This window comes from Caminibacter sp., from assembly GCF_053999135.1.
Map to the genome: position 1 here is coordinate 1 of NZ_JBMXVQ010000018.1, position 57,671 is coordinate 57,671.

General features: G+C 33.5%; 54 protein-coding genes and 1 tRNA gene (1 of these 55 running past the window's edge). 24 read left to right on the plus strand and 31 right to left on the minus strand.

The window, feature by feature from the left end; genetic code table 11:
• Positions 1-56 precede the first annotated feature (56 nt).
• The 4 genes from ACXJH6_RS00910 to lolA all read right to left on the minus strand — a co-directional run bounded on the left by ACXJH6_RS00910 (position 57) and on the right by lolA (position 2,762).
• Entirely contained in the window at positions 57-254 is a 198-nt protein-coding gene (locus ACXJH6_RS00910; protein ID WP_456469882.1) for a hypothetical protein, read from the minus strand.
• 103 nt (positions 255-357) lie between these two features.
• The gene (locus tag ACXJH6_RS00915) at positions 358-1,656 is read right to left on the minus strand and encodes a tyrosine-type recombinase/integrase (RefSeq protein ID WP_456469883.1); all 1,299 of its coding nucleotides are present in this window, start codon (positions 1,654-1,656) and stop codon (positions 358-360) included.
• 285 nt (positions 1,657-1,941) lie between these two features.
• The gene (locus tag ACXJH6_RS00920) at positions 1,942-2,124 is read right to left on the minus strand and encodes a hypothetical protein (protein WP_456469884.1); all 183 of its coding nucleotides are present in this window, start codon (positions 2,122-2,124) and stop codon (positions 1,942-1,944) included.
• Between the two features lie 149 nt (positions 2,125-2,273).
• Entirely contained in the window at positions 2,274-2,762 is a 489-nt protein-coding gene (lolA, locus tag ACXJH6_RS00925) for a LolA-like outer membrane lipoprotein chaperone (RefSeq protein WP_456469885.1), read from the minus strand.
• Between the two features lie 51 nt (positions 2,763-2,813).
• On the opposite strand from lolA, the gene secA reads away from it, so the two are divergent.
• The 7 genes from secA to ACXJH6_RS00960 are packed head-to-tail and all read left to right on the plus strand — an operon-like array spanning position 2,814 to position 10,675.
• Complete coding sequence (gene secA / locus ACXJH6_RS00930; protein ID WP_456469886.1) at positions 2,814-5,459, plus strand: preprotein translocase subunit SecA; 2,646 nt, start codon at positions 2,814-2,816, stop codon at positions 5,457-5,459.
• 43 nt (positions 5,460-5,502) lie between these two features.
• Positions 5,503-6,696 (plus strand): FtsX-like permease family protein, encoded by a 1,194-nt coding sequence (locus ACXJH6_RS00935; protein WP_456469887.1) that lies wholly within the window; start codon positions 5,503-5,505, stop codon positions 6,694-6,696.
• A 32-nt stretch (positions 6,697-6,728) separates the two neighbouring features.
• Positions 6,729-7,595, plus strand: a complete 867-nt coding sequence (gene dapA, locus ACXJH6_RS00940) for a 4-hydroxy-tetrahydrodipicolinate synthase (protein WP_456469888.1) — start codon at positions 6,729-6,731, stop codon at positions 7,593-7,595.
• Positions 7,596-7,604: 9 nt separating this feature from the next.
• Complete coding sequence (locus ACXJH6_RS00945) at positions 7,605-8,381, plus strand: enoyl-ACP reductase (RefSeq protein WP_456469889.1); 777 nt, start codon at positions 7,605-7,607, stop codon at positions 8,379-8,381.
• Positions 8,382-8,386: 5 nt separating this feature from the next.
• A complete protein-coding gene (gene pgsA, locus ACXJH6_RS00950; protein WP_456469941.1) occupies positions 8,387-8,974 on the plus strand; it encodes a CDP-diacylglycerol--glycerol-3-phosphate 3-phosphatidyltransferase in 588 nt (195 codons plus the stop codon).
• The gene (gene rseP, locus ACXJH6_RS00955; protein ID WP_456469890.1) at positions 8,971-10,014 is read left to right on the plus strand and encodes an RIP metalloprotease RseP; all 1,044 of its coding nucleotides are present in this window, start codon (positions 8,971-8,973) and stop codon (positions 10,012-10,014) included. The genes pgsA and rseP overlap by 4 nt, the downstream gene beginning before the upstream one ends.
• 1 nt (position 10,015) lies before the next feature.
• Positions 10,016-10,675, plus strand: a complete 660-nt coding sequence (locus tag ACXJH6_RS00960; RefSeq protein ID WP_456469891.1) for a YggS family pyridoxal phosphate-dependent enzyme — start codon at positions 10,016-10,018, stop codon at positions 10,673-10,675.
• Between the two features lie 10 nt (positions 10,676-10,685).
• Here the strand turns inward: ACXJH6_RS00960 and ACXJH6_RS00965 are convergent.
• From ACXJH6_RS00965 to fliL, 3 genes are all read right to left on the minus strand, one after another.
• Positions 10,686-10,762 (minus strand) — tRNA-Arg (locus ACXJH6_RS00965).
• Between the two features lie 11 nt (positions 10,763-10,773).
• Complete coding sequence (gene acpS, locus ACXJH6_RS00970; RefSeq protein ID WP_456469892.1) at positions 10,774-11,127, minus strand: holo-ACP synthase; 354 nt, start codon at positions 11,125-11,127, stop codon at positions 10,774-10,776.
• Positions 11,127-11,654 carry a flagellar basal body-associated protein FliL gene (gene fliL, locus ACXJH6_RS00975; RefSeq protein ID WP_456469893.1) on the minus strand — a complete coding sequence of 176 codons (528 nt, stop codon included), beginning with the start codon at positions 11,652-11,654 and terminating at the stop codon, positions 11,127-11,129. The genes acpS and fliL overlap by 1 nt, the downstream gene beginning before the upstream one ends.
• A gap of 43 nt (positions 11,655-11,697) precedes the next feature.
• Between fliL and ACXJH6_RS00980 the strand changes: the two genes are divergently transcribed.
• Positions 11,698-12,480 (plus strand): MlaE family ABC transporter permease, encoded by a 783-nt coding sequence (locus tag ACXJH6_RS00980; RefSeq protein ID WP_456469894.1) that lies wholly within the window; start codon positions 11,698-11,700, stop codon positions 12,478-12,480.
• On the opposite strand, the gene ftsZ is transcribed toward ACXJH6_RS00980, so the two are convergent.
• The 3 genes from ftsZ to ACXJH6_RS00995 are packed head-to-tail and all read right to left on the minus strand — an operon-like array spanning position 12,477 to position 16,361.
• A complete protein-coding gene (ftsZ, locus tag ACXJH6_RS00985) occupies positions 12,477-13,586 on the minus strand; it encodes a cell division protein FtsZ (RefSeq protein ID WP_456469895.1) in 1,110 nt (369 codons plus the stop codon). The two genes, ACXJH6_RS00980 and ftsZ, sit on opposite strands and share 4 nt — an antisense overlap.
• A gap of 13 nt (positions 13,587-13,599) precedes the next feature.
• The gene (gene ftsA / locus ACXJH6_RS00990; RefSeq protein WP_456469896.1) at positions 13,600-14,919 is read right to left on the minus strand and encodes a cell division protein FtsA; all 1,320 of its coding nucleotides are present in this window, start codon (positions 14,917-14,919) and stop codon (positions 13,600-13,602) included.
• The gene (locus tag ACXJH6_RS00995) at positions 14,916-16,361 is read right to left on the minus strand and encodes a peptidylprolyl isomerase (RefSeq protein WP_456469897.1); all 1,446 of its coding nucleotides are present in this window, start codon (positions 16,359-16,361) and stop codon (positions 14,916-14,918) included. The genes ftsA and ACXJH6_RS00995 overlap by 4 nt, the downstream gene beginning before the upstream one ends.
• A gap of 68 nt (positions 16,362-16,429) precedes the next feature.
• Here ACXJH6_RS00995 and ACXJH6_RS01000 point away from each other — a divergent pair, with 68 nt between their 5' ends.
• From ACXJH6_RS01000 to ACXJH6_RS01015, 4 genes are all read left to right on the plus strand, one after another.
• Positions 16,430-17,728 carry an adenosylmethionine--8-amino-7-oxononanoate transaminase gene (locus ACXJH6_RS01000; RefSeq protein ID WP_456469898.1) on the plus strand — a complete coding sequence of 433 codons (1,299 nt, stop codon included), beginning with the start codon at positions 16,430-16,432 and terminating at the stop codon, positions 17,726-17,728.
• Between the two features lie 47 nt (positions 17,729-17,775).
• Positions 17,776-19,293 (plus strand): MFS transporter, encoded by a 1,518-nt coding sequence (locus ACXJH6_RS01005; RefSeq protein WP_456469899.1) that lies wholly within the window; start codon positions 17,776-17,778, stop codon positions 19,291-19,293.
• Between the two features lie 79 nt (positions 19,294-19,372).
• Positions 19,373-20,257, plus strand: coding sequence for a protease HtpX (gene htpX / locus ACXJH6_RS01010; protein ID WP_456469942.1), 885 nt, complete (start codon positions 19,373-19,375; stop codon positions 20,255-20,257).
• 22 nt (positions 20,258-20,279) lie between these two features.
• A complete protein-coding gene (locus tag ACXJH6_RS01015; RefSeq protein WP_456469900.1) occupies positions 20,280-21,059 on the plus strand; it encodes an inositol monophosphatase family protein in 780 nt (259 codons plus the stop codon).
• A gap of 80 nt (positions 21,060-21,139) precedes the next feature.
• Here the strand turns inward: ACXJH6_RS01015 and ACXJH6_RS01020 are convergent, their stop codons facing one another.
• From ACXJH6_RS01020 to ACXJH6_RS01060, 9 genes are read right to left on the minus strand one after another with little or no spacing between them, the layout of a single operon-like run.
• Positions 21,140-21,835 carry a DUF72 domain-containing protein gene (locus ACXJH6_RS01020; protein WP_456469901.1) on the minus strand — a complete coding sequence of 232 codons (696 nt, stop codon included), beginning with the start codon at positions 21,833-21,835 and terminating at the stop codon, positions 21,140-21,142.
• A complete protein-coding gene (locus tag ACXJH6_RS01025) occupies positions 21,836-23,128 on the minus strand; it encodes a TRAP transporter large permease (protein ID WP_456469902.1) in 1,293 nt (430 codons plus the stop codon).
• Complete coding sequence (locus ACXJH6_RS01030) at positions 23,128-23,715, minus strand: TRAP transporter small permease subunit (RefSeq protein WP_456469903.1); 588 nt, start codon at positions 23,713-23,715, stop codon at positions 23,128-23,130. Before ACXJH6_RS01030 ends, ACXJH6_RS01025 begins: the two co-directional genes overlap by 1 nt.
• Positions 23,716-23,724: 9 nt before the next feature.
• Positions 23,725-25,131: a Mur ligase family protein gene (locus ACXJH6_RS01035; RefSeq protein ID WP_456469904.1), complete on the minus strand. Its 1,407-nt coding sequence runs from the start codon at positions 25,129-25,131 to the stop codon at positions 23,725-23,727.
• Complete coding sequence (locus ACXJH6_RS01040) at positions 25,119-25,784, minus strand: metal-dependent hydrolase (RefSeq protein WP_456469905.1); 666 nt, start codon at positions 25,782-25,784, stop codon at positions 25,119-25,121. The genes ACXJH6_RS01035 and ACXJH6_RS01040 overlap by 13 nt, the downstream gene beginning before the upstream one ends.
• Entirely contained in the window at positions 25,785-26,057 is a 273-nt protein-coding gene (locus ACXJH6_RS01045) for an acylphosphatase (protein ID WP_456469906.1), read from the minus strand. It lies immediately after the preceding gene.
• Positions 26,058-27,080 (minus strand): D-alanine--D-alanine ligase, encoded by a 1,023-nt coding sequence (locus ACXJH6_RS01050; RefSeq protein WP_456469907.1) that lies wholly within the window; start codon positions 27,078-27,080, stop codon positions 26,058-26,060. It abuts the gene before it with no gap.
• Entirely contained in the window at positions 27,077-27,619 is a 543-nt protein-coding gene (gene ruvA / locus ACXJH6_RS01055; protein ID WP_456469908.1) for a Holliday junction branch migration protein RuvA, read from the minus strand. Before ruvA ends, ACXJH6_RS01050 begins: the two co-directional genes overlap by 4 nt.
• A complete protein-coding gene (locus ACXJH6_RS01060) occupies positions 27,603-29,468 on the minus strand; it encodes a flagellar assembly protein A (protein WP_456469909.1) in 1,866 nt (621 codons plus the stop codon). Before ACXJH6_RS01060 ends, ruvA begins: the two co-directional genes overlap by 17 nt.
• Between ACXJH6_RS01060 and murJ the strand changes: the two genes are divergently transcribed.
• The 4 genes from murJ to ACXJH6_RS01080 are packed head-to-tail and all read left to right on the plus strand — an operon-like array spanning position 29,467 to position 34,606.
• Positions 29,467-30,897 (plus strand): murein biosynthesis integral membrane protein MurJ, encoded by a 1,431-nt coding sequence (murJ, locus tag ACXJH6_RS01065; RefSeq protein WP_456469910.1) that lies wholly within the window; start codon positions 29,467-29,469, stop codon positions 30,895-30,897. The genes ACXJH6_RS01060 and murJ overlap by 2 nt on opposite strands.
• Positions 30,891-32,285, plus strand: coding sequence for a cysteine--tRNA ligase (cysS, locus tag ACXJH6_RS01070; protein WP_456469911.1), 1,395 nt, complete (start codon positions 30,891-30,893; stop codon positions 32,283-32,285). Before murJ ends, cysS begins: the two co-directional genes overlap by 7 nt.
• Positions 32,286-32,287: 2 nt before the next feature.
• Positions 32,288-33,367, plus strand: coding sequence for a dihydroorotate dehydrogenase (quinone) (gene pyrD / locus ACXJH6_RS01075; protein WP_456469912.1), 1,080 nt, complete (start codon positions 32,288-32,290; stop codon positions 33,365-33,367).
• 12 nt (positions 33,368-33,379) lie between these two features.
• Entirely contained in the window at positions 33,380-34,606 is a 1,227-nt protein-coding gene (locus tag ACXJH6_RS01080) for a M16 family metallopeptidase (RefSeq protein WP_456469913.1), read from the plus strand.
• A 258-nt stretch (positions 34,607-34,864) separates the two neighbouring features.
• Here ACXJH6_RS01080 and ACXJH6_RS01085 read toward each other — a convergent pair whose 3' ends face one another.
• The 5 genes from ACXJH6_RS01085 to ACXJH6_RS01105 are packed head-to-tail and all read right to left on the minus strand — an operon-like array spanning position 34,865 to position 39,964.
• Positions 34,865-35,512, minus strand: coding sequence for a uroporphyrinogen-III synthase (locus tag ACXJH6_RS01085; RefSeq protein WP_456469943.1), 648 nt, complete (start codon positions 35,510-35,512; stop codon positions 34,865-34,867).
• Positions 35,512-37,047: a glutamine-hydrolyzing GMP synthase gene (gene guaA / locus ACXJH6_RS01090; RefSeq protein WP_456469914.1), complete on the minus strand. Its 1,536-nt coding sequence runs from the start codon at positions 37,045-37,047 to the stop codon at positions 35,512-35,514. Before guaA ends, ACXJH6_RS01085 begins: the two co-directional genes overlap by 1 nt.
• Positions 37,048-37,079: 32 nt before the next feature.
• On the minus strand, positions 37,080-38,387 hold the full coding sequence (gene nhaD, locus ACXJH6_RS01095) for a sodium:proton antiporter NhaD (RefSeq protein WP_456469915.1): 1,308 nt from the start codon (positions 38,385-38,387) through the stop codon (positions 37,080-37,082).
• The gene (nadB, locus tag ACXJH6_RS01100) at positions 38,380-39,807 is read right to left on the minus strand and encodes an L-aspartate oxidase (RefSeq protein ID WP_456469916.1); all 1,428 of its coding nucleotides are present in this window, start codon (positions 39,805-39,807) and stop codon (positions 38,380-38,382) included. The genes nhaD and nadB overlap by 8 nt, the downstream gene beginning before the upstream one ends.
• A gap of 10 nt (positions 39,808-39,817) precedes the next feature.
• Entirely contained in the window at positions 39,818-39,964 is a 147-nt protein-coding gene (locus tag ACXJH6_RS01105) for a hypothetical protein (protein WP_456469917.1), read from the minus strand.
• A gap of 96 nt (positions 39,965-40,060) precedes the next feature.
• On the opposite strand from ACXJH6_RS01105, the gene ACXJH6_RS01110 reads away from it, so the two are divergent.
• Complete coding sequence (locus ACXJH6_RS01110; RefSeq protein WP_456469918.1) at positions 40,061-40,354, plus strand: hypothetical protein; 294 nt, start codon at positions 40,061-40,063, stop codon at positions 40,352-40,354.
• Here the strand turns inward: ACXJH6_RS01110 and ACXJH6_RS01115 are convergent.
• Genes ACXJH6_RS01115 through ACXJH6_RS01130 form a run of 4 tightly spaced genes read right to left on the minus strand, consistent with a single transcriptional unit; the run spans position 40,340 to position 44,388 of the window.
• The gene (locus ACXJH6_RS01115; protein WP_456469919.1) at positions 40,340-40,732 is read right to left on the minus strand and encodes an ACT domain-containing protein; all 393 of its coding nucleotides are present in this window, start codon (positions 40,730-40,732) and stop codon (positions 40,340-40,342) included. The genes ACXJH6_RS01110 and ACXJH6_RS01115 overlap by 15 nt on opposite strands.
• 3 nt (positions 40,733-40,735) lie before the next feature.
• Positions 40,736-42,034, minus strand: a complete 1,299-nt coding sequence (locus ACXJH6_RS01120; protein WP_456469920.1) for a phenylacetate--CoA ligase family protein — start codon at positions 42,032-42,034, stop codon at positions 40,736-40,738.
• A gap of 18 nt (positions 42,035-42,052) precedes the next feature.
• The gene (locus ACXJH6_RS01125) at positions 42,053-42,580 is read right to left on the minus strand and encodes a 2-oxoacid:acceptor oxidoreductase family protein (RefSeq protein ID WP_456469921.1); all 528 of its coding nucleotides are present in this window, start codon (positions 42,578-42,580) and stop codon (positions 42,053-42,055) included.
• Positions 42,577-44,388, minus strand: a complete 1,812-nt coding sequence (locus ACXJH6_RS01130; RefSeq protein WP_456469922.1) for a thiamine pyrophosphate-dependent enzyme — start codon at positions 44,386-44,388, stop codon at positions 42,577-42,579. The genes ACXJH6_RS01125 and ACXJH6_RS01130 overlap by 4 nt, the downstream gene beginning before the upstream one ends.
• Before the next feature lie 116 nt (positions 44,389-44,504).
• Here ACXJH6_RS01130 and uvrC point away from each other — a divergent pair, with 116 nt between their 5' ends.
• A complete protein-coding gene (uvrC, locus tag ACXJH6_RS01135; protein WP_456469944.1) occupies positions 44,505-46,316 on the plus strand; it encodes an excinuclease ABC subunit UvrC in 1,812 nt (603 codons plus the stop codon).
• Positions 46,313-47,068 carry a bifunctional riboflavin kinase/FAD synthetase gene (locus ACXJH6_RS01140; protein ID WP_456469923.1) on the plus strand — a complete coding sequence of 252 codons (756 nt, stop codon included), beginning with the start codon at positions 46,313-46,315 and terminating at the stop codon, positions 47,066-47,068. The genes uvrC and ACXJH6_RS01140 overlap by 4 nt, the downstream gene beginning before the upstream one ends.
• Here the strand turns inward: ACXJH6_RS01140 and ACXJH6_RS01145 are convergent.
• The 3 genes from ACXJH6_RS01145 to ACXJH6_RS01155 are packed head-to-tail and all read right to left on the minus strand — an operon-like array spanning position 47,052 to position 51,917.
• Entirely contained in the window at positions 47,052-49,373 is a 2,322-nt protein-coding gene (locus tag ACXJH6_RS01145; RefSeq protein ID WP_456469924.1) for a putative bifunctional diguanylate cyclase/phosphodiesterase, read from the minus strand. The two genes, ACXJH6_RS01140 and ACXJH6_RS01145, sit on opposite strands and share 17 nt — an antisense overlap.
• Complete coding sequence (locus tag ACXJH6_RS01150; RefSeq protein ID WP_456469925.1) at positions 49,363-49,848, minus strand: hypothetical protein; 486 nt, start codon at positions 49,846-49,848, stop codon at positions 49,363-49,365. The genes ACXJH6_RS01145 and ACXJH6_RS01150 overlap by 11 nt, the downstream gene beginning before the upstream one ends.
• Positions 49,848-51,917, minus strand: a complete 2,070-nt coding sequence (locus ACXJH6_RS01155) for a TonB-dependent receptor plug domain-containing protein (RefSeq protein WP_456469926.1) — start codon at positions 51,915-51,917, stop codon at positions 49,848-49,850. The genes ACXJH6_RS01150 and ACXJH6_RS01155 overlap by 1 nt, the downstream gene beginning before the upstream one ends.
• A 78-nt stretch (positions 51,918-51,995) precedes the next feature.
• Between ACXJH6_RS01155 and abc-f the strand changes: the two genes are divergently transcribed.
• The 5 genes from abc-f to ACXJH6_RS01180 all read left to right on the plus strand — a co-directional run.
• Positions 51,996-53,939, plus strand: coding sequence for a ribosomal protection-like ABC-F family protein (gene abc-f / locus ACXJH6_RS01160; RefSeq protein WP_456469927.1), 1,944 nt, complete (start codon positions 51,996-51,998; stop codon positions 53,937-53,939).
• Positions 53,940-53,941: 2 nt separating this feature from the next.
• Entirely contained in the window at positions 53,942-54,754 is an 813-nt protein-coding gene (locus ACXJH6_RS01165; protein ID WP_456469928.1) for a YihY family inner membrane protein, read from the plus strand.
• A 2-nt stretch (positions 54,755-54,756) separates the two neighbouring features.
• Complete coding sequence (gene ppa / locus ACXJH6_RS01170) at positions 54,757-55,275, plus strand: inorganic diphosphatase (RefSeq protein ID WP_456469929.1); 519 nt, start codon at positions 54,757-54,759, stop codon at positions 55,273-55,275.
• A gap of 193 nt (positions 55,276-55,468) precedes the next feature.
• Entirely contained in the window at positions 55,469-57,421 is a 1,953-nt protein-coding gene (acs, locus tag ACXJH6_RS01175; protein WP_456469930.1) for an acetate--CoA ligase, read from the plus strand.
• Positions 57,418-57,671, plus strand: partial view of a sensor histidine kinase gene (locus ACXJH6_RS01180; protein ID WP_456469931.1) — the 5' portion only. It continues 1,105 nt past the right edge of the window; the window shows 254 of its 1,359 coding nt (coding positions 1-254); its start codon is at positions 57,418-57,420; its stop codon lies off the right edge, out of view. The genes acs and ACXJH6_RS01180 overlap by 4 nt, the downstream gene beginning before the upstream one ends.

Below are 57,671 nucleotides of genomic sequence, written 5' to 3' on the forward strand. Positions count from 1 at the left end.
TAAAAAAAATACGTCCCGGAAAAGAATGAGGGGGCAAAAGGGGAAAGAAAAAAGGATTAAGCGTTGTAAGCGGAAAATGTGCTTGTTTGTTCAGCGTTCGTTGTGTTATTGTTAAGTAGCGTTGCAAGTTCGGTTTGAATTGTTTGAACTTCGTTTTCTAACTTTGAAACTTTTGCTTTGTAACTTGCAAGTTCTTTTTCTTTCTTTTCAAGTTTCGTAATTAAGTTTTTGATTTGTTTAAAGTTCGTTTTCATTGTCACTCCTTTTTATTGTATTTATATCTTTAATTATAATAAAGAATAGAAAGAAGAAAAAATTTGTGAATTTTTTTGTTTAATTTGTAGTTTTTTCGGAGAATTAAAAATCAAAACGAATTAAGCCATCCGACTTTTTCTGTGTTTTTGTAGTTAAAAGATTTTCCCATTTTTCTAACAGTATTCGACGCCTTTCTACAAAGTCCGTCCTTGTATATATTTTTGCAACTGCGTTTTCTGGTCTATGCATTAATTGAACTTCCGTGGCATATTCATCGAATCCGTTTTCTTTAAGTATCGTAGACAATGACGTTCGGAATCCGTGACTTGTAGTTTTATTATTTGATAGTTTTTTAAGATGTTTATTAACACTACTTTCGGTTATGGGAGTTCCATTTCTACTTTTAAAAATAAAACCTTTTTGCCTTTTGTCATATTTTTTAAGTTCTTCCAGTACTTTTAACGTTTCGTTTGTTAATGGTAACCTAAAATCAATTTTCGTTTTAGTAAAATCAGAAGGAATATTTATAACTTTCTTATCCCAATCAATCATATCCCAAGTTAAATGCCTTGCAGTTCCAATACGCAGGGCGGTTAATATCATAAAACGCATTAAGTTTTTTGTAGCTAATCTTATATCATTATAATTTCCACTTTCTTCATAAGTAGGCAATTGTAAAATTTTTAAATAAAGTGTTCTCAATTCCTCAATGTCTGTAATTCCTTTAAAATGTTGGACTTTGTGTTTACCGAGAATCTGTTCTATTACACTCTTATCAATAAAACTTGTAGGATTGTTCGTAACATTGTGATGTAAAAATAAAAACTGATAAAAATTGCGAAGCAACCGCATAAGTTCTCTCGCCGTTTCCACTTTATCAGTAGTCGTATTTGCCTTTTTATTATCTTTGTTTAAATTATAAATGTTTTTAATAAGTTTACTGATTATATCCGTATGTCCCATTTTTCTAACGTCCAATTCTCCCAAAGCGGGTATAATGTAGTTTTTTATCCGTCCTTGGTCTTTTTTGTCTTCCGTAATTAAATATTCCTGAATGATGTTTTTTAAAAGATATTTTTCAGATTCCTTTACTTTTACCTGTATTATTTCCTTATCCTTTTTAGACTGCCTTTTTCCAAGCTCTGACCTTATAATCTCCCTTGCCTCTGCAAACCCTTTTGCCTGTATTTTCCCCCGTAAAGTGAGAACCTTTTGTTTTGCTTCCGTCAAAGTTATTTTGTCGACATCGTTCAAAGTAGCTTTTATTTGTTTCCCCTCTTTTTTAAAGAGAACTTTAAAAACTTTTTTATTTTTAGTAACTTCAACATACAGATTCTCCGCAACTTTTACAAACTCGTTTTTACCATTCCAGCTTAATTTTCGTATTTCTCGTATAGTCATAAGTAACCCCTTTTTGACAAAGTAACCCTAAAAGTAACCCGCAAACACATTTTACACAAATTTTAATAAAAAATCAAAAAATCATTTTATTTGTCAAATAATTTGACAGACTGCGTATTTTCGGTATTTTTAAGGATTATTTTTTGACAAAAAGGATGGAAAAATGGAAGTTTATTTTAATAGTTTGAAGTTCTCCCGCCGCACCATTAACTTACTTAAAATCCCTATAAATACGATGTTTTGAAAATTTAAGCAAAAAATGACCCCACAAAATATTTATGAAGATTATTTACTCAACACTTCTACAAATTCCTTATTGATATAATATTTTGCCTTACCGATTTTTTGTTCTTCAAGTAAACCTGTAAGGGATAACTGCTTGAGATATTTAGAGGCTGTTTGTCGTGTAACGCTCAGGTGTTTTTTTAAAAACTCAATTATGTTAAAAAAACTGATAAATTTTAACATATCTTCTCTCTTATGTTAAAAAACTACAAAAAATTTAACATATTTGATGAGATAAAGCCTTTAAAATGATATTTGTCGATTTTAGTTCCAATTTTTTTATATCTAAATTCCCAATTTGATGAAGTATAAAGTGTGAATTTAAGATAAGTTTATTGTTGATAAATAACATCCGTATCATCTGGTATATTTGGTTTGAATATAGAATCATTTACTTCGTTTGACTGGTTATAAAAATTTATTTCCACTCTGTTTCCCATTTCATCGGTATAATATAGTTTTTTAAGAGTCTTATCGTATATAAAATATATTTTTTTATTATCCAAATCAGTCTCATATAAATTGTTTTTTATTTTTTTTGCATCTCTTAAAATATTTTGAAGATTTAAATTTTGCTTTTTGGTAATTGTAACCTGCATTAGGTCAGGTTCGTAAATATATACTTTATCTTTTACCCATATGTACTTTTCCTCTGGATATGTATATTTCCAAAATATTTGTTTTTTTTTGTAAAAGACTCTACCTTTATAGATAAGTTTTTTATTGTCTGATATTATAGTCTGATTAAACTCGGATTTAAAGGCTTTTGGCATATCAATCGCAAAAAGGAAAACAGATATAAATAAAATTAGAAATCTCATTAAAAACCTTTTTATGTTATTATAACAAAAAAGTTTTTAAAGGCGTTATAGATGGTAAAAAGCGTATTCAGAAAGATTTTTGGAACCAAAAATGATAGAGAGTTAAAAAAATATTTTGCTAGGGTGAAAGAAATTAACGCACTTGAGCCCAAATATGAGAAAATGAGTGATGATGAAATAAAAAAAGAGTTTGAAAAAATAAAAACGTCTGTTTTGGAAGAGACAAAAAACGGTGCAGATGAGCAAGAGACCCTTAATAAATACTTAAACGAAGTTTTTGCAATGGTCAGGGAAGCTAGCAAAAGAGTTCTTGGTATGAGGCATTATGATGTTCAGCTTGTCGGTGGTATGGTATTGCATGAGGGCAAAATAGCGGAAATGAAAACAGGAGAGGGTAAAACGCTTGTAGCCACTCTTCCGGTGGTGTTAAACGCGATTTTGGGAAAAGGTGTTCATGTTGTTACCGTAAATGATTATCTTGCCCAAAGAGATGCCCATGATATGGGAAGACTTTATGGGTTTTTCGGATTTTCCACCGGAGTTGTAGTGGGCGGTATGGAAGATTATGAAAGAAAAAAAGCATACCAATGCGATGTAACATACGGAACAAATTCAGAATTTGGATTTGATTATTTAAGAGACAATATGGTGTTTGATATAAATGACAAAGTACAAAGAGGCCACTATTATGCAATAGTAGACGAAGTAGACAGTATTTTGATTGATGAGGCCAGAACGCCTCTTATTATTTCAGGTCCCGCCAATAAAAGAGTTGAGGATTATGAAAGAGCCGATAAAGTGGCCAAACAGCTTGAAATTGATAAACATTTTAAAGTCGACGAAAAAGACAAAGTTGTTCTTTTAACGGAAGAAGGAATAAAAAAAGCAGAAGAGCTTTTTGGCGTTGATAACCTCTATACGCCTGAAAATGCGATTTTAGCCCATCATCTCGACCAGGCTTTAAAAGCGAATTATCTTTTTAAAGAGGGAAGGGATTATATTGTAAGAAAAGGCGAAATTTTAATTGTAGATGAATTTACGGGAAGAATTGCAGAAGGAAGAAGATTTAGCGAAGGGCTTCATCAGGCGCTTGAAGCAAAAGAAGGTGTGGAAATTCAAGAAGAATCCCAGACCTTTGCCGAGATTACTTATCAGAATTATTTCAGGCTTTATGAAAAACTTGCCGGTATGACGGGAACGGCTCAGACAGAAGCCACGGAATTTTTGGAAATTTACGGGCTTGAAGTAATCTCTATTCCTACCAATAGACCCGTGGCAAGAAAAGATTTAAACGATATAGTATTTAAAACAGAAGAGGAAAAATTTGAAGCCGTTGTTAAAAAAGTAAAAGAGCTTCATAAAAAAGGTCAGCCCGTACTTATAGGTACGACATCTGTTAAAAAAAGTGAATATCTGAGTCATCTTTTAAAAAAAGCCAAAATTCCGCATACTGTTCTTAACGCCAAACAGCATGAAAAAGAGGCGGAAATTATTGCTCAGGCCGGTAGAAAGGGAGCCGTAACGGTGGCTACCAATATGGCCGGTAGGGGAGTTGATATAAAAATTGACGATGAAGTAAGAGAACTTGGGGGTCTTTATATTATAGGTACTGAAAGACATGAAAGCAGAAGAATAGACAATCAGCTAAGAGGTCGTTCGGGTCGTCAGGGGGACCCTGGTGTTAGTCAGTTTTATCTCTCTTTGGAAGATGACTTGCTAAGAATTTTCGGAAGCGACAGAATTAAAAATATTATGGACAGGCTGGGAATAGAAAGAGGGGAGCATATAGACAGTAAAATTGTTACAAGGGCTATTGAAAACGCTCAGAAAAAAGTTGAAACCATGCATTTTGAAGCAAGAAAACACATATTAAAATATGACGATGTGGCAAACGAACAGAGAAAAGTTATTTATAAATTCCGCGACCAGCTTTTAAATCCGGAATTTAACATAGAAGAAAAAATAGATGAAATGCTTGAAGATTTTGTGGAGTTTTTATTATCTCACAGCGATATATTCGAACATACTCCAAAAGAAGAGATGAATTTGGAAAAGTTAAAAGCGGTTTTAAAAGAGTATACAGGAATGGATTTTGAAGAAAAAGAGCTTCAAAAAGAGTATGATGAACTTAAAAGTTATTTAACGGAAAAGATTAAAAATAATATAGAAGATAAGTTTAAAGACGCTTCCGATGAAGATAAAAACCGAATTCTAAGACAGGTAGTGTTACAGGTTCTTGACGAGAGCTGGAGAGACCACCTTTATATGATGGATATATTAAAAACAGGTATAGGACTTAGGGGATATAATCAAAAAGACCCTCTTGTCGAATATAAAAAAGAGAGCTTTAATCTGTTTGAAGAGTTGATTGAGAGAATAAAAATAGAGAGTATGAAAATTTTAAATACTCTTGAAATTCAATATCAGGCTCCGGAAGTCGATCCGGATATTGCTGAATTTTTAAATACCCTTAAAGGTAAAAATATAGATGAAATTCTTGCCAATATGCCTGAAATTCCAGATGATATGGAAGAAAAAGACGTTGATACCATTATGAAGGAACTTGAACTCCAAACGGAGATGTTAAAAAAAGAGTTTGAGGCAAAACAGAGAAAAAAAGTGAAAAGAAATGAACCTTGTCCTTGCGGCAGCGGCAAAAAATATAAAGACTGCTGCGGGAAAAGCCCAAAATTTTAAGGTAAACAGAAATTTAAAATGTATGTTGCCCAAGGAAATTTAGTTGAATAAAAATTTCGTAAACTTTATAATAAAAAGGTATTTAAGATTTGATAAAAAACACCCTTTTATTTATATAAGCTTTATTCTTGCCTTTTTGGGAATTATGACCGGTGTAGCTACTCTTATGATAGCCATGGGTATAATGAACGGAATGGATAGGGAGTTTGAAAAAAAACTTAAAGTTATGAATTATCCTATAACCGTTTATTCCTCCCTCTCAACGGTTGATAAAAAGCTTCTTAAGTTTTTAGAAAAAAAATTTCCTTCTTTTAAATTTTCTCCTTATATAGAAACAAGTGCTATCGTTCAAAAAAACGGTTTAAACGGAGTTTTATTGTACGGAGTTGATTTTAAAAAAGAGGCAGCAATAAACTATATTTTTTCAAAAGCCGTAAAAAATGTTGAAAAAGCCGGAATATTTGACGTTGTACTTGGAAAAAGACTTTTTGAGGATACAGGGATTTATAAAGGTGAAAAGATAATAATGATTTTTTCCAAAATAACTCCTTTAGGTTTTGGTATAACACCTGTTATGAAAAAGGTGAGAGTAATAGGGGCTTTTCATAGCGGGCTTATTGCTTATGACAAGGGAATCGCCTATATGAATATTGAAGGGCTTAGAAGGATTTTAAAACAAAACCATTACAGCGGTATCCACATATGGACTCCAAATCCTTTTGAGGATATAAAAAAGATAAAAAGAGTGTTGCCAAGCGGAGTCGGAGTAGTTGGATGGTGGCAACAAAACGGTAATTTTTTTGCGGCTTTGAAAATGGAAAAAAGAGCTTTGTTTTTGGTACTTATGCTGATTGTAATAGTTGCGGCGCTTAACATTATCAGTTCTCTTTTAATGATGATTATGAGTAAAAGAAAAGAGATTGCACTTATGATGAGTTTGGGGGCCGGGAAGAAAGAGATAAAAACTATTTTCTTAAAACTAGGACTTATTATAGGAACAGCGGGGATTGTTATGGGAAGTATAACAGGAGCGATAGGTATATGGGTTCTTAAAACCTTTGATATTATTAAACTGCCGGCTGATGTTTACGGTGTCAGTAAACTGCCGATAGATTTAAGTCCGGTTGATTTTATAATGATAGTGACGGGTGCTTTTGTGATAATTCTTCTTTCGTCCTTTTATCCGGCTCTAAAAGCAAGTAAAACAGATGTGCTTGAAACATTAAGATATGAATAATTTTAGATATAATTTCGTAAAAAAGGATAAAAATGCAAGGTGCTATGACCGCTTTGATTACTCCGTTTAAAAATGGAAAAATTGATGAAGATACTTATGCCAGACTTATTCAAAGACAGATAGATAACGGTACAGATTGGGTAGTTCCTGTCGGAACAACCGGAGAGAGCGCTACTTTAACTCATGCAGAACATAAAAGGTGTATAGAAATAGCGGTTGAGGTATGTAAAGGAAGCGGCACTAAAGTGTTAGCGGGTGCCGGGAGCAATTCTACCCATGAGGCAGTTGACCTGGCTAAGTTTGCCGAAGAAAAAGGGGCTGATGCGATTTTAAGCGTTTCTCCTTATTATAATAAGCCTACTCAAAGAGGGCTATACGAACATTATAAAACATTGGCGGATGCCGTTGAAATACCTGTTGTTTTATATAATGTTCCGGGAAGAACATGTTCGAATATAGAAGTTGATACAGCTGTAAAACTGTTTAACGATGTGGAAAATATAGTCGCTATTAAAGAGGCAACCGGAAAAATAGAAAATGTGGTTGCTTTGTGTTCTAAAAGCGGAATAAGCGTAATAAGCGGAGATGATGCTATAAATTATCCTATAATAGCAAGCGGCGGGAAAGGTGTTATTTCCGTAACTTCAAATCTTTTACCGAAAAAAATAGCCAATCTTGTACACAGCGCTTTAAAAGGTGATTTTTTAACTTCAAGAGAAATTAATGAAGAATTGTATGAACTGAATAAAATACTCTTTATAGAAAGTAATCCAATTCCTATAAAGTACGCTATGTTTGAAGCTGGTCTTATTCCTTCTCTTGAATACAGACTTCCTCTTGTTGAGCCTAGCGAAGAGAGTAAAAAGAAAATAAAAGCAGTTTTAAAGAAATATTTATAAGGAGAAAAATTGAAAGGTAAAACATTAGTAATCAGCGGGGCTACAAGAGGTATTGGAAAAGCAATAGCCAAGCGTTTTGCAAAAGAAGGTGTAAATATCGCTTTTACATACAATTCCAATAAGGAAATTGCTCAAAATCTGGCAAAAGAGTGGGAAGAAAAATACGGTATAAAAGCAAAAGCGTATCAGTTAAACATTTTAGAGCCTGAAACATATAAAGATGTTTTTAAACAGATTGATGAAGATTTTGAAAGGGTTGATTTTTTCGTATCAAACGCAATTATTTCGGGACGTTCTGTAATAGGGGGGTTTGGTCCTTTTATGAGGCTTAAGCCAAAAGGGCTTTGTAATATTTTTACGGCTACGGTCAGCGCTTTTGTAGTTGGAGCACAGGAAGCTGCTAAGAGAATGGAAAAAGTAGGGGGTGGAAGTATTATATCTTTAAGTTCTACCGGAAATCTTGTATATACCCCTCATTATACAGGCCATGGTGCCAGTAAGGCAGCAGTTGAAACTGTCGTAAAGTATGCTGCATGCGAGCTTGGAAGTAAAGGTATCAGGGTTAATGCTGTAAGCGGAGGGCCTATTGATACAGATGCCCTTAAAGCTTTTCCTAATTATGAAGAAGTAAAATCGGAAGTTGAAAAAAGAAGTCCTCTTAACAGAATGGGGCTTCCTGAAGATTTGGCCGGAATTACGTACTTTCTGTGTACCGATGAGGCTTCTTGGATTACGGGGCAGACTTTTATAGTAGATGGCGGAACGACATTCGGATGTAAAGGGTAGGTTTGTTGGTAACTTCTGACGGAATAAAACTTCACAGATATGAAGTATGGAAAAAACGCTTAAAAAATGTTCCAAATATTTTAGCTTTTATAAGAATACTTCTTGCTTTTTTAATGTATCTTTTTTTGGTAAACAGGGATATTTTCAGCGGCATACATTCTTCATGGCTTGATTATTTTGCCGCTTTGATTTTTGTAATTGCCAGTATTACCGATTTTTTTGACGGGTATATTGCCAGAAATTTTAATGCCGTAAGTAAGCTGGGGGAAATTTTAGACCCTCTTGCCGATAAGATGCTGACTCTTGGAGCCTTTTTAGGGCTTTTGTATCTTAATAGGGCAAATCCATGGGCTGTTTATTTAATTTTGGTAAGAGAGTTTTTTATAACCGGTCTTAGGGTGGCTATGGCAAGTGAAGGGCTTAGTGTAAAAGCTTCTATGGCGGGAAAAATCAAAACAGTGTTACAGATGATAGCGATAGGCTTTTTGTTAATGGACTGGCCTTGTGGAAATTGTCTTTTATGGGTAGCAGTGTTTGTTACTCTTTACAGCGGGGCTGATTACATAAAAGCGTATATTAAGGCGCAGAAATGATTACGGCTTTAATAATTCTCTCTTTTCTTATTTTCTTTCATGAACTCGGTCATTTTTTAATGGCAAGATTAGTAGGTGTAAAAGTTGAGGTTTTTTCTATAGGTTTTGGAAAGAAGCTTTTTTGTAAAAAAATAGGGGATACCGATTGGTGTATAAGCGCCGTGCCTCTTGGAGGATACGTTCAAATGAAGGGGCAGGATGACAGCGACCCTTTAAAAAAGTCAGATGACCCGGACTCTTATACGTCTAAAACTCCATGGCAGAGAATTTTAATTCTTTTAGGAGGTCCCGGTTTTAACTTTTTGCTGGCAATTATAATATATCTTTTTTTGGCTACGACTGGATGGCAGAAATTAGCGCCGGTAATAGGCAAGACTATTCCTGATACGCCTGCCGCAAAAGTGCTAAAGCCGGGGGATAAAATTATTGAAATTAATGGAGTAGAAGTTAAGTCATGGGACGATATTCCTAAGATAATACAAAAAAGCGATGTTTTACATATAAAAGTTAAACGTAATGGAAAAATTATTATGTTAACTTTAAAACCAAAAACAACAATCTCACAAAATATATTTAAAGAACAAATAAAAAGAAAAATAATAGGAATAGTACCAAGTGGAGAGGTCATAAAAGTAAAATATCCTTTTTGGGAGGCTTTAAAAATTTCTATAGAAAAGTTTATAAATGACGCTACATTAATAGCAAAAAGCGTTCAAAAACTTGTTACCGGAGCAATAGGGGTTGATAATCTCAGCGGACCTATAGGAATAGTGGACGTAACCGCTAAAGTAGCAAATCTAGGCATACAGCCTTTACTTCTTTTAGCGGCTTTATTAAGTGTAAATCTTGGAGTTTTGAATCTGCTTCCCATTCCCGCCCTTGACGGGGGACATATTATTTTTAATCTGTATGAAGCTGTTTTTAAAAGAGAAATAAACGAAGAAATTATGTATAAACTAACACTTGCCGGGTGGGCTATCCTGGGAAGTTTGATGCTTATTGGTATATACAATGATTTAACAAGACTTATAGGAGGATAAAATGACTCTTGATGAATTGATGCAAAAAGTGGAAGCTGCAAGGCTTAGAAGAAGCGAACATCTTATAGTTCAGATTGTCGCTGTTACAAAATATACGGATAATCCGGATGTATTAAGAAGACTTTTTGAAGACGGACAGAGGGCTTTTGGGGAAAACAGGGTCCAGGATATGGAAAATAAAGTAAAAGCTCTTGAAAATTTACCTATTGAATGGCATTTTATAGGGAATTTACAAAAAAATAAAATAAATAAACTCTTAAAACTAAACCCTTTTATGATTCAGTCTATCAATTCATATGAACTTGCTGAAGCTATAAATAAAAGAACAGACAAACCAATTAGATGTCTTATTGAAATAAACAGTTCAGGTGAACCGACAAAACACGGTATGGAACCAGAAACAGCAGTAGATACCTATCTTAAAATAAAAGAAAACCTTTCCAATATTAATCTTCAGGGAGTTATGACAATAGGTGCTCATACCGATGATGAAAATGCTATAAGAAAGTCTTTTAGAAAAACTTATAAAATTTTTGAAAAGCTTCAACCTTATGGTGCAAAAATCTGTTCAATGGGTATGAGCAACGATTTTGAAATAGCTATTGAAGAAGGGTCAAATATGATAAGAGTAGGAAGTACTTTGCTTAGTTCTTATATGTAAATATAAATAGTGGCGTCCCCGGCGCGATTCGAACGCACGGCCTCCACCTCCGCAGGGTGGCGCTCTATCCAGCTGAGCTACGGGGACTTGGAGTGAAATTATACCATATTTTTTTTTAAAACAATAACTGCGGCTATAGCAAATCCTCCGTCATGCGAAATGGATAAATCCGCATCTTTCAAATTAAATTTTTTTAATGTAGCTGATGAAAAATAGGGTTTATTTTTGGCATTTTTTAAAATTTCTATATCTAAAAAGGAACATTCTTTTCCTATTCCTGTACCTATCGCTTTGCTAAAAGCCTCTTTTGCTGCCCAGTATCCTGCAACGGAAGAAGGAGAGGAGACAATAATTCTTTCCCTGGGGGTTAAAAATCTCTCAAGGGCTCTGTTTCCAAATTTTTTTATCATTTTTTCTATTCTTTTTATTTCTATTATATCTATGCCTATCATTACTGAATTACAAACTCCGTAAAATAGACATTTCTAACTTCTCCGGTTGTAAGTATTTCATTTATTTTTCTTTTTATTTCCTCTTTAAGTTTTTGCTTTCCTTTAGCCGTTTGAATTTCTTCTACTGTTTTGGATGAAAGAATCCGAATAATTAAATCCCTTATAGCAGGTAGTTTTTTATCAATTTCCTGTTGAAGTTCTGGAGAATCCAGTTCTAAATCTATTTTACATTTTAGATATCTATTGGCATTGTTTGAAACAAGATTTACTATAAAAGGGTCTAACGGATAAATAGGTCCTATTTCAGCCATATCTGAAACTTTTTTCTTTTTTTCTATTTTTTTAGGTTCAGGCTGGTCTGTAGCTTCTTCATCTCCACTTAATAAAAAGTAAGCTACCGCGCCTCCTATAATTAAAAGCAGTAATAAAAGAACTATTATTACTATAAGTAAAAGTTTACTGTTTCCTCCTCCTTCTTTTTTTTCTTCTTGCTCAGTTGATTCTTGATTCTCTTTTTCTTCAGCCATATCTCTTCCTTTTTGATATAATTTTAACAAAAAAGGGTTGATATTGATAAAAAATTTTTTATATTTTATAGGAAAAACTACAGCGGATTTTATTAAGACTCTTGGAGACTTTACCATTTTTCAACTTTATGTAATAAAACTGTTTTTTAAACCACCTTTTAGAATAAAAAATCTTTTTGAGCAAATAAAGTTTATGGGATATGGAAGTTTGGGAGTAATATTTTTGACTTCTTTTTTTACAGGTCTTGTGGAAGCTGTGCAGCTTTATCATGGTTTTCATAAATTTGGAATAGAGGATTTTATGGGATATACGATTTTCGTCTCTATAGTAAAAGAACTAGGTCCCGTATTTGCGGCTTTGATGGTTATCAGCCGTGGAATAAGCGCTTATGCCGCAGAACTTGGAAGTATGCGGGTAACCGAACAGATAGACGCTTTAGAGGTTATGGCTGTTGATTCAAAACATTATCTCATAGCGCCTAGAATTTTAGCCACTATTATATCCCTTCCTCTTTTAATTGTGTTTTTTGACGCTGTGGCCAATATAGGGGCTTATTTTATAAGCGTATATTCTTTGGATGTTAACGGTTATGCTTATCTTGATAATTTAAAACAGTTTGCGGAAATGAAAGAGATAAATCAGGGGCTTATTAAAGGAGCCGTTTTTGGTTATATTATAAGCGCTATAGGAACATATATAGGATACAATACCAGAGGAGGGGCAAAAGGAGTGGGACAAAGTACAACTAAAGCAGTCGTTTTTTCATCTGTGGCGGTATTTATGGCAGATTATGTATTGTCTGCCATTTTCCTTGTTTTTTATTAATCTTTTGCTTTTCTAAGCCATGTAGGAATATCAAGGGCGTCACTGTCTAAATCTATTCCGCCTGAAACTTTTCTTTTTACCAAAAGTTCTTCTACCGTGTTTTTAATCTCTTTATCCGGTTTGTTAGCGGCTTTTTCTCTCTCAAAACCTGTAGCTACTATTGTTACTTTAATTTCATCAGGCGCTAAGGAGTTGTCGGTTGTGGTACCGAAAATAATATCAGCGTCTTCATCCGCTTTTTCATACACAAGGTTCATACTCTCTTCCATTTCTACCAGAGGATAATCTTCATGCAGCGTAAAATGAACAAGCACACCCATCGCTCCGTCAATAGATATATTGTCAAGAAGAGGTGATTCAATTGCTTTTTTAATTGCATTGAAAGCAGCATTTTCACCTTTTTCTTCCCCAACTCCCATAAGAGCGAGACCTTTATGAGACATAACGGTTTTAAGGTCGTTAAAGTCAACGTTAATATCGTTTTCTCCGTAGCTGATAACCATATTTGAAATTCCGCTTACAGCTTTATATAATACATCGTCAACTAAAGAAAACGCTTCTCTTCTTCCGACTTTCCTATCTATAATGGTTAAAATCTTGTCGTTTGGAATTACTACTATGGAGTTTGCTTCGTTTTTAAGCTCATTTGTTCCTATTTCAGCAAGCTTTCTTCTTTTAGGGCCTTCAAACGTAAAAGGTTTTGTTACAACTCCTATTGTAAGAGCTCCGACTTCTTTTGCGGCTTTTGCAATAATAGGGGCTGCACCGGTTCCTGTTCCCCCTCCCATTCCGGCTGATATAAATACTAAATCGGCACCTTTTAGGGTTTCTTTTATTTCTTCAAAACTTTCTTCTGCAGCTTTTGCTCCAACTTCCGGTCTCATACCGGCTCCAAGACCTTTGGTAAGGTTACTTCCAAGCTGTATTTTTTTATGTGCTTTGCTTGTTTTTAGTGCCTGAATATCAGTGTTTGCAGCTATTAATTCAACATCTTTTATCCCTTTATCCGCCATATAATTTATCATATTGTTTCCGCCGCCTCCGACTCCTATTACTTTTATTTTCGGGCCGTCAACCATATCGTTTATTACGAAAAGTTCTTCCATCTTACATCCTTTCTTAAAATAAATTGCTAAGCCAAGTTTTAAATCTTTGAATTAACCCGGGCTCTTTTTTCTTGGTAACAATTTCTACCAGTTCTTCTTTTTCTTTTATTTTTTCTTCTTCTTTTTGAGAATGATGTTGAATTTCACTAAGAGTATATCTGCTTCTAAACTGTCTGTTTGAATCTATTTCATATGTTAATCCCTCTTTTTTGCCGTATAACAATAATCCAAGAGCCGTTGAAAATTGAGGGGCTTTTAAATTTTCAAAAAGACCGTCAATTTTTTTAGGAATTCCTACTCTTACCGGAAGATTGTCAAAAAAAGATGAGGCTATTTCTTTTATATTATAAAAATTGGTAAATCCTCCTGTTAAGACCACTCCGGCTCCGATTTTATTTTTTAATCCCGATTCTTCTATTTCTTTATTTAACAGTAAAAAGGTCTCTTCAATTCTTGCGCTTATTACTTGAGTTATGGTAGTAATTGAGGCTTTTTGTTTTTCTTCTTCACTTCCTATTACTGAAATTTCGATTAAATCCGTATCGTTTTTTACATATTCCTCAAAATTTATTTTGATAGCTTCCGCATCTGATAGAGGGGTATGAAGAGCCATAGAAAGGTCGTTTGTTATATGATGGCTTCCAACTCCTAAATAATCTGTGTGTCTTATACATTTATTTATGAAAATAGCCAAATCCGAAGTTGTCGCTCCTATATCTATTAACGCCACTCCTAATTCTTTTTCATCTTCGTTTAAAACTGCAAGCCCGCTTGCATAACCTGCGGCTACGATGTTTTCTATTTCTAATCCTGCCTGTTTTAATGTTTTTTTTAAGTTTTCTATACCGCTTTTTTGAGCTACTATTAAATGTAAAGAAACTTCAAGCCTGCTTCCGCTCATTCCGGCCGGGTCTTCTATTTCGCTTAAATCGTCTACTTTAAAATCATAAGGAATGGCCTGCAAAAGCTGATAATCAGCCGGGATGTTGGCGTTATAAAGAGCAGTATTTATGGCTCTGTTTATTTCTTTTATAGTAATTTCGTTTTCAGGTATATTAACTATTCCATAGCTTGTAATGCTTTTGGTATAAGCTGAAGACATAGCGACTATGGCTTTTGAGACTTCAACTCCGGCTACTCTTTTAGCGTCGTTAAGGGCTTGTTTTATCGATTTTGAAGCCTGGTCTATATTTGTAATGGCTCCTTTTTTTACTCCTTTTGATTTGGCTATACCAACACCGCTTATCGAGAGATTGTCGGTATTTTCATCATAATTGGCTATAATTGCGGTTGTTTCATAGCTTCCTAAATCTATTGCCAAGATATTTTTCAATCTTTATCCTTTACATAAGACACTATTTCATATTTTTGAGAAAGCTCTTTTAATAAATCCGCTAAAAGCTGAGAATTTATCAGAGCCTCTGTTAAATTGTAAACATATTTTTTATTTTCTTCATATTTCTTTTCATCAAGCAATTTTTGTTCCTTAATTTTATAAAGAACTGCGTATTGTGGACTTTTTGAAGGAATAAGAACAAAATCTTTAGGCTTTTGGGAGACAAACACCCTAAATAAAAATTCCTGAGCCGCCTGGGCAGGAAGATTTTTTATTTTATTGGCGTCATATTTGGTAACAAATCCTAAATCTTTACCTTTAAAATTAGAAAGCATATTTTTTGCCGTTAATATAAGTTTTTCGTAACTTTTTTTGTTTATCAAATCTTGTAAAACCATTTCTCTGGCTTTTGAAAATTCAAGAGGTTTAGGTTTAATCTCTTCAATCAGCTTAGCCGTAATATATTTTTTTTGATATACAAAAGGTTTTAAATAACCGTTTTTTATTAATATTTGCATTTTTTCGCCAGGAATCAAATCATTTGAAAAAGGAACGGTATTTATTTTATAATCACCTTTTGAATTTTTTAAATTTTTATATGCCATAATGGCTTCTTTTTTCAGTTTATGAGACAAATAATCCTCTTTTACTTTATCTTTTACCTTTTTAAAGGGTTGAATTTCTCCTTTTTCATTTTTATAATTTAATTTGTTTTCATTATAAAACTTTTTTAAAGTATTATCATCTACCTGTTGATTTAAAGGAATTACCGTATAAGCTATTTTGTATTGAACAGGGGTTAAATATTTGTTTTTATTTTTGCTCCAAAACTCTTTTATCTCTTTTTCGTTGACTTCAACGTTTATATTTTCTCTTTTTAAAATTTTTATTTCCAGTCTATCTGCATTGTAAAGAGCGCTTCCTACACTTATGAGTTCCGTATTTGATGGTTTAATATGTAAAAAAGTTAAAAGTTTTTCTATTAACAGCTGTTTTTTTAATTTCTCTTCAAAGTCCACCGCTTTTTGTCCCGTATTTCTCAAATATGTTTTGTATGTTTTTTTATCTTTAAAGTATTCCAAAATTTTTTTAGCCACGTCTTCATCTGTTACATACAGGTCTAAATTTTTTGCGTATTCTCTTAAAATCGCCGTCTGAATTGCTCTTTGAAGCGCTATTTTTTGAAGACCTAGTTTTTTTGCCGTTGCTTCGTCAAGCGTTCCCCCAAGAGCTTTATTATATTCTTCAAAAATTTGAGAATAGCTCTCCTGCCAATCTTTTACACTAACTTCGGTATTTCCAACTTTTGCTACCGTAGAGGCGTTTTTGCCAAACTGAAACTGTCCCCATCCTACAAATCCGGCTCCTATAAAAGCGATAGTCGCTATCCATATGGTAATTACCAACCATTTCCTGTGAGTCTGCATCCACTCTATCATTAATTTCCTTATATTTTGAGATTTTGTGATATTATAATAAAAAAAAAGCTCACAATAAAGGGATTGTTATGAAAAACAGCGAAATTATTCAAAAAGATTTACAATATAACTGGCATCCTTGTACTCAGATGAAAGACCATGAATTTTTGCCTATGATTCCAATTAAAAAAGGGGAGGGCGTTTACCTTTACGATTTTGAAGGAAATAAATATATAGACGCAATAAGCAGTTGGTGGGTGAATCTCTTCGGTCATAAAAATCCTTATATAAATAAAAAAATAAAAGAACAGCTTGAGATATTAGAACATGTGATTTTTGCGGGATTTACACACGAAGGCGCTGTAAGATTAGGGGAGAGGATATGTTTGCTTACCGGTTTTGATAAAGTGTTTTATGCAGATAATGGCAGCAGTGCGGTAGAAGTGGCAATAAAAATGAGCTTTCACTACTGGAAAAATAAGGGTAAAATAAAACCTCTTTTTTTCAGTCTGGAAAATTCATATCACGGAGAGACTATAGGAGCTTTAAGTGTCGGCGACGTAGGGCTTTATAAAGACACTTATAAAGAAATACTTATCAAAAATGTAACAATTCCCATTCCGGAGGATAAAAGCGAGGAAAAAGCATTACAAGCCCTTAAAAAAGCAAGAAAAATTTTTGAAAAATATCACAAGGAAGTGAGTGCTTTAATTATAGAACCGTTAGTCCAATGTGCCGGGTATATGAAAATGCATCATCCCGTTTTTGTAAAAGGACTGAAAAAACTTTGTGAAGAGTTTGAAATACATATGATTGCAGATGAAATAGCGGTAGGTTTTGGTAGAACGGGGACTATGTTTGCATGCGAACAAGCTGGAATAAAGCCTGATTTTATGACTCTAAGCAAAGGGTTAACGGGAGGATATCTGCCTCTTAGTTTAGTATTGACTACAAATGAGATATATTCGGCATTTTATTGTGATTATGAGGAGATGAAAGCGTTTTTGCATTCGCATTCTTATACGGCAAATCCAATAGCTATAGCTGCTGCAAACGCTACTCTTGATATTTTTGAAAACGAACCCGTTATTGAAAATAATAAAGAAAAAGCCTCTTATATATGGAAAAATATCCAAAAATTCAAAGAACTTCCAAACGTAAAAGAAATAAGACAAACGGGAATGATTACAGCGATTGAAATGATTGATTATCCTTGGCAGGAAAGAAGAGGACTTAAGGTTTATGAATACGGGTTAAAACACGGCGTTCTTTTAAGACCTCTTGGAAACGTTATATATTTTATGCCTCCTTATGTAATTAATTATGATGAAATTGATAAAATGATACAGGTTGCTTTTGAAGGGATTATTAAAGCGGAAAAAATCTAATTATATTATACAGTAAGATTATTATGTTAAGTTTATAAGGACAAAAAATGACAATAAACACAATAAAACAATCAATAAAAAATTCACTACTAAATCCAATAAAACATTTCAAACTCCGCTATTTACCTCTTTTAATGATATATTTCGCCTACGGAGCTAGCGGAATAAGCAGTGTTGCCGAAACTTTCTGGGTAAAAGAAGAGCTTAAACTCTCAGCGGCCGCTTTAATAACTCTTGGAGTATGGCTTAGTATTCCCTGGACTATTAAAATGGTATTTGGTCAGCTTGTGGACAGTGTACCGATTTTAGGCTCCCAAAGAAGGGCATATGTTTATATAGGAGCTTTTTTAATAGCGGTAGGGACTATTCTTTTAATAGGGCTGGCAGGCAATTATTCATGGGCTAAATTCGCCTCAAAAGAAAACGTATATATTATTTCAGCGCTTTTAACCGTTATAGGATTTGTTATTCAAGATGTAGTAGCCGACGCTATGAGCACGGAAGTAGTTGACAGAAACCAGCCGGAGGAAAAAGTCCAAGAAGAGCTGGCCTACGTTCAGATTTTAGGACGTCTTGCTATTTCTCTTGCCGGAGTTATGGTTGCGGGACTTTCCGGCTGGCTTGCCCAGATTCTATCTTATGAAACTATTTTTAAAATATCTTTAATTATACCTCTTATATCAGTTATAGGAGTTACCATAATTAAACTCGAAAATGTTAAAAAAAGCCCTATAAATTGCCAAATATTATGCGGTGGACTTATTTTTGCCGTATTTGTCGTATTTATGGGATACGGACAATACCAGCAGTGGAACAATAAATTATTAGCTTTTATATTCAAATACTCCCAGGAAATAGTATTTATTGTCAGCCTTGGCGTTATAACTTATATGATAAGTCTGATTTTAAAAGACATAGCCCCTAAAACCCGCTCTTTTATTATAAAAACCGCTGTGGTAATATTCGTATACAGAGCTATGCCAAGCGTAGGTCCGGGGCTTCAATGGTGGGAAATAGACGTGCTTCATTTTAATAAAGCTTTTTTTGGAACGCTTTCACAGATAGGAGCGGTTTTATCAATTCTTGGAATGTGGCTGTTTAGCGATTTTATAGCCAAAAAACCCGCCCATTATACTCTTTTATGGCTTACAATAATAACAACTATTCTCTTTTTGCCGATTATAGGACTTTATTACGGAATTCCTCAAAGGTTAGGCATAGACCCCAAAACCGTAGCCGTTATAGACACGGCCCTTGAATCTCCTTTTGCACAACTTAGCATGATTCCGCTTTTAACCCTTATAGCTATATATGCTCCCGAAGGTAAAAGGGCTACATGGTTTGCGCTTATGGCAAGTCTTATGAATCTGGCATTAACAGCCGGAGGACTTTTAACGAAATATTTAAACGAAATTTTTGTAGTAAGCAGGGAAGTTGTAGAAAACGGAAAAGTAATCGTTCCTCAGGATTATTCACAGCTTGGTATTTTAATGATTATAGTTACGGTACTGAATGTAACCGTACCGGTAGTAACCATATACTATCTTATGATAAGAAAAAAATAAGGCACTGGCTAAATAAAATTAAAATTAATTTGTTTTTAATAAAAAACTTGATATAATAAGACTAAAACTTAAAGGAGAAATTATGGCTATTTTAATGCTTATTTTAATGAATATCGCCGTTATGGCTTCTATATATCTTTCAATATTCATAATAGAGGTCGTATTTGGAGTAAGGCTTGACCCGCAAAGCGTAACCGGGCTTGCTATTTTAGCTGTTATTGTAGGTTTTAGCGGTAGTATTATTTCTTTATTATTATCAAAATGGATGGCAAAAACTTCTATGGGGGTCAGGGTTATAGAAACCCCTACCACAGAAGCTGAAAGATGGCTTATCAAAACTGTAGCAGCTCTTTCCCAAAAAGCCGGAATACCGATGCCGGAAGTAGGGGTTTTTGACGGACCTCCAAACGCTTTTGCAACCGGTCCTAGCAAAAATAACGCCCTTGTAGCCGTTTCAACGTCTCTTTTCGATTTGATGGACGCAAAAGAGATAGAAGGTGTAATAGCCCATGAAATAAATCATATTAAAAACGGAGATATGATAACTATGACGCTTGTTCAGGGGGTTTTAAACTCTTTAGTATTTTTCGTATCAAGACTTATTGCAAATATTATTGCACCAAAAGACGAAGAGGGCAATCCTAATCCGTTTGCATATATGGCTATAAGTTTTGCTCTTGAAATGGTTTTAAGTATTTTTGCAACAATGCTTGCAATGTGGTTTAGCAGATACAGAGAATATAAAGCCGATGAAGGTGCTGTAAAAATAGACGGACCTCAAGGTATTTATTACGCTTTGGCAAAACTTGGACAAATTCCAAAAGAACAAGTCGCTCTTCCGCCGGAAATGAAAGCTTTTGGAATAGTCGGGTTTATAAGTGAACTATTCAGTTCTCATCCTCCTATAGAAAAAAGATTGGAAAATATAAAAAGAGTAGCAAGAGAACTTGGATATAATGTATAATTGCAAAAAAATTGGAGATTTTATGCATGAGTTCAAAAAATTTGAAGAGATAATTTTAGAAGCCGGAGACTTACTAAAAGAAGGGTTTTTCCAGTCTGAAAAGAAAATAGATTTAAAAGGCAAAAAAGATTTAGTTACTCAATTCGATGTTAAAGTAGAAGCCTTTTTAAAAGAGGCTTTTTCCTCTTTTGGATTTGATTTTATAGCTGAAGAGAGTGAATCTGGATTTAAAACTCCTTACAATACCATTATTATAGACCCTATTGATGGAACTACCAATTTTGCTCACAAAATTCCTCATTGTGCAATAAGCGTAGCAATTTATAAAAAAGGCATTTTAACCTACGGATTTGTTTATAATCCTATTTTAAATGAATTTTTTTATGCAGTAAAAGACGAAGGTGCGTTTTTAAATGCAAAAAAGATAGAAGTCTCCAAAAACAGTTATTTTCAAAGAGCCCTTATAGCTACAGGTTTTCCTTATTCAAGTGCCGATAATATAAAAGACCTTGAGTGGGTTATGGAAAAGCTAAAAAATATTCTTCCAAAATGCCAGGATATAAGAAGGCTTGGAAGTGCGGCTCTTGATTTGTGTTATGTAGCATGCGGAAGATATGAAGGATTTTACGAAATAAATCTAAAACCATGGGACGTAGCTGCAGGCAGTTTTATCTTACAAGAAGCCGGAGGCAGAGTTTCAAACGACAGGGGTGATGAATTTGATATGTTTAAGGACAAATGCATTGTTGCAAGTAATAAAGTTATTCATGAGGAGTTTATTAAAACGCTGAATAAAAAATAACCGGATTTTCAGCTGTTTTATTTAATTGATTTTTTGTTTTTATATTTTGGTTAACATAATGTATATTCTCTAAAAAATATTTATTCTTCCCTTTTGATTTTTTCAGCCATATCTTTAAGCCTTAAGGCGTCTTTTACGGCACTTACATCGGATGTATTATTAAAATAGCAAAAATCCGCTTTTAAAAACATTTCCAAAAATTCGTCTGGATAACTTCCTTTGTATTTTCCTTCAAACCCATGGGCTCTTAAATAAGCAAACTCAGCCGTCTTTTCCATTACAAACGGTTGATTAAAATCATGCCATACAAGAGAAATTTTATTTTTACTTAAAAGTTCAAATACTTTACCGTTATACCAGTTTTTATGTCTAAACTCAAAAGCCAATTTGTGATTTTTATTAAGCCCTTCTATAAAATTTTTTAAACTTTTATAATCATAATTAAAACTTGAAGGAAACTGAAATAAAAAAGCCCCTATATATTCTTCTAATTCGTCAAACAGTATTAAAAATTCGTTTGCTTTTTTAGCACTTAAAGGTAATTTATGAGTTATTTCTTTGTTTACTTTGATGCTTATTTTAAGGTTGTATTTTTTGGTTTTGTATTTCCATGATTTGACTGTAGAAGGTTTTGGGATGCGGTAAAAAGTGGAATTAAGTTCTAGAGAATTAAAAAACTTAACATAATAATCTAACCATTTAGAAGAAGGAAGTTCTGATGGATAAAATTTTTCCTTCCATTCTTTATATACAAACCCACTGGTACCTATATACATTTAATTTACCAAAATATATACTAATTTTGGATAAAACATAACAATTAAAAGAACCAATATCTGAATTAAGATAAAAGGTATTATTCCCTTATAAAGGTCTGATGTCTTAATTAAATCTCCCGCCGCACCTTTTAAATAAAAAAGACTAAAACCAAAAGGAGGAGTTAAAAAAGAAGTTTGAAGATTTATAGCTATAAGTAATGCAAACCATAAAGGGTCTATTCCAAACTCTTCAACAATAGGCAATAAAATTGGAATAACAATAAAAGTAATTTCTATAAAATCTATAAAAAAACCCAAAATAAAAATTAATATCATAGTTATAGCTATAAAAACATATTGATTCTGAATAGAATCAGTAAAAAATTCCGTAACGATATCCCCTGCCCCGCTTTCGTTAAATACTAAAGAAAAAGCGGTAGCCCCTATTAAAATCATAAAAATCATAGCGGTTATTTTAACCGTTTCCACACTGGCGTATCTCAAAAGCTCAAAACTAAACGTTTTATAAAAAACAGTTAAAATAATGGCTCCAAGAGCGCCTATGGCCGCGGACTCGGTAGGAGTGGCAAATCCTGCAAATATGCTGCCAAGCACTATAACTATTAAAACAAAAGGGGCTATTAAACTTTTTGCGGCTTCTTTTAAGATTTTCGAATAAGACTCTTTAGTTTCAATAGGAGGGGCAGTTTCAGGTTTTATAAAAGCCACAATCAAGATATAAAGTATATAAAGCCCGACAATTATAAACCCCGGAACAATAGCCGCTTTAAATAAATCTCCAACGCTTATATTCATAACGGCCCCTAAAATAATTAAAACAATACTAGGAGGTATAAGCTGCCCTAGCGTACCGCTTGCGGCTATTACCCCGCTTGCAAGTCTTGGGGAATAACCGTATTTGAGCATTACCGGCAATGAAATTATTGTCATCATAACAACACTCGCACCGACTATTCCAGTTGAAGCCGCCAAAATAGCCCCTACTATTACAATTGCAATCGCAAGCCCTCCCCTGATAGAGCCAAAAAGTTTTCCAATAGATTCAAGCATATTTTCGGCTATTTTACTTTTTTCAAGAATAAATCCCATAAAAATAAAAAGAGGAACAGCCATAAGAGTGAAATTTTGCATAATTCCGTATATCCGATAAGGCAAGAGACCAAAAACTTCAAGTCCCAAATCAGGGTCCATAAGCGCCGCAAAAATAGCGCTGCCGCCAAAAGCAAAAGCCACAGGAATTCCAAGCATCAATAAAATAAAAGCAGCAATAAATAAAATTATTCCAGTCATTAATCGCCTTTATGATGTTTTAATTGATAATATATTTTCTTAAGTTCTGCGACAGATTGGAGATAAACCATTAAAAAAGCCCATATAATAGTACTTTTTATAATCCATCTGCAACAAAGCCCTCCCGGGTCTCCGCTGCTTTCATTTTGCATATAACTCATTTCAACAAAAGGAACCGCTTCTACTATTATCAATACGCTAAGAGGTATAACAAAAAAAAGTATGGTAACAATATTGATTATTTTTTTAATTTTAAAAGAAAATTTATCATAAAAAATATCAACCCTAACATGTTTATCTTTACTTAAAGTATATGCTATGGAAAATAAAAACACTATATCAAACAGATGCCATTCAAGCTCCTGCAAAGCTATACTTCCCTGTGAAAAAAGTTTTCTCATAATAACGTCGTAACTTACTATAAGAGTGAGTAAAATAAGTGAAAATACGGAAATCAGCATAAAAGCTTTTGTTAAAGATTCTATATAAAAATCAATTTTCGGAACAAACGAAATTATAACGGCTAGTATAATGGCGCTTATAATAGCAATATCCAAATGTTCATTTAAATAATTAATAAATTCCATTACACACTCCTATAAATATTCCGGCGTATCGTTGCTAAAGATAATAATATCTCCAGGCTTTGTTAAATCCGCAAGAATTTTTTCAAGTTTTGATTTATCGGAAACATATACTTTATCTATCGTTAAGGACGAACAGAATATCTTTTTATTAACCTTTCCTGTTATTATAGCTAAATCAAATGTTTTATTAATGGCTCTGGCTATTTTTTTATTCATCTCTTCCGTTGCCTCTACAAGGCCGGGAGTTACTATTACTTTTCTTCCGGGATGAAATTTTACCAGTTCAAAGCTCTCAAGCATTCCTTCTATATTTCCGTTAAAACTGTCGTCTATTATAATTTTTCCCCCTACCTCTATTTTCTGAAGTCTGTGAGGTATCGGTTCAAGAGCGGACACTTTTTGTTGAAGTTTTTCAATATCTTTAATAAATTCATATGCCTGATATACGGCCAAAGAAATGTTAACCGCATTAAAAGAACCCAAAATTTTGGTTTTAAAACGGTAATTTTTACCATCTATTTCCAAATCCCATTCCGTTTTGTTCAAGTCGGCTTTTATATTTTTTATCTTGTCTTTTAAAACAACAGCTTTAGGATGGGGTAATTCGTAAGAAAAGCCTTTTTTTAAGTTGGGAGAATCGAATATTTCAAGTTTTGTTTTTTTTATATTTTCCAATGTTTTAAAATACTCTATATGCTGGGGGCCAATTTTTCCTAAAACCGAATACTCATTTTCTAAAAACCTAACAATTTCCTTAATATCCCCTCTTTCTCTGGCTCCAGCTTCCGTTACGTAAATATCGGTATTTTCAGGCAACTTAGTATTTATATCTAATACAATACCTTTTAAGGTATTAACGCTTCTTGGAGTTTTATAAACCTTAAAATCTTCCTTTAAAAGCTGATAAATAAAATTCTTTATAGATGTTTTACCATAACTTGCGGTAACTGCTATAATAGTCGGATTTATTTTTTTCAGTTTTTCTTTTGCCATTTTTTTGTATTTTAAAAATAAAAGTTCTTCAACTGTTTCAGAAATAATTATACTAAGGATAAGAACTATTAAAGATGCAATTCCGGGATTATAATGGACTTTATTCATAAAAACAAGATTTAAAGTTTCCAAAAAACCTAAAATCATAAAAAAACGTTTTACTCTTTTTGTAATCGTTAAGCCTTTTGTTTTTTTAAACCAGATAAAAAGGGCGGGAATAAGTCCGAAAAAAAGATAAATCCAAAAAAACCTGTAAGCGGCTATATATGTCACAACAGGAACGACAAAATAAAAAAGATGCCATTTATAATTATGAAAATGAAAAATAACCCTGTTTATTTTATAGTTGTACCACTGCAAAACAGTGATAAGATAAAGCCCTAAAACATAAACCGTAATAAAATGAACAATTAAATCAAACATTTTGCTATTCCTTTAATAATTCCGAAAAATTCTTTTTTGTGAGGTAAAAACAAAAAACTTAAAATAAGAGCGGAATAAAAAAACAGATTTATTTTTGAATTTTTAGAACATATTTTTAAAGCACTTCCAAAAGATTTTTTTATTCTGTTTCCAAGTAAATCCACACTAAATATTTCATCCAGCACAAGATGCGTTATATATCCCAAAAACACAAAAAATCCTACAAGATAACTTTTTTCAATATCAAAATTAAAATAGTAATAGCTTAAAATAGAAGTCAAAAACCATGCCAGTAACGCTGCCGGAACGGAATGAATCATTCCTCTGTGTTTTGTTATTTTTTTAAAAAAAACAAATAACACCGAAGTGGCCAAATAACTCAAAAGCCATATCAAAGCCAGGTTTAATACGGGAAATTTTCCTATATACTTAGAAATTACCAAAAACGCTGTAAGATTTGAAAAGAAAAATTCCATAATTCTTACAGGCGTAGATTTGTCATGGTCTATATCCGGTAAAATACCTCCAATGCTGCCCGCAAAAAAACACAAAAAAGCCTCCTCTTTTGAACAAAGACCGTTGTAATGAAAAAGCACGGCTACACTTCCGCTTACAAAAGCCGCTACGTTAAGATGTGTTGCAAAATTAGCCACTTAATACCTTATTTCAAAATTTTCAAAATTTTTAAAAGGGATTTCTTCAATTTCAATCTTTTCAACCTTGCTTAAAGGAGATCCTTTTTTTAAAATATCAATAAAACGACTTAGCCTCTCTTCATTTTCTATATTCGCAACCGCTTCTACCCTTCCGTCTGGAAGATTTTTTACATACCCGACAAATCCGTTTTCCTCTGCGGCCTGTGAAACATATTTTCTGTACCAAACCCCCTGTACTTTCCCGCTTACCAAAAATCTATACGTTTTCACCTATTTTCCCTTTGCCATCTGAATGTTGTTTATATACTCGTAATTTATCGGTATATATTTTTCTTCTTGAAGGTTTTTAGCAAGTTTTTCAACCGTTTTTTCAAAATCATCAAATAAATAACTAGCCATACTTCCTGGTACCGGATTTATTTCATTTAAATAAATTATACCATCTTTATAAAAAAAGTCGCATCTTATAAGGGCGTTTGTAAATGTTTTGCCGTAAACTTTTTTGAAAACTTCTTCAAACTCTTTTTTAAGTTTTTTATCTTCCTGAAGATTAATCTCTTTTCTCGTAAAATCCATATATTTTTTATCAAAATCTAAAAACTCCTTTTTTTCAACTTTTTCAAGTTTTGAAAAAATCCATTCACCTGCAAAACATCCGGCAAGATTATACTCTTCTATTCCCTCAATAAAAGGTTCGACTATAATCAAATCGTCAAATTCCCTTGCAACGTCAAAAGCGTATTCAAACTCTTCTTGATTCTTAACTACACTAACCCCTATACTGCTTCCAAGCCTTGCGGGTTTAACAATTACAGGAAAATCGAATTTAGTACAAGGAGATGTTATTATTTCATAATCTATTACGTTTACGCCTATTTCCTTGGCATAAGCTTTTGTTAAAACTTTATTATAGCTTACTGCGCAGGCTTCAATATTTGGGGTAATGGCCTTTATATTAAAAAATTCCAGTATTCCCGGTATTTTTCCGTCTTCCCCGTCTCTGCCGTGTATCAGGTTTATTACTACATCAAAGTTAACATAATAATTTTTCTTCAAAAGACCTTTTTGATATTTAAACCCTCCTTTTGTTATTTCAAGTTTTTGAGAGTTTTTATAATCTCCGCTTGCGAAATATCTGCTTTTCATATTTTCTTTATCGATAAGATAAAATTCCCTGTTTTTGTCCACAAAAATAAAAGCGCTTACATCAAGTTTCTCTTTAATCGTAATAGCGCTTACTATACTGATTTCGTGTTCAAAACTGCTGCCTCCAAAAATTAAAGCGTATTTCATTTTGCTCCTTTTGATAATCTTTTAAGTGTTTCTTTTATAACTTCTTCTAAAGACCCCTCAACACCGTTTATGGCTTTTATTATTTCGCTTTTTTTAAATCCGAGATTTTCAAGGGCCATAATCGCCTGAGAATGTACAGGATTAGAAACCGAAATTTCAAACTCTCCCATCTCCATCAAAATCCTCTTTGCCGATTTAGGCCCTATTCCGGGAACTTTTTTTAAAGCGTCGGCATCGGCGTTTGAAATTATCTCTATAAATTCCTGCGGAGTAAAAGTAGAACATATTGCAAGAGCCACTTTAGGCCCTACCCCGTTTAATTTGATAAGCGTGTCAAAAAGCTTTTTTTCGTTTTTATCCAAAAACCCGTAAAGGGTATATTCATTTTCTTTTATAATTTCCGTTATATGATATATTCCGTCTTTAGCATTTGAAAAAGTCATAAGAGAGACGTTAAGCTCATAAATAACGTCTTTTACATCAAGTAAAATTTTTCCGTTTTCTTTTTCAAAAATCCTTCCTTTAAGAGCCGCTATCATTTTCCACCTTTACTTTTACTATTTTAAACGTATCTCCAAAATCACGTAGTTTAAATCCGCACACCCCCTCGTTCCCTTTTGTATCATAGGTAAGTTTTACGGGAGGATAAACTATATCAAATTCTATCCTGTTAAACGGTTTCCATGGACTCAAAGAAACAATAGTGGCATTATAAATGGCGTTTTGAAGATTTTCAATGGTTTCTATAAGATAATTCTTATCTCTTTCAAGTTTTTTAATTTTTTCTTCAAGCTCTTTAAATTTTTTTACAAACATCTGATACTCTTTTAATTTGGCTATAACCACGTTGGAAGTTTTTTTATTTTGAGCCTTATTTGCCAGATAAATATTTTTTAACTCTTCATAAGCGCTTTTATTTTTATCCAAAAGTCCTTTTATTTTAGCCGCTTCTTTTTTTAAAAAGTTAATATGCCTTTTTATCTCTTCAATCTCTTTTTCCATTTTTTCGATATTGGTATCTTCCAAGACAACCTGAGGAGCGATTGCGAGTTTATTTTCCTCTCCTTTTAGGTTATGTATTTTTATCGTATTAAGAGCATATATTTTTGCATGAGAGAGGAGATTTTCTATTTCTACGTTTTCTCCTATAATAACACCTCCAAGAGCGGATTTTATTTTTACGTTTTTGGCTTTAACATATCCTCCTTCCAAAAAATTTATATTCGCTTCTTTAGCTTTCAATTTTCCTTTATGGGTATTTATATGTGCATTAACGGCCGCTATTAAAGAATTTTTATGCGTTTGTCCTTCAATAGTCAGTTTTTCAGCTTTTACCTTAGCTTTGTTTCCGACATTTCCTCTTACAATAAGTTCTTTTGTTTCAACAACCATATCATCGGCAATGGCTTCTTTTAATACGTCTTTTTCCTTAACGTCAAGTTTAACTTCGCTTTCATCTCCGTCTTGAATATTTCCCGTTTTGATATTAATCTGCCTTACTTCAAGCTCTTCTTTTATATAATATTTTCCATCCTCAACAACTATATATCCTCCTTTTTTAGCTATATATAAAATATTGTCTTCATTTTCTTCTTTTTTTATACTTTCAGGGTCAAATTCTATATTCGGAATTTCAAAACTTTTGATAGGTTTTATTTTAATAAGTTTTCCCCTGCAGTCCCTTCCGTTTTTACCCTCTTTTGGCTTTATAACCTCTATAACAACCTCATCTTTTTTAACAGGATATATAAACTCTTTTTTTAAAGAGGTTTTGTTTTTCTTAAAATGATAAACAACTTTTCCGTCAACTTTTTCTACAGGGTCAATTCCTCTGCATAACCTTATTTCGAAATTTTCTTCTATAAGTCCCGAAACCAGTAAAATACTCCCGAGTTTTTTTATGTCTTCTTTCATCTCTTTATCAAAAATCTGTATTAAAAAAGAGCTTTTAAGTTTCTTTTTATTAAGTTCTTCATACATCTTAGTTTCCGTAAATTCTCTTAAATCCGATTCGGGAAAAAGAATAAATTTAGCAAAGGTTAATAATTTATTGGCTTTTAACTCCCCTACTATTTCAAATCCGTCTTCGGGAACATATTTTCGTATTTTAATTTCATACACCTGTTTTATTTCATTATGTTCGTCCATTAAAAAATCTTTATCCTGCATTAACGCCAATGTCTCTTCATCGGCAAGAATAAAATCATCTTCCGTTTTTATATAGGTTTTTACGTTTAAAATATCAAAATCAAGGCTTGATAAAGGGATATTATAATACTGGGCTGTTTTTAAAAGCTCCTCGTTTACATTTTCCGTCACTACTATTTTTTCTTCAAATTCCCGTGATTCTTCACTTTTTTTACCTTTTAAAAAGTCAAACAGCCCCATGAGTTTCCTTTATGATAAAATTACGCTTATGATAAAAGCAATTATAATAAATTTTTTGGGTATTTTTAATTCAAGAATACTCGGATTTATAAGAGATTTGTTAAGTGCAAGCATTTTAGGGGCAAATATATATTCGGACATATTCTTCGTAGCTTTTAAATTTCCAAATCTTTTTAGAAGAATTTTTGCCGAAGGGGCGTTTACCCAAAGCTTTTTGCCAAGTTTTGCAAAAGAAAAATATAAAGCGAAATTTGCCTGGAAAGTTTTTATAACCTTGTTTTCAATAATCCTAATTCTTACGGTTATAGTAAATATTTTTTCTTATGAGATAACTTCAGTTTTGGCATACGGGTTCAGCGAAGAAGCAAAAAAACTCGCCGCCCCTCTTGTGGCTTTAAATTTTTGGTATCTTGATTTAATATTCGCAGTTACGTTTTTAGCTTCTCTTCTTCAATACAAAAACCATTTTGCAACAACCGCTTTTTCAACCGCACTTTTAAACATCTCTTTAATAGCGGCTCTTTTAATATCCAAAAACCTGCCAAAAGACCAGATTATATTTTATTTAAGCGTAGGAGTTGTTGTAGGGGGGATAGCTCAGCTTTTAGCCCATATTGTGGCGGCTTACAGATATAAAATCCTTAAACTTCTCTACATAGGAGCAAAAAGCAGAAAAAAAGTAGATTTAGGCAATTTTAAAAAGAATTTTTTACCCTCTATTCTCGGCAACTCGACAGCCCATATTTCCGCTTTTTTAGATACCTGGCTTGCAAGTTTCCTTACAGCAGGAAGCATCAGTTATCTTTACTATGCAAACAGACTTTTTCAGCTTCCTTTTGCCCTTTTCGCAATAGCCACTTCAACGGTACTTTTCCCGAAAATAACGAAATATCTAAATTCCAATCAAAAAGAAAAAGCCTTAGAAATTATGAAAAAAATATTCTGGATACTTTTTTACGCTCTTATACTGGCATTTACGGTAGCTCTCATATCCAGCAAAGAAATAGTGGCTCTTTTATTTCAAAGAGGGGCTTTTTTGGAAAAAGATACTGAAATAACCTCCGTCGTTCTTATTATGTATATGATTGGACTTATACCCTTTGGTTTGAATAAACTCTTTTCCAGTTACCTTTACGCAACCCACAGACATATAAAAGCCGCTAAATTCGCTTCTATTTCTTTATTTGTAAACATTTTGTTTTCACTTATTCTTATATTTCCATTAAAAGTCTACGGATTAGCCCTTGCCAGCAGCATAGGAGGATGGATTCTTTTTTTTCTTACGTTAAAAGAGTTTGGATATAAAGAGTTTACAAAATTTTTTGATAAGAAATATATTTTGGGTATGATTTTAATTATATTTAGTAGTATAATTCTAGCAATAGCTTTTAAAGAAACAATCCATTTTATAAAAGGAACGGTATGGTAATTTACGATTCCCACAAAAGAGAAAAAGTCAAGTTTGAACCGATAAAAAAAGATGAAGTAAGAATTTACGTATGCGGTCCTACGGTATATGACGACGCTCATTTAGGACATGCTAGAAGTTCAATCAGTTTTGATTTATTAAGAAGAACACTTGAAACATTAGGATATAAAGTAACTTTTGTTAAAAATTTTACAGATATAGATGATAAAATAATAAAAAAAATGCAACAAACCGGTAAAAGTTTAAAAGAAATTACAGAATATTATATTGATTCGTACCTTAGGGATATGGAAGCCTTAAATGTAAAAAGGGCAGATATCGAACCAAAAGCCACAGAGTCTCTTGAAGCAATGTTTGATTTGATAAACAGACTTTTAGAAAAAGGTTACGCCTATAAACTTCCAAACGGAGATATCTATTTTGATACCGCTAAAGACGATGAATACTGTAAACTTTCAAACAAATGCCAGGAAGATGAGGTAGTACACCGAGTAGATACGGAAGGTAAAAAAAATCCCGCCGATTTTGCTTTATGGAAAGCATGCAAGGGAAAAGAGGACGTATGTTTTGATTCTCCTTTTGGACCGGGAAGACCGGGATGGCATATAGAATGCAGCGCTATGATTAAAAAACATATCGCATATGACGGAGAATACGAAATAGACATCCACGGAGGCGGGGCCGACCTTTTTTTTCCTCATCATGAAAACGAAGAAGCCCAAAGTCACTGCGCATACGGAGGACATCTGGCAAAATACTGGATGCATAACGGTTTTGTCCAGATTAACGGTGAAAAAATGAGCAAATCGCTTGGAAACAGTTTTTTTATGAAAGACGCCCTAAAACATTATTCTGGCGAAGTATTGAGATTTTATCTTATGAGCACCCACTACAGAGCGCCTCTTAATTTCAGTGAGGAAGACTTAATCGCAAGTAAAAAAAGACTTGATAAACTATACCGTCTTAAAAAAAGAATTTATACTCAAACAAAAAAACAACAAGATACCGACTTTGAAAATAAACTTTTAGAAGCTATGAAAGACGACCTGAATATCTCAAAAGCTCTTGCAGTTGTTGATGAATTTGTAAAAGAGGCTAACGAAGCGCTTGATAAAAACCCAAAAGACAAAGTATTAAAACAAAAAATCTTAAGCAATATAGAGTTTATAGACAAACTTTTAGGAGTTGGCGGAAGCGACGCTTATGAATATTTTCAATCGGGCATAGATGAAAAAATGAAAGCAAAAATTAATAACCTTATAGAAAAAAGAACTCAGGCTAAAAAAAAGAAAAATTTTGCCCTAGCCGATAAAATAAGAGAGGAATTAAAAGAGATGGGAATTCAAATTCAGGATACTCCAAACGGCACCGTTTGGGAAAAGGTGTGAGTATGGGAATTTTTGAAACTGTTAAACCTTTAATTTATAAAACCGACCCGGAATTTGCCCACAATGCAGTGGAGTTTATATTCAAAACAGCTAGAAGATGCCCTCTTTTTTTTAACTGGATGATAGAAAAAAACTTTATAGACGACCCTGTTTTAAACCAAAAAATATGGGGTTTGGAGTTTAAAAATCCTGTAGGTGTAGCCGCCGGTTTTGACAAAAACGCTACAATGATAGCCGCATGGCCTGCTCTTGGTTTTGGATGGGGGGAAATAGGAGCCGTAACACCCAAACCCCAGCCCGGAAACCCTAAACCAAGAGCCTGGAGGCACATTAAATATGAAGCCGTTCAAAACGCTTACGGATTTAATAACGAAGGAGTCGAAGTCATAAAAAAAAGACTTCAAAAAATTTATCCTTTTATACTTCCGATAGGAGCAAATATAGGAAAAAACAAAACAACTCCTGAAGAAAATGCTATTGAGGATTACAAAATACTCGTAAAAGAGCTAAAAGACGTTGTGGATTTTTTTGTAGTCAACCTTTCTTCTCCCAATACGCCCGGTCTTAGGGATTTATTAAATGCTTCTTTTATTTCGTCACTGTTTGGAGAACTTAAAAAAATAACTCAAAAACCTGTTTTAATTAAATTTTCTCCGGATATGGAAAATGAAGATATTATAAACCTTGCCAATTTAAGTGTACTTTATGGATGCGACGGAATAATACTCACAAACACTACCGTAAATTACGAACTTATAAATTCGCCCTTAAAAAAAGGGGGTATTTCCGGAAAACCGCTTGCAAAAAGAAGTTATGAAGTACTTAGAATAGTAGCTTCTGAAATTTTTGGAAAAGTGCCTATTATAAGTGTAGGAGGAATAGATTCAGCAGAGGAGGCGTACAAAAGAATAAAAGCCGGAGCAAGCCTTCTTCAAATTTATACGGCTATTATTTATAAAGGTCCGGGAATTATTAGAGAAATTAATAAAGGGCTTATCGAACTTCTAAAAAAAGACGGGTTTAACCATATAAGCGAAGCGGTAGGAGTGGATATTCCAAAAAAACTGGAAAATAAAAATTAATAAAGGAAATGAATGCTTCATAAATTTTATAAAGCTAAATTAAAAAACGACTTAGAAGTAATAGCTGTTCCTATGAACAGAGGAAGCAACGTAATTACAAGCAATATTTTTTATAAAGTAGGAAGTAGAAATGAAATATTAGGCAAAACGGGTATAGCCCATATGCTTGAACATATGAATTTTAAATCAACAAAAAATTTAAAAGAGGGAGAATTTGATAAAATAGTAAAAAGTTTAGGAGGAATTGACAACGCTTCTACAGGATTTGACTACACACACTATTTTATTAAAACATCCTCTGAATATCTCTCAAAAACATTTGAACTTTTCAGTGAAGTTATGGAAAATCTTAATTTAAGCGACGAAGAGTTTCAAAGAGAAAGAAAAGTAGTTTATGAAGAAAGACTTTGGAGGGTAGATAACAATCCTATAGGATATCTCTATTTCAGACTGTTTAACAACGCTTATGTTTACCATCCTTACCATTGGACTCCGATAGGATTTAAAGAAGATATTTTAAACTGGAATATTGAAGATATCAGAGAGTTTCATTCGGTTTATTATCAACCAAAAAATGCTTTTTTACTTGTTGCAGGAGATATAGAACCAGATACGGTATTTGAAAAAGCCGAAAAATATTTTTCTCATATAAAAAACAGAAAAAATATCCCTACCCTCCATCAAAAAGAACCTCCCCTTGATGGAAATAAAGAAATAGAAATAAAAAGAGAATCGCAAGTTGACATAGTGGCGATAGCGTTTCATATTCCTGATTTTACCCATAAAGACCAGATAACGCTCAATGCTTATTCTGAAATATTAAGCGGAGGAAAAAGCGGCATACTTAGAGAAAAACTGATAAACCAAAAAGCTCTGGTAAGTGAAATTTACGCTTATAACATGGAACTTAAAGACCCGGGGGTATTTTTGACACTTGCTATGATAAACCCGGGCGTAAATCCGGAAAAAGTGGTAAAAGAAGTAAAAAAAATACTTTTAAATACAAAAGTTACGAAAAAAGCCCTTCAAAAAGTAAAAAACCAGACAAAATTTGATTTCTTAACTCAACTTGAAAGCAGCGGAGGAGTTAGTAACATATATGGGGATTATTTTGCAAAAGGAGATATTGCTCCTCTTTTAAATTATGAAAAAAATATAAATGCTTTAAAACCTGAAGATTTTGAAGATATTAAAAAATATTTTGAACATTCGGTAACAGTAAAACTTTTAAAGTTATAAAACCCGGGAGGGCGTTCACGCAGTGACTTTGGGCTCCCGCGAGCCACAAAGTGGGAATAGGAGGCCCGGTTTAGGGGCGAAACCATATCGCCGCACACCCCGGGCACTACCGTCTCCCCAATAAAATTTCTTGTAGGGCCCCAAAATGTGCGGGTAGCGCTCCTCCCAGGCAATAAAATTATATCAAAAGTTTGAGTAAAAATCAATCAAGTTTTTTGAAAGAACTCAAATCAACCGGTAGATTTCTCTAACATTATTTTATCTAAATTTTATACTTTTTGCAATCTTTATACACTCTTTTAACGAAGGTTTACCCGGCATTAAAATCTGATTGTCTTTATAAAACTCAAGCAGACTCTTTTTTGTCTTTTTGCCTATGGCTATTGGAAGTATGTTTTCAAAATCTTCTAGCTTACTAAAACACTCTACCGTTGAAGGTGAAGAAAATATAACTATCGCAGGCTTTTTTATATGCATTTTAGGATTGTTGCATTTTGTTTCGTAAATAATAACTTCTTTTAAAAAGTTGTTTTTAAACTGCTCTTTTATATTTGAAACAAGTTTTTTAGCCCTAAAAAAAAGAAATGTTTTATTTTTATACTGAGAGTTTATTTCTTTGGCAAATTCATCTCCATACGAGCTTTTTGCTATATATTCAACGTTGCCGCCAAGTTTTTTTATCTCATCTGCGGTAGATTTTCCTATAGCAAAAGCCGGATATTCTTTCCATTTTTCGGTAAGAGTGTTTACTGCCCTTACACCGTTTTTTGAAGTAAAAAGAAGATAGTCGACTCCTTCAAAAGAAAAAGAAGGAGAAAGAAACTCTATTTTAATTACGGGATAGTTCAAAACACCTTCATATTTTTCCTGAGTTAAAACATAAATAGGTAGTTTTAAATCTCTCATTACTCCCACTCTATCGTTGCAGGCGGTTTGCTTGAAATATCGTAAACCACCCTGTTGATTCCATCAACTTCATTAATAATTCTGGTACTAACTCTCTCAAGAAACTCATGTGGCAAATGACTAAACGTTGCAGTCATACCGTCAGTTGAGCTTACGCATCTGATTGCAACCGTATTGTCATAGGTTCTGTTATCACCCATAACACCTACGCTTCTTACGTTTAAAAGCACTGCAAACGCCTGCCATACTTTATCATAAAGTCCCCAAGCTTTTAGTTCCTGAATAAGTATTGCATCCGCTTCTCTTAAAATCTCTAAATCTCTCTCATTTACTTCACCCATAATTCTAATAGCAAGTCCGGGTCCCGGGAAAGGATGACGATATACCAAGTCTTTTGGAAGTCCAAGCTCAAGTCCCAGTTTCCTAACCTCATCTTTAAAAAGTTCCCTTAAAGGCTCAATCAATTCAAACTTCATCCAATCAGGAAGTCCACCGACATTGTGATGGGATTTAATGGTTTTAGAAGGACCTTTAACACTTACGCTTTCAATTACATCGGGATATAATGTACCTTGAGCTAAAAATTTAGCGTCTTTGTGTTTTTTTGCCTCTTCGTCAAACACCTCAATAAACGTATGACCGATAATTTTTCTTTTTTCCTCAGGGTCGGTTACGCCTTTTAATCTGCTTAAAAATTTTTCTCTTGCATCAACGGTAATTAAAGGTACGTGTAAAACGTTTTTAAATGCATGTTCTACTTCTTCTCTTTCATTCTTTCTAAGAAGACCTGTATCAACAAAAATAGGAATAAGTTTATCGCCGATTGCCTCATGCAAAAGAGCTGCCGTTACGGAAGAATCAACCCCTCCGCTTAGAGCGCATATTACTTTATTGTCACCAACTTGTTCTCTTATTTTTTTGATTTGCTCTTTTGCAAAATGCGCCATATCCCATTTGCTTGTAACTCCACAGACCTCTCTTGCAAAGTTTCTAAGAATTTTTTGTCCTTCTACGCTGTGGGTAACCTCGGGATGAAACTGAATAGCGTATATCTCTTTTTCTTCATTTACTATAGCCGCATAAGGGGCGTTTTGAGTATGGGCTATTCTTTTAAATCCCTGCGGCAGTTTTTCCACTCTGTCGGAATGGCTCATCCAGACAATTGTAGGATTGCTTACATCTTTAAAAAGTTTGTGAGGGTCGTCTATAAAAAGTTCCGCCTTTCCGTATTCGTGATGGTCCGCTCTTACAACTTCTCCGCCAAAATCAACAGTAATAAGCTGCATTCCGTAACAAATTCCAAGAATAGGAAGACCTAATTCATATATTTCCTTATCAACCCTGTATGCGTCTTTATCATATACGCTTGCAGGTCCTCCGCTAAAAATAATGCCTTTTGGTTTTTTCTCTTTTGCGGTTTTAAGCCCGTCAAAATAAGGGACTATTTCACTATAAACACCTTCTTCTCTTAGGCGTCTTGCTATTAACTGGGTATATTGACTTCCAAAATCAAGTATTAAAATTTCTACCTGCATTTATGTCCTTTTTGTTGAAATTGTATCAAAATTTAATAAAGTCCCATAATTTCAAACTGAACATACCATATGGCTATACTCAGAATATATCCGGCCAATACCGCCCATGCATATTTCATATGTGAACCAAACGTATATATACCTTTCATTCTTCCCATAACGCCTACCCCCGCGGCACTACCGAAACTGATTAAACTTCCGCCGATACCTGCAGTCAAGGTTACAAGCAGCCACTGGTCTATTCCCATTGGAGGATTTGCTTTTAAAATAGCCGCCATTACAGGTACGTTATCTATAATCGCACTTATAAACCCTACTCCGATGTTTGCCCAGGTAGAGCCTATCACTTCGTAAAGTTTCGTAATGTAAAAAAGCCATCCTAGAAAATATAAAGCACCAACGGCACTTAAAATACCGAAAAAGAATAAAAGAGTATCGTTTTCAACTTTTTCCATATTTACAAAAACATTAAAGTGTTCTTGATGTTTTCTTTTATGATACAGGGAATAAAGAAGAAGCAAAGAAAGCCCAAACATCATACCCCACATAGCCGGAAAATGAAATAAAATATGACCTATTACGGCAATTGCAATTGTTAAAATACCAAGGGCTATAACTACTTTACCTCCTTTTTTTATCTCAACTTTAGGAGTCGTAAGGGCGTCAAAATGAGGCTCGCCTTTTGGAACGAAAAGGCTCAAAAGCCAGGCGGTAAGCAGCCATCCTACAAAAGCGGGCGGAAACAGGAATAAAAAGTCAATAAATTCACCTTTTCCGGCAGTCCATGCCATAAGAGTCGTAATATCCCCAAAAGGCGACCATGCACCACCCGCATTTGCGGCAACAACAATATTTATAGCTCCGGGAACTAAAAATTCCGGGTTGTGTCTGTCTATCGTAAGCAAGACAGTTGATAAAATAAGAGCCGTAGTAAGGTTATCGGCTACCGGGGAGATCCAAAAAGCAAGCGTTCCTGTAATCCAGAAAAGCTTTTTATAACTATATCCCCTCGATACCAGTCTGTAGCGTAGAGCTTCAAAAACGCCTCTTTCTATCAGAGTTTCTATATAAGTCATAGCTACAAACAAAAAGAAGAAAATTTCGGCTATTTCTTCTATCAGTTTTTGCATTTCATGATGCAAAGGAGTCGGGTCAAGCCCGTTAATGGCAAAATAAATTCCTATTAACATAAAAGAAAAGGTACCTATAAATAAAGCAGGCTTGGCTTTATTCATTCTTAACTTTTCTTCAGCAGCTATTGTGATATATCCTACAACAAACACTAATAATACCGTTATTCCTACCCAAGTATGGGTAAAATCATGAATTACTTCATGCATTTTCACTCCTTATATAATGTGCTCCAAGGGATTTTTCCCTTTTTAAAGCGGCTTTTACAATCTCTCTTGCCGTTAAAAATCTAAGTTTTGTCAAATACCCTACTTTATCCATACTTTTTTCTATAAACTCTAACGCATCATACAGCCCCCTTTTTGTTCTTATTATTCCAACTTTTTCCCACATAACCTCTCTTAAACGGTTTTTATATTTTTTATCTTCTTTTTTAAAAAACTCTTTTTTTTCAATATCAAATTCAATATTATCCGTTTTAAAATCTTTTTTTATAATATCCTTAGCAGCTCTTTTGGCAAAAACGAAACATTCAAGCAAAGAATTGCTAGCAAGCCTGTTGGCTCCATGAACCCCTGTATTAGCAACTTCTCCCACAGCGTAAAGATTATTAAAGTTCGGCACTTTTGAATTTTTATCAACTTTTATACCGCCCATCATATAATGAAAAGCGGGAGATATAGGAATAGGCTCATAAGGAACGTTAATATCGTAGTCTTTCAGTTTTTGATATATGGTGGGAAATCTCTTTTTAAAATATTCCTCATCAAACATACTAACATCAAGAAATACTCTATGCCCCTTTTGCTGATGCATAAAAATAGCGCGGCTTACTATATCCCGGCTGGCAAGTTCTCCTCTTGGGTCGTACTCAAACAAAAATCTTTTACCATCTTCATCTATAATATAAGCACCCTCACCTCTTAAGGCTTCCGTTAAAAGAAGTTTTTGGGAAAATTTCATTTTGATAAATACAGTCGGATGAAACTGTGTCATTTCCATATCGTTAAGCTCTATTCCTTTTTCAACGGCAAGCCCCTGCATTTCTCCGGCAATTGTTCTTGCGTTTGTATCGTATTTATAAAGAGCTCCTATACCTCCGCTTGCCACAATTACATTATCGGCATATATATTAAACGTTTTTCCATTTTTAAGTACACTTATTCCGTATACCGTATTTTCTTTTATTAAAATATCAAAAACCACTGATTCATCCATCAGATAACTTCTGTCTTTTTTTAAAATAAATTTATGAAGCTCCCTTCCGGTTGCATCTCCACCTGCATGGAAAACACGTCTTACACTGTGGGCTCCTTCTTTCGTAACTCCATGGTCGAATCTAAAACCGTAATTTAAAAGCTCTTCTTTTATTTTTAAAGAAGCCCTGCTTAAAATTTCAACCATCTCTTTTTTATTATGATAACTTCCCGCTTTTAGCGTATCTTCTATATGCACGGGAACATCTTCTTCGTTAAGAGCCAGCGTAACTCCCCCTTGAGCGTAAAAAGAGTTACAATCCCAAACCTGATTTTTCGTAACGATAAGAGTGTTTTTTCCAGCTTCATTTAAAAATTTAGCACACCAAAGAGCGGCAAGACCGCTTCCGACAATAATACAATCAAACTTCATATCTCTCCCATCAATCGATATTGACTTTTACTTCTTTAGTTTTAATAGTTTTTGTAGAATTGGTATCTTCGCTCCATTTAGGGGGAGCTTTATAGCCGCATCCCAAAAAAATAGCTATAATTGCAATATGAAAAAAGCCGATGAAATAATTAACCATATACTAAAACCTTTCGAACCGAAATTGAACATTCACCGTTGTTTAAGGAAAATTATATCACTATTACCTCAAAATTACAAAAAATATATCTCAAAAATGACCCATAAAGGCAGCGTTTTATACATAGACGTAACCCACCCTGCAATAAGACAGGAGATTTTTTTTAAAAGAGATATGATTTTTTCCATTATAAAAGAGATGCATAAACTTAATATGTGCACGGACATTAACCCCTCAAAAATCATCACTAATTATAAGTATACTTCTAAACAAAAAGTCCCAAAAGAGATTAAATTTTTTATAAAAGAGGTAAAAAATTTTGAAATAAAAGCAAAAAACCCTGAAATCAGGGCTAAATTCGAAGAAATAAAAAAGCTATTGAAACCTTAAAGAATGTTTTAAAAGTATTTCTTTTGCCAATGAAAGCTTATCAACCTTAAAAGCAAAAGCCCCTTTCTCGCTGCTTATGGTATAACAATACTCGATTTCTATACCGTTATCACTGAATAAAGAAACCACTTTATTAAATGTCCCCGTCTCATCTTCAATTTCAACTACCAAAATATCGGTAAGAGTAAGACTAAAACCGTTTTTTTCTATGGCTTCTACTGCCTTTGCTATATTATCCGTTATAATTTTTAACACCCCAAATTCTATAGATTCACTAAGTACCACCGCTTTTATTCCCACACCCTCTTTTGCTAAAGCGGAAGTCACTTCTTTTAACCTTCCTTTTTTGTTTTCCAAAAAAACGGATATCTGTTTCATTTTTTATCCTTTTCTTTTATCTATAATCCTAACCGCTTTTCCCATGCTTCTTTCTATCGTGTTAGGTTCAACCAAAATAACGTTCGTGTTTATATAAAGATTATTTAACAGCGCGCTTTGAAGGTCTTTTTTGATTTTTTCAAGTTTTGCCACATTATCCATCATAATCTCATCGCTAACCTCAACCATAATTTCAAGTTTGTCAAGATAACCTTTTTTATCCGCTATGATTTGATAATTAAGAGTAACCCCTTCGCTATTGGCTATAACATGCTCAATCTGAGAAGGAAATACGTTAACTCCGTTTATTATTAGCATATCATCGACTCTTCCGCTTATACTTTCCATTCTCACGGTAGTTCTCCCACAAGCACATGGTTCTCTATACAATCTTGTTATATCCCCAGTTCTGTACCTTATTATAGGAAGAGCCTGTTTGGTAAGAGTAGTTAAAACAAGTTCCCCAACTTCCCCCTCAGGCAACACCTCACCCGTTTTAGGATCTATTATCTCCGGATAAAAATGGTCTTCATTTATATGAAGTCCAACCCCCTTATTACATCCGAAAGCAACACCAGGTCCTATAATCTCGCTAAGACCGTATACTTCGTAATACTCTATATCCCACATTTTTGCGACTTCCATTCTTAATCCCTCACTGGTAGGCTCGGCTCCGAAAAATCCGGCCCTCAGCTTATAATCTTTTCTAAACTCAGGCCCCTCTTTTCTGGCAACTTCCGCCAAATGAAGGGCGAAACTTGGAGTACAGCATAAAATAGTGGCACCAAAATCTCTCATTAGCATAAGCTGTCTGTCGGTAAACCCCCCGCTTGCGGGAACAATAGTGGCTCCTATTTTCTGGGCAGCTTCATGAAACCCGAGACCTCCGGTAAAAAGACCGTATCCGTAAGCGTTATGAACCACATCTTTGCTTGTAACATCACCGGCGACGTAAGTTCTCATAATAACCTCATTCCAAACATCCATATCGTGCTTTGTATATCCCACGACAGTCGGTTTCCCTGTTGTTCCAGAAGAACTATGAATCCTGACAACCTCACTCATAGGCACTGTAAAAAGTCCAAAAGGATAATTATCCCTTAAATCCTGCTTTTTGGTAAAAGGAAGTTTTTGAATATCCTCAAGTGTTTTAACATCATCCGGTTTAATTCCGAGTTTATCAAATTTTTGTCTATAAAAAGGACTTAAAGAATATACTCTTCTTACCACTTCCTTTAATCTTTTTAATTGAAGTTTTTCTATATCTTCTCTTTTTGCGCTTTCAATTTCATTCAAAATCATTTTTGTCTCCTTTTGTTTTTATATATTTTGTGCATATTCTATCGCTTTATCCAAAATTTCAAAATTTTTAGAAGCGAATTTAGGATTTGTCTCTTGTATAGCCTCTTTTACCTCATCTACGCTAAATGGAAAATCCTTAACTTTCGCAAGGACTATTCCAAGCATAAAAACGTTTAATCCTTTTGCATCAAAAAGCCCGTCTTCCGCAAGTTTCGAAGCATCTATTTTATAAATCTCCACTGGTAGCGAAGGAAATTTATCTGCATTAACCACTATTTTTCCGTCTTTTTTCAAGTAAGGCAGGTTTAAAACGGCTTCGTCTTTATCAAGCGCTATAAGCAAATCTGCCTGGGCATAATCTATAAGGGGGTTGTAAAAATCCCCTATTTTTATGTGAGAACTCACACTTCCTCCCCTTTGACTCATCCCATGATTTTCGGTACCTAAAAATTTATATCCTTTTTTTCCGGCGCAAACACTTAACACCTTTACCAAAAAAACCACTCCCTGACCTCCAAATCCGGCTATTACTATCTGATATCTCATTTTTCTTCCTTTCGTGGAATAAAAGCGTCTGTCGGACATACGCCGCTTATACAAACCCCACATCCGACACACAAAAGAGGGTCTATTTCAATTTTTCCATTCTCATTGTAAGCCATAGGAGGACATACAAACTGAGTAGTACACACATCACAGGCAACGCATTTCTCCTCATCAACTTCGGCGTAAACTTTAGGGAGAAACTCATCCGCCCTTTCCTTATCTAAAACACAAAACTGTCTGCTTATAACCACTAAAGGTTTATCAATCTCTTCGTATTTTTTCTTTACCTTTTTAAAAAAGTTTATAGTTTCATTAATATCAGGTTTGTAAAAATATTCCATAACCTCAGCCCCGCACCCTTCAACGACTTTTTTAAGGTCAACCTGAGGGTTTTCTCTCTCCGGAGTTGTCTGACGCCCTGTCATAGCAACAGTCGAGTTATCCAAAACAACCAAAATAAACTTAGCCTTTTGATATACAGCGTTTATAAGGGGCGGAATCCCTCCGTGGAAAAAGGTGGAATCCCCTATTGTAGCTATTACGGTTTTATTTTTATCGGCAACGGCAAAACCGTGAGCCATAGAAACGCTTGCTCCCATACAAAGCACCGTATCAATAGCTTCCTGATTTATTCCAAGCGTATAACATCCTATATCAGAAGGATAAATCGACTTTTTAGGCCTGAACACTTTTTTAATGGCAAAAAACATATCTCTATGAGGACATCCCGGACACAGATTTGGTTTTCTTACCGAAAAATTTTCAGGAATAAAGAGAGGTTTATAAATATTTTTCCCCTGATAAAGACCTGTTTTTTTTAAAGATTCAAGCACTCTTTCCTTATTCATTTCGTCAACCTGATGCATATGCCCACTCATCCTGCCGTAAACGTTTTCGCTTCTTATCTCTTCTTCAATTACAGGATATGTCTCTTCTACAACAAGGACTTTTTTATATGTTTTTACCAACTCTTTTAACCTGTCAGCCGGCAGAGGATAAGGCATATCTATTTTTAAAATATCTATATCAAGTTTAAGTTCTTCAACAACTTCTTTTACGTAACCATATGCCGCCCCGCTTGAAATTATCAAATTTTCACTTCCCTTTAAAGAATCGATTTTAGGCTTTATAAACTCCCTGTAATTAAAGTCCCTTATTTTATCCAGTCTCTCAAGCTGTTCGTATGCTTGGGCTAGTCTGCCGGTTCTTGGTACAGCCGCCCACCTTGAAATATCTCTTTTAAAATCTCCTTCCTGTTTTTTAAAAGAGTAATTATCTTCAACTTCCACTATCTCTCTTGAATGAGAAACCCTCATAACGCTTCTTAACATAACAGGGGTCTCAAAAATTTTTGAGATTTTAGAAGCCAATTTTGTAAATTCGTAAGCTTCTTTGGGAGTCGAAGGGTCTAAAACCGGAATTCTCGCAAATCTCGCAAATTCCCTGCTGTCCTGTTCGGTCTGGGAGGAATTAAATCCCGGGTCGTCTGCGACAACCAGCACAAAAGCACCCTTGTTTCCTATAAAAGAAGCGCTCATAAGAGCATCGCTTGCTACATTAAGCCCAACCTGTTTCATTGTAACGGCAGCGTTAACCCCGGCAACTGCTCCGGCATAAGCCACCTCAAACCCTACCTTTTCATTTGTGGCCCATTGGGCGTAAGCCGGAAGTTTAAATTCTTTTATAAGTTTTTGATACGTGGTAAGTATTTCGCTTGAAGGTGTCCCGGGATAACCGCTGAGTATCCCCGTATCCGCATGGTAAAGTCCCCAGGCTATAGCTTCGTTCCCCATTAACGTCAGTTTCATCATAATCCTTTGAGTAATTTTAAACAATCATATCAAAAAAAATTTTAATTTTTGCTTAAGACACCGACCAAATGAGGAATTAATCATTTTTTTATATAATTTCATAAAAAAGGAATCTGTTGTTAGCCGAAAAAATCAAATCCCTTCCGGATAAGCCGGGAGTTTATCAATATTTCGACAAAAACGGAAAACTTTTATATATCGGAAAAGCAAAAAGTCTGAAAAAAAGGGTAAAAAGTTATTTTCGGTTCAATCCCTTCAGACCAGCCGAAAATCTAAGTCCCAGAATTTATAAAATGATAAGCGAAGCAAAAGACATAAACTATATTGTAGTTGAAAGCGAAAACGACGCTCTTATTTTGGAAAATTCCCTTATAAAACAGCTAAAACCCAAATACAATATTCTTTTAAGAGACGATAAAACATATCCTTATATTTATATCAACCTTGATGAGCCTTTCCCCATGCCTCAAATCACCAGAAAAATTGTAAAAGGAAAAAACATCAAATATTTCGGACCTTTCAGCAGCGGAGCTTCCGCTATTCTTAAAACCGTATATGAAGAAATTCCACTTGTTCAGTCAAAAAGCTGTCTTAAAGGCAAAAAAGCATGCCTTTATCACCAAATCGGCAGATGTTTAGCACCATGTGAAGGAAAAATTACTTCAAAAGAATATATGAAATATATAAATAAAGCCATAAAATTAATCCATAATAAAGAAAAAATATTAAACATTCTTTATAAAAGAATGGAAAAACACGCCCAAAATCTTCAATTTGAAGAAGCCGCCGAAATTAGAGACAGAATAAAATCTATTGAAAGCGCCGAAATTTACTCAAAAGTCGATTTGGCAAAACTTGAGGATTTGGATATTTTCGTAGTTGAAATATTTAACAAAAAAGCGGTGGTTATCAGGATATTCGTCAGGGAAGGAAAAGTGGTTGCAAGTTCACATTCTATTATCAACTCCCAAACCGCACCCGAAAAAGGAGAAATTTATACAAGGGCAATTTTGGAATTTTACTCAACCGAAACTCCTTTTACTTCAAATAAAATACTTGTGGGTGAAGATTTTGAAGAAAGAGAATGGCTAAGCAAAGTTTTAAGCGAAAAATTCGGCAAAAAAATCTCCATTATCACCCCTACTACGTCTGAGCGAAACAATTTAATAAAACTTGCAAAATTAAACGCCCTTGAAGTTATTAAAAACACCAAAGAAAACACGATTTTAGAAGAGATAAAAACTCTTTTTAACCTTCAAAACACCCCTTATAAAATCGAAACATTTGACACTTCCCATATGCAGGGTGAAGCAACGGTAGGTGCTATGATTGTATGGGAAAACGGTAAATTTAAAAAAGAAGACTACAGACATTATCATCTTGAAAGTAAAGACGAATACTCTCAAATGAGAGAGCTTCTTACAAGAAGAGCAATAAGTTTTAAAAAAAATCCTCCGCCTGAGCTGTGGCTGATTGACGGGGGAAAAGCCCAGCTTAAACTCGCTAAGGAAATAATTGATTCAACCGGAGCAAATATAGATGTTTTAGCTATCTCAAAAGAAAAAATCGACTCAAAAACCCACAGGGCAAAAGGTGCGGCAAAAGATAAAATATACTATTTTGACGGAGATGAGGTATTAAAACTAGATTTATCGGCAAATGATAAAAGGCTTCAGTTTCTGCAGATGCTAAGAGATGAGGCTCACAGGTTCGCAATAGAGTTTCACCGAAAAACAAAAAGAAAAAAAGACACCCAAATAGACTTACTAAAGGTAAAAGGAATAGGAAAAGCCAAAATGACAAAACTTTTAAATTATTTCGGAACATTTGAAAATATCAAAAAAGCTTCGTTTGAAGAGTTAAAAGACGTATTAAACGAAAAAGACGCAAGAGCGATTATTGAATTTTTTAAAGAAAACAGATGAAAATAGCAATAGGAGGTTTTGACGGAGTTCATATCGCCCATCAAGAGCTCATTCGAAAAGCCGACAAAGTAGTAATAATAGAAAAAGGAAGTTCCTTAACTCCCGGATTTGACAGGCTTGAATACATTAAAAAGCCTTTTGATTTTTTAATTTTAGAAAAAATAAAAGATTTAAGCGCATTGGAGTTTATTAAATACCTTAAAAAGTTAAACGCTTCGTGTATTATTGTAGGAGAAGATTTTAAATTCGGCAAAAACAGAAGCGGTGATATAAATACTTTAAAAAAATATTTTAAAGTGGAAGTTATAAAAGAGATAAAAATAGAAAACACAGGAGTTCATGCAAAAGTTATAAGAAAATTCATAAGAGAAGGAAACATCAAAAAAGCAAACACCTTTTTAGGAAGGAATTACAAAATAAAAGGAATGCAGATAAAAGGACAGGGACTAGGCTCAAAAGAACTTGTCCCTACTATAAATATAGAACCATTAAAGCCTTATACCATTCCAAAAGCCGGTGTTTACGCAACTTTTACCAATTCAGCTCCATCCGTTACATTTATAGGAACACGCTCAACAGACGATAATTTTTCCATCGAAACTCATATTCTCTCCCCTTTTAAAGAACAAAAATTAATCTCTATAGAATTTTTTGACCTTATAAGGGAGATTAAGAAATTTTCCTCTTTAAACGAACTGAAAAAAGCCATTTTTGAAGATATAAAAAAAGCAAAATCTATTTTGGATATTTAAAATTTTTACAATATTCAATAAATTTTTTTTCCTCTAAAGGAGGTGAAAAATAATACCCCTGTACTATATCACAACCTAAATCCTCCACTATTTCAAGAAGTTTTTTGGTCTCAACCCCTTCGGCTACGGTTTTTTTATTAAGGACGTTGGCTATTTGAATAATCAGTTTTGTAATAACCAAATCGTCATTATCCGTTTCCAAATCCCTTATAAAAGTCTGGTCTATTTTTAAAGTATCAAAAGGAAGTTTTTTAAGATAATTCAAAGAAGAATATCCCGTCCCAAAATCATCAAGGGCTATTTTAAAACCTAAGGCTTTAACTTCTTCCAAAACACTTATCGCATAAGAGATATTCTGCATACTCAGCGTTTCGGTTATTTCTATTTCCAGCTTAGCAGGGTCTATTTTATATTCGTTTAAAAGATTTTTTAAATTAGAAACAAAGTCTCTTTGTCTAAATTCATTAGCGGATATATTAATGGCTAATACATAATCTTTAAAGGCTCCCTTTTGCCATTTTTTTAACGTTTCAAACGCTTTTTTCATAACATAACGGTCTATTTGAACAATTAAATTACTCCTTTCGGCATGAGGAATAAAATAAAAAGGACTCAAAAGACCTCTTGTGGGATGATACCATCTGATTAAACCTTCAGCACCTTCTATTTTTTTATTTTTAATATCTATTTTAGGCTGAAAAAATAAAACAAGTTCGTTATCTTTTTTTAAGGCTTTTTTAAGTTCGGATGTTATATTGTAATATTCATCCACCTGTTTTTTAAGCTCTTCATTAATAAACGCACAGTTGTTTTTACCTTTGTTTTTGGCTTCATACATAGCAATGTCCGCAAATTTTAAAAGCTCTTCCTCATCTTCGGAATCATCCGGGAAAATAGCGCACCCTATACTGAAAGTAGGATATATGGGAGTAGTTTTTATTATTATAGGCTTTTTTAAAACGTTTGTTATTTTATTTACAACTTCTAAAACATCATTTTTTGAATTTATTCCGTTTAATATAACAACAAACTCATCTCCCCCTATTCTTACGATAACATCGCTTTTTCTCAACGCTTTTTGAAGACGGTTTGCAATCTCAATAAGCAGTTTATCGCCGCTTTCATGACCTAATGTATCGTTAACCATTTTAAAATTGTCCAAATCAAGATATAAAATGCCTATTTTTTTTCCATCCCTTTTGGCTATTGAAAGTAAAAGATTAAACTGCTCTTTTAAATATGTCCTGTTAGGAAGGGATGTCAGAGGGTCATGATAAGCCAAAAATTCGATTTTCTGCTGTTTTAAAATATCTTCCGTAACGTTTAAACTAACGCCTATTATTTTATCTTTTATGCATTTTCCCACAGTTTTTAAATAAAATATTTTGGCGTTATCGTTTATAAATTTATGAACAAACTCAAACGAACTGCAGTTTTCACAGGCCTCTTTAATATATTTTAAAAATCTGTTTTTATCTTTTTCATCCATATGATTTAAAAAATCTTCAAAAGAAGAGACCTGTTTTAATCCCAGAAACTTTATATGCTTTTTACTTAAAGTAAATTTTTTGCTTTTACAGTCGTAATCCCAGCTAAACATCTCGGAAATCTGCTGGGCCGTTTCAAGATGTTTTTTATATTTTATAATCCTTTGCAGAAATTTTCTTTGGTTTTCATAAAAGAGATTAACCTGAGAGAGGAGTTTATTAACGGCGTTTGTAATATTTACTATTTCATAATAATTATCAACCGGTTTTATGTAAGAAATTTTTTTAAAATTGATTTTTTCAAGTTTTTTTGCAAGAAAATTGAGTTTTGTAATTCTTTTTTTAAAATAAAAAAACACCAACGCTATTAACGGCAAGACTATTCCCACATATATTAAAAACCTTATAAAATACTTTTCAAAAAAATGTTCTAAAAAACTTTTTTCATCATAAAAAACTATTATTTCGCCTACTTTTTTATTTTTTTCAACAACCGGAATAACTATTTTTCTGCCTGTATTAACGGATGAATAAGAATATCTTTTTTTACCGATATTAATAACAACATTTTTTATCTCTTTTGAATGAAGTATTGTTTTTTTTATTTCATTGTTAAGTTCTTCCAAAAAATCAAGTTTTAAAAGTGTAATCAGTGTCTCTTTTTCATTTTTAAAAGTAAGTTCTATTTTTTCTCTTTGAAGCTCTTTTAAGGTTTTTGAAATATTAAAAAAATCAAAGGTAATATAAAGCATAAATAGAGTTAATAAAATAAAAAGAAAAATATCAAGCATTTTTTTTAAAGAAATTCTACTTTTCATAGATTTTAGCCACCTTAAATATTATTGGACTTAAAGAAATTTTTGCTTTTTTTAAAAGATAAGGATTTATAAGAGGTTTTATTTTAACACCTATATATACGTTAATTATAGAATATTCTATCGACTGCGGATAGACCCCGAAAATCAGTTTCCTTTTTTTTAACAGATTATCTAAAGTATTACCGCAGACTTTTTTTGCCATTAAAACATATGCGTCGGCATTTGGAATACCTTGATTAAGAGGAGCTATTTTTACGTTAATCCCCTGTTTTCTTAAAAGCTTGGCCATTTCATAAGCATTCTCTTTTTCACTCTCTTCATACAAAACAGCAAAAGTAATTTGTTCTTTATCTTTTAGAGATGTTTCAAGTCTTACTATTTTAGGATAAAGTTTTGATTCTATCAACAACAGTTCTTTCATATTTCCGAATAAAAACGAAAAACAGATAAGTAAAAATAAAATTAATCTTTTCATCACCAGCTTTTCTCAACTGTAAGATATATTTTTCTTCCAATTTCAGGAACTTTCGCCCCATCAAATTCAAAAAAATACCTTCCGGCAATTAAATCGCTCGGGTCAATCCAATAATAATTTTTATGATTTGTTATATTATCGACACCTACTCTAAAATCATAATCTTTATATTTAAAATTAACATTTGCATTGAGGGTAAAATAAGGGTTAATATCTTTAATTATAGGCGTTTTTATCTTACTGCCCCACAGGCTACCAACAAAAGCGGAACACTTTTCGTTAAACCTGTAATTCAAAAAAGATTTTACAAGATGTTCCCTGTTACCCGGCCAGTCGTAATAATCAATACCTTTAATATTCATCTCAAAATCGTAATAATTTTTGTTTAAAGAATAAGAAAAGTTAAAATGATACTTCTCATCATACCTGTCATAACTAAACTCTCCTCCCCTTATATGATAATCGCCCAGATTTTCATATATTTTTTTACCTGTGGAAAAATCTATTTTTCTTCCTATATAATCTCTATTAACCCCGTAAAAATAAACAAGTTTTATTTTGTCTTTATCCGTTATTTTTTTTATAAAAATGGCTTCTAACATATCGATGGTTTCTGGTTTTAAATCTTCGTTACCGTTAAAGTCGGTAGCGCTTTTAGAATAAAGTTCCACCCAAGAAGGCACCCTGTAAGCAGAATTGAAAAGAAGTTTAAAAGTCGTTCTTGAAGAAAAGTTATACACCCCTCCTAATTTATAAGAGATTTTTGAACCAAAATCGTTGTAATCATCATACCTAGCCCCTCCTATTAAAGAAAATTTATCGCTTAATGTAATTAAATCCTGAGCTCCAAACGAATAGACAAACCTGTGTATTCCTTCTTTTAAAGCATTTTTATCTCTTGTTAAATGTTTTTTATTAGGCCCTAGATTAACAGCATTTTGAACTCCGTCCATACTATCTACGTATTGAAGATAATAATAATCAAAAGGCTTGGCGTATTTTGTTTCAAAAACAAAAACAATATTGTGTAAATCGCTTTCATACCTTAACGAATCTTTAAGATAATATTCTATTTCGTTAACTTTAGCCCCCGCAATAATATCATTATCCGGATTATTGTCTATAGTTTCGTTAAAATCGTAAGGTATAGTCCTAAACTCCCCGTCCCATATATAATATTTAACTCCCGCATCAAAAGAGTTTTTAAGGTTATATTGTAAATATTTTGAATAATTATAATTTAAATACTGATGGATAAGTTTTATCGTTTTGTCGTGTTTTAAAGGAGTAATTCTGGAAATTCCAAAAAAGTTACCTTTTTCATAAAACTGCAGCCTGTATTTTATGTTATAGTTTTCTTCCTTATAAGTTACCCCAAGGCCTATGTTTTTTTCCAACGTATGCGCTTTTACCCCGCTTCTGTAAGGGATTGCGGTATATGTCTCTATATCCGCCAGATAAGAAGTCGGAGCGGTAATATCCGGTTTTGAATAGCTGTAATAAGCATCTATTAAAAGTTTGTCGTTTTTAAACTTTTTAAATAAACTTCCTACATACTCTTTTTTGTTGGATATATAAAAATTGACAAAATCATCCTCAAGTTCATCAACAGTAATAATATTAATTACGCCTAAAAAAGCGTTTCCTCCGTATAAAACGGAATCAGGGGTTTTTGTAAATTCTACCCTTTTAATAAGAGAAGCCGGAAAATTATAATAATAAAACTGATTGGTATAAAGGTTATTGGTAACCTCAACACCGTTTATCATAAATTTGATTTTATCCCTGTATGTGGATTTGTTTCCTCTTATAATAAGCTCTTTTTTACCGCTTGAAGACATAGAAAGCTCAACACCCGGAATATACTTTAAAACATCAAGAAGCGTTTTTGCCCCGCTTTTTTTGATAAAATCTCGTCTTATTACATCAACATTCGAGGGAGCTTTATCTATATTTATTTTTGTCTGGGTGGCTATTTCGCTAACTTCGTTTAAAGCCTGTAAAAAATCTTCGTTTTCAGAAGCAAAAGCGAAAAATATTGATAAAATTACTAATAAGATTTTTTTCATTTTTAAACTCCCGGACATTTTGATTAGAAATTATAACAAAAATATTACATCTGTAAATAATAACAAAAAAGGGAAAAAATGGCATTAATAGATTTAATAAACGTCAGCAAAAAATTTGAAGCCCAAAAAATACTCTGCAACGTAGAATTTCATCTCGATGAAGGAGAAAGGGTCGCTCTTATTGGAAAAAACGGAAGCGGTAAATCCACTCTTATGAAAATAATCGACGGCACTATAGAACCCGACAGCGGAGAAATAATCACTAAAAACGGAATAAAAATAAAAAGACTTCTTCAACAGCCGAAATTTAATGCGGGAGTGAGTGTAAGAGAAGCTATAGAAAACGAACTTGCCGAATTTAAAGAGGCTTATGAAAAATATTTAAAATTAACCGAAGAATTCAGCAAAAATCCGGATAATAAAGCCGTGCAAAACGAACTTGACAAAATAACAAAATTTTTGGATTTTCATAACGCATGGAACCTAGACGACAGAATAGAGAGAGTATTGCAGGAGTTCGATTTAAAAAAATACGAAAACAAAGACATTTCACTGCTTAGCGGTGGAGAACAAAGAAGAGTGGCCCTTGCTTCTCTTTTACTTCAAAAACCGGACGTCCTGCTTTTAGACGAACCTACAAACCACCTTGACGTCTATATGACAGAGTTTTTGGAAGATATGCTTTTAAAAGAAAAATATACTTTTATAGTAGTAAGCCATGACAGGTATTTTATAGACAGAATCGCTACAAGGGTCGTGGAACTTGAAAACTGCCGTCTTAGAAGCTTTAAAGGGGGATATGCCGATTATATCAGACAAAAAGAAGAGCTTTTAAAAATTAAAGAAAAAGAATATGAAAATGAACTAAGACTATTAAAAAGAGAAGAAGAATGGCTAAGACGTGGAGTTAAAGCAAGGCTAAAAAGAAACGAAGGCAGAAAAAAAAGAGTGCTTGAACTTCGCGAAAAAGTAAAAGAAGACAGAAGCGAAATCCGTAAAATAGAAATCCAGCTAAAACGGGAACTTCTCAAAAAAGAAGAAGACAAAATAAACCGTAAAAAAGTTATGTTTGAGATTGAAAACCTTACAAAATCAATCGGAAACAAACTTTTAATAAAAGATTTCTCTACAAGGATTTTACAAAAAGACAAAATTGCAATAGTCGGTAAAAACGGAGCAGGAAAATCAACACTTCTTAAACTTTTAATAGGAGAGGAAAAACCCGATAGCGGAATTATAAAAGTCGGAGAAAATCTGAAAATCGGATATCTTGACCAGAGAAAATCTATGCTTGATGATAACAAGGATTTGATTGAAACGTTTTGCCCTGAGGGCGGAGACCATGTAAATGTAAGAGGCCGCAATATGCATGTATATGGATATTTAAGAGAATTTCTGTTTCCTCCGGAATATCTGACAAAAAAAATCGGCGTTTTAAGCGGAGGGGAAAAAACAAGAGTCGCTCTAGCGCTTCTTTTTACAAAAAATTTTGACGTTTTGATTTTAGATGAGCCCACAAACGACCTCGATATTCCGACAATCAATATTTTGGAAGAGTATTTAATAGATTTTGATGGAAGCGTAATATTTGTAAGCCATGACAGATATTTTGTAGATAAAGTGGCTAAGAAGCTCTTTATTTTTAAAGGCGGCGGAATTGTGGAAGAAAGCCACATTCCGTACACCGAATATCTTGAGATTGAAAAAGAACTCAAACAAATTGAAAATGTTAAATGGAAAATGGAAAATGAAGAAAAAAAAGAAAAGCCTAAAAAAAGAACTCAAAAAAAACTGAGTTACAAAGAACAAAAAGAGCTAAACGAACTGCCAAAGCTTATAGAAGAGCTTGAAACAACGATAGCCGAAATTGAAGAGTGCCTGGCAGACCCTGAATGTTATCAGGAAAAAGGACTTATGACTTTAAGTAAAGAACTTGAAGAGATTAAAAAGATATATGATGAAAAGGTTGAAAGATATCTTGAGCTTGAAGAAAAAAAAGAAAAACTTCAAATGGAAAATTGAAAATGGAAAATGGAAAATTATTAAAAATATTAAAAAATATAAATGTAAAAGCACTAAAAGAAACGGTTGATGAAATTACACTTTATTCGGCGGCACTGAGTTTTTATACTATTTTTTCTCTTGTTCCGATAATTTTAATTGTTTTAAGTATTTTTGCTTCGAGCCCTTTTTTTAACGAATTTTATATAAAACTTGAAAATTTTATAGCATCAAATATTCTTCCCACAAATCAGGAACTTATTAAAGAATATTTAACTCATTTTTTAAGTAATTCTTCTAAAATGGGAATTATAGGAGGTCTTTATATTTTAATCACCTCTATTTTATTTTTTGATAACTATGAAACAATAATTTCAAAAATTTTTAATCAGGAAAAAAGAAATCTGTGGGAAAGAATTAAACTTTACTGGACAATGCTTACCCTTTTTCCGATACTTTTTGCCACGGCTATGTATTTATCAATTAAATTTCAGTTTTTTCTTGATAAATCCTCTTTAACGTCATGGATTAATATAGCTACATTTGCGCCGTTTTTATTAATGTGGTTTACATTTTTTTTAGCTTATAAATTAACATTAATTAACGAAACAACAAAATCAGTCTTTATTTCCTCGTTTCTAGTAAGTATTGCTTTTTTTATTTCTAAAAACGTTTTTATTTATTACGTATTAATAAATAAGACTTATACAACCATTTACGGTTCTGTTTCCATATTAATGTTTATGCTCTTGTGGATATATATCAACTGGATTATTTATATAAGCGGTATTTACTTAATAAAGTATTTGGATATAATTTCACAAAAAAAGGAGTAAAAATGGATATCAGTAAAATTAAACCTGGAAATCCTGAAGAAGCGGTAAACGCGGTTATCGAAATTCCAAAAGGAAGCAATATCAAATACGAACTTGATAAAGAAAGCGGTGCTATTTTTCTTGACAGGATTCTTTACGGAAGCCAGTTTTATCCTGCAAATTACGGATTTGTACCTAACACTTTAGCAGATGACGGAGACCCGATTGATATTTTGGTTCTCTCAAGTGAGAGTGTAGTACCGGGATGTGTTATTAAATCAAAAGTAATAGGTGTACTTATCATGGAAGATGAGAGCGGAAAAGACGAAAAAATAGTAGCCGTACCCGTTACAAAACTTGACCCTAAAATGGCTAAAATAAACGATTTATCAGATTTGCCTGAAATAGAATTAAATCAAATCAAACATTTCTTCGAAACATACAAAGACCTTGAACCTGGAAAATGGGTAAAAGTTACAGGATATGCAGGAAGAGATAAAGCGATTGAGCTTATAAAAAAAGCAATTGACAACTACAAATAAAAATGAAAAGTTAAAAATTAAAAGTGAAAAGTTTTTATTAATTTCTAATTTTACACTTTTCACTTTACACTTTTCATTTTTTCTGTTACCAATCTACACACCCCAATCCATCCTATAATAAAAAAACCTTATATGCTATATTTATGCTGCGTTTTTTTCTTATGATAAAAAAAACACAATAAAGGAGTTCTTAATGACAACAGAAGTATATTACCCTCATAAAGAATTATTCAAAAACCCGGCATTTAAAAATATGTGCGAATACTGGGATAAAGTGGAAGAGTTTAAAAAAGATTACGAAGGAACATGGGCAAAACTAGCAAGGGAAAAAATAAGCTGGTTTAAACTTTTCGATACTGTATTGGACGAAAGTGAAGCTCCATTTTATAAGTGGTTTGTGGGAGGAAAATTAAACGTATCCTATCAATGTATAGACAGACATCTTGAAAAAAGAAAAAATAAAGCAGCTATTATATGGGAAGGCGACAACGGAGAAAAAAGAATAATAACTTACCTTGAACTTTACAGAGAGGTAAACAGATTTGCAAATCTTCTAAAATCCCTTGGAGTTAAAAAAGGCGACAGAGTCGTACTTTATATGCCTATGATTCCGGAAGCTGCTTTTGCAATGCTTGCATGTGCAAGAATCGGTGCCATTCACAGTGTGGTATTTGGGGGATTTAGTGCAGAAGCGCTTAAAGACAGAATAATAGACGCAAAAGCAAAAGTGGTAATTACGGCTGATGGAGCCTTTAGAAAAGGCAAGCCTTATATGTTAAAACCAACAGTTGATAAAGCTCTTGAAGGAATTGATTTTGTTGAAAAAGTTTTAGTTGTTGAAAGAAATAATGAAGATATCAACTGGGTTAGCGGAAGAGATGTAAGCTACAATGATTTAATCGTAAATCAGCCTGATGAATGCGAACCTGAAACTATGGAAAGCGAAGACCCTCTTTTCTTGCTTTATACTTCAGGAAGTACAGGAAAACCAAAAGGGGTTCAGCACTCTCAGGCCGGATATATTCTTTGGGCTCAGCTTACTATGGAATGGGTATTTGATGTAAAAGACAACGACACTTACTGGTGTACGGCCGATATAGGATGGATTACAGGACATACATACATCGTATACGGTCCTCTTGCAGCCGGAGCTACTACACTTATGTTTGAAGGAGTGCTTACTTACCCGGATGCCGGAAGAGGCTGGAAAATGATTGAAGAATATAAAGTAAATCAATTCTATACAGCTCCGACAGCAATCAGACTTCTTCATAAAATGGGACCTGAAGAACCTAAAAAATACGACTTAAGCTCTCTTAGAATTTTAGGAACGGTTGGAGAGCCAATCGACCCTGCTGCATGGAAATGGTATTATGAAGTTGTAGGAGGAGGCAGATGTTCAATCGTTGATACTTGGTGGCAGACTGAAACCGGAGGACATATGATTTCACCTCTTCCAGCGGCAACTCCTATTAAACCTGGAAGTGCTACATTCCCTCTTCCTGGAATATTTGCGGAAATTATTGACGAGGAAGGAAATAAAATGCCTCCTCATGAAAAAGGTCTATTATGTATTACAAAACCGTGGCCTAGTATGATTAGAACTATATGGGGAGACCCTGAAAGATTTATCAAAAGTTACTTCTCCACAGCAAAAAAAGACGGAAAACCTGTATATTTTAGCGGAGACGGTGCAATATACGATGAAGACGGATATATCTGGATTACAGGAAGGGTTGATGACGTAATTAACGTTTCAGGACACAGACTGGGAACTGCTGAAATAGAAGCGGCTATCAAAAAACATCCGCACGTTGCAGAAGTTGCGGTAGTCGGAAAACCTGATGAAATTAAAGGTGAGAGTATATTCGCTTATATCGTATTAAAAAACGACAATTTAGCAGAAGAGATGGAAATAATGAAAGAAATTAACAACATTGTAAAAGAAGAAATCGGGGCAATAGCAAAAGTTGATAATTTCGCATTTGTACCCGGACTTCCAAAAACAAGAAGCGGTAAAGTTATGAGAAGAATTTTAAGAGCTATTGCAAAAAATGAACCTATAACACAAGACACTTCAACACTTGAAGACCCAAAAGTTGTAGAAGCGATTATAGAAGTGGTAAATACCTGCATTATTAAATGAAATTATCGCTAAATACAATTTATTTAGGAGGGGTCTCCCTTCTTTTTATATTATCTTTAATTTTTACTTCACTTGCTATTTACGAAGAATATAAAGATTTTGAAAACGAACTTCAAACATTCAAACAAACATATATAAAAAACAAAAAAAAAGAACTTGGCTCAACCGCCTTTAAAGTGGCAAAAATTATAAAAAGCACTCCTTCATACAAAAAAATCCTGAATATCGTACTCCCGACTAATTTATATGT

Coding starts and splice junctions, on each gene's coding strand:
- pyrD (WP_456469912.1), top strand. CDS start 32,288: ATGGGAATTTTTGAAACTGTTAAACCTTTAATTTATAAAACCGACCCG.
- ACXJH6_RS00960 (WP_456469891.1), top strand. CDS start 10,016: ATGACTCTTGATGAATTGATGCAAAAAGTGGAAGCTGCAAGGCTTAGA.
- ACXJH6_RS01125 (WP_456469921.1), bottom strand. CDS start 42,580: ATGAGATATCAGATAGTAATAGCCGGATTTGGAGGTCAGGGAGTGGTT.
- ACXJH6_RS01110 (WP_456469918.1), top strand. CDS start 40,061: ATGACCCATAAAGGCAGCGTTTTATACATAGACGTAACCCACCCTGCA.
- rseP (WP_456469890.1), top strand. CDS start 8,971: ATGATTACGGCTTTAATAATTCTCTCTTTTCTTATTTTCTTTCATGAA.
- ACXJH6_RS01165 (WP_456469928.1), top strand. CDS start 53,942: ATGGAAAATGGAAAATTATTAAAAATATTAAAAAATATAAATGTAAAA.
- ACXJH6_RS01005 (WP_456469899.1), top strand. CDS start 17,776: ATGACAATAAACACAATAAAACAATCAATAAAAAATTCACTACTAAAT.
- ACXJH6_RS01105 (WP_456469917.1), bottom strand. CDS start 39,964: ATGGTTAATTATTTCATCGGCTTTTTTCATATTGCAATTATAGCTATT.
- ACXJH6_RS01085 (WP_456469943.1), bottom strand. CDS start 35,512: ATGAGAGATTTAAAACTACCTATTTATGTTTTAACTCAGGAAAAATAT.
- ACXJH6_RS01080 (WP_456469913.1), top strand. CDS start 33,380: ATGCTTCATAAATTTTATAAAGCTAAATTAAAAAACGACTTAGAAGTA.
- ACXJH6_RS01145 (WP_456469924.1), bottom strand. CDS start 49,373: ATGAAAAGTAGAATTTCTTTAAAAAAAATGCTTGATATTTTTCTTTTT.
- ACXJH6_RS01035 (WP_456469904.1), bottom strand. CDS start 25,131: ATGTTTGATTTAATTGTTCATTTTATTACGGTTTATGTTTTAGGGCTT.
- ACXJH6_RS01015 (WP_456469900.1), top strand. CDS start 20,280: ATGCATGAGTTCAAAAAATTTGAAGAGATAATTTTAGAAGCCGGAGAC.
- ACXJH6_RS01120 (WP_456469920.1), bottom strand. CDS start 42,034: ATGATTTTGAATGAAATTGAAAGCGCAAAAAGAGAAGATATAGAAAAA.
- ACXJH6_RS01150 (WP_456469925.1), bottom strand. CDS start 49,848: ATGAAAAGATTAATTTTATTTTTACTTATCTGTTTTTCGTTTTTATTC.
- ACXJH6_RS01025 (WP_456469902.1), bottom strand. CDS start 23,128: ATGACTGGAATAATTTTATTTATTGCTGCTTTTATTTTATTGATGCTT.
- ppa (WP_456469929.1), top strand. CDS start 54,757: ATGGATATCAGTAAAATTAAACCTGGAAATCCTGAAGAAGCGGTAAAC.
- secA (WP_456469886.1), top strand. CDS start 2,814: ATGGTAAAAAGCGTATTCAGAAAGATTTTTGGAACCAAAAATGATAGA.
- ruvA (WP_456469908.1), bottom strand. CDS start 27,619: ATGATAGCGGCTCTTAAAGGAAGGATTTTTGAAAAAGAAAACGGAAAA.
- ACXJH6_RS00910 (WP_456469882.1), bottom strand. CDS start 254: ATGAAAACGAACTTTAAACAAATCAAAAACTTAATTACGAAACTTGAA.
- ACXJH6_RS01020 (WP_456469901.1), bottom strand. CDS start 21,835: ATGTATATAGGTACCAGTGGGTTTGTATATAAAGAATGGAAGGAAAAA.
- ACXJH6_RS00920 (WP_456469884.1), bottom strand. CDS start 2,124: ATGTTAAAATTTATCAGTTTTTTTAACATAATTGAGTTTTTAAAAAAA.
- ACXJH6_RS01130 (WP_456469922.1), bottom strand. CDS start 44,388: ATGAAACTGACGTTAATGGGGAACGAAGCTATAGCCTGGGGACTTTAC.
- fliL (WP_456469893.1), bottom strand. CDS start 11,654: ATGGCTGAAGAAAAAGAGAATCAAGAATCAACTGAGCAAGAAGAAAAA.
- murJ (WP_456469910.1), top strand. CDS start 29,467: ATGAGTTTCCTTTATGATAAAATTACGCTTATGATAAAAGCAATTATA.
- ACXJH6_RS01140 (WP_456469923.1), top strand. CDS start 46,313: ATGAAAATAGCAATAGGAGGTTTTGACGGAGTTCATATCGCCCATCAA.
- ACXJH6_RS01155 (WP_456469926.1), bottom strand. CDS start 51,917: ATGAAAAAAATCTTATTAGTAATTTTATCAATATTTTTCGCTTTTGCT.
- ftsZ (WP_456469895.1), bottom strand. CDS start 13,586: ATGGAAGAACTTTTCGTAATAAACGATATGGTTGACGGCCCGAAAATA.
- ACXJH6_RS01030 (WP_456469903.1), bottom strand. CDS start 23,715: ATGGAATTTATTAATTATTTAAATGAACATTTGGATATTGCTATTATA.
- lolA (WP_456469885.1), bottom strand. CDS start 2,762: ATGAGATTTCTAATTTTATTTATATCTGTTTTCCTTTTTGCGATTGAT.
- cysS (WP_456469911.1), top strand. CDS start 30,891: ATGGTAATTTACGATTCCCACAAAAGAGAAAAAGTCAAGTTTGAACCG.
- acpS (WP_456469892.1), bottom strand. CDS start 11,127: ATGATAGGCATAGATATAATAGAAATAAAAAGAATAGAAAAAATGATA.
- ACXJH6_RS01000 (WP_456469898.1), top strand. CDS start 16,430: ATGAAAAACAGCGAAATTATTCAAAAAGATTTACAATATAACTGGCAT.
- ACXJH6_RS00915 (WP_456469883.1), bottom strand. CDS start 1,656: ATGACTATACGAGAAATACGAAAATTAAGCTGGAATGGTAAAAACGAG.
- ACXJH6_RS01115 (WP_456469919.1), bottom strand. CDS start 40,732: ATGAAACAGATATCCGTTTTTTTGGAAAACAAAAAAGGAAGGTTAAAA.
- guaA (WP_456469914.1), bottom strand. CDS start 37,047: ATGCAGGTAGAAATTTTAATACTTGATTTTGGAAGTCAATATACCCAG.
- nadB (WP_456469916.1), bottom strand. CDS start 39,807: ATGAAGTTTGATTGTATTATTGTCGGAAGCGGTCTTGCCGCTCTTTGG.
- ACXJH6_RS00995 (WP_456469897.1), bottom strand. CDS start 16,361: ATGATAGAGTGGATGCAGACTCACAGGAAATGGTTGGTAATTACCATA.
- nhaD (WP_456469915.1), bottom strand. CDS start 38,387: ATGCATGAAGTAATTCATGATTTTACCCATACTTGGGTAGGAATAACG.
- acs (WP_456469930.1), top strand. CDS start 55,469: ATGACAACAGAAGTATATTACCCTCATAAAGAATTATTCAAAAACCCG.
- ACXJH6_RS01050 (WP_456469907.1), bottom strand. CDS start 27,080: ATGAAATACGCTTTAATTTTTGGAGGCAGCAGTTTTGAACACGAAATC.
- ACXJH6_RS01060 (WP_456469909.1), bottom strand. CDS start 29,468: ATGGGGCTGTTTGACTTTTTAAAAGGTAAAAAAAGTGAAGAATCACGG.
- abc-f (WP_456469927.1), top strand. CDS start 51,996: ATGGCATTAATAGATTTAATAAACGTCAGCAAAAAATTTGAAGCCCAA.
- dapA (WP_456469888.1), top strand. CDS start 6,729: ATGCAAGGTGCTATGACCGCTTTGATTACTCCGTTTAAAAATGGAAAA.